The organism is Streptomyces sp. NPDC093064 (genome assembly GCF_044754605.1).
Classification (GTDB): Bacteria; Actinomycetota; Actinomycetes; order Streptomycetales; family Streptomycetaceae; genus Streptomyces.
Genome location: NZ_JBIVPK010000051.1, coordinates 1 through 51,690 on the forward strand (window position 1 = coordinate 1; position 51,690 = coordinate 51,690).

General features: G+C 74.2%; 9 protein-coding genes and 1 pseudogene. 4 read left to right on the top strand and 6 right to left on the bottom strand.

Annotation, left to right across the window (positions count from 1 at the left end; all coding sequences use genetic code 11):
- A partial coding sequence (locus ACIQFZ_RS35920; protein ID WP_402693195.1) for a type I polyketide synthase occupies positions 1–2,141 on the bottom strand: 2,141 nt, incomplete at its 3' end.
- A 46-nt stretch (positions 2,142–2,187) separates the two neighbouring features.
- Positions 2,188–6,267, bottom strand: a pseudogene (locus tag ACIQFZ_RS35925) (type I polyketide synthase); the annotation flags it as partial.
- Between the two features lie 375 nt (positions 6,268–6,642).
- Here ACIQFZ_RS35925 and ACIQFZ_RS35930 point away from each other — a divergent pair.
- Genes ACIQFZ_RS35930 through ACIQFZ_RS35945 form a run of 4 tightly spaced genes read left to right on the top strand, consistent with a single transcriptional unit; the run spans position 6,643 to position 10,568 of the window.
- The gene (locus tag ACIQFZ_RS35930) at positions 6,643–8,034 is read left to right on the top strand and encodes a glycosyltransferase (RefSeq protein WP_402693196.1); all 1,392 of its coding nucleotides are present in this window, start codon (positions 6,643–6,645) and stop codon (positions 8,032–8,034) included.
- A gap of 24 nt (positions 8,035–8,058) precedes the next feature.
- On the top strand, positions 8,059–9,117 hold the full coding sequence (locus tag ACIQFZ_RS35935) for a DegT/DnrJ/EryC1/StrS family aminotransferase (protein ID WP_402693197.1): 1,059 nt from the start codon (positions 8,059–8,061) through the stop codon (positions 9,115–9,117).
- Complete coding sequence (locus ACIQFZ_RS35940) at positions 9,117–10,316, top strand: cytochrome P450 (protein WP_402693198.1); 1,200 nt, start codon at positions 9,117–9,119, stop codon at positions 10,314–10,316. The genes ACIQFZ_RS35935 and ACIQFZ_RS35940 overlap by 1 nt, the downstream gene beginning before the upstream one ends.
- A gap of 51 nt (positions 10,317–10,367) precedes the next feature.
- Positions 10,368–10,568 (top strand): ferredoxin, encoded by a 201-nt coding sequence (locus ACIQFZ_RS35945; protein WP_376399344.1) that lies wholly within the window; start codon positions 10,368–10,370, stop codon positions 10,566–10,568.
- Positions 10,569–10,720: 152 nt separating this feature from the next.
- On the opposite strand, the gene ACIQFZ_RS35950 is transcribed toward ACIQFZ_RS35945, so the two are convergent.
- The 4 genes from ACIQFZ_RS35950 to ACIQFZ_RS35965 form a co-directional block, all read right to left on the bottom strand.
- Positions 10,721–11,911: a cytochrome P450 gene (locus ACIQFZ_RS35950; RefSeq protein WP_365778525.1), complete on the bottom strand. Its 1,191-nt coding sequence runs from the start codon at positions 11,909–11,911 to the stop codon at positions 10,721–10,723.
- 320 nt (positions 11,912–12,231) lie between these two features.
- Positions 12,232–18,354 carry a type I polyketide synthase gene (locus ACIQFZ_RS35955; RefSeq protein ID WP_402693199.1) on the bottom strand — a complete coding sequence of 2,041 codons (6,123 nt, stop codon included), beginning with the start codon at positions 18,352–18,354 and terminating at the stop codon, positions 12,232–12,234.
- Between the two features lie 52 nt (positions 18,355–18,406).
- Positions 18,407–35,293, bottom strand: a complete 16,887-nt coding sequence (locus ACIQFZ_RS35960) for an SDR family NAD(P)-dependent oxidoreductase (RefSeq protein ID WP_402693200.1) — start codon at positions 35,291–35,293, stop codon at positions 18,407–18,409.
- A gap of 20 nt (positions 35,294–35,313) precedes the next feature.
- The coding region (locus tag ACIQFZ_RS35965) for a type I polyketide synthase (RefSeq protein WP_402693201.1) at positions 35,314–51,690 on the bottom strand (16,377 nt) is incomplete at its 5' end.

Sequence of the window (51,690 nt, forward strand, 5' to 3'; positions counted from 1 at the left end):
AGACGGGTTTCCACATCGGCCACCGGAAGCGCCACCGACATCATGCCGCCCCGCCCCGCGAGGCTGCGCCCGATGGCCTGGCTCCGCAGCGCCACCACCCGCGCACCGTCACGCAGCGACAACGCACCGGACACCACAGCCGCGGCGATCTCGCCCTGCGAGTGACCCACCACCGCGTCCGGCTCCACACCCTGCCCCCGCCACACCGCGGCCAGAGACACCATCACCGCGAACGACGCCGGCTGGACCACGTCGACACGCTCCAGCGCCGGCGCACCCTCCGCGCCCCGCAGGACGTCGATCAGGTTCCAGTCCGTGAACTCGGCCAGCACGTCCGCGCACTCGGCGATCCGCCCGGCGAACACCGGCGACTCGTCCAGGAGTTGGGAACCCATGCCCACCCACTGCGAGCCCTGACCGGGGAACACGAAGACCGTACGACCCTCGACGTCGGCGGCGCCCTCGACGAGCCCGCTCCAGGACTGGCCCTCGGCCAGCGCGCGGCTGCCGGTGAGCAGGTCGTCGCGGCCGGCCGCGACGACGACGGCCCGGCGCTCCAGCAGGGCCCGGGAGGAGAGCAGGCTGTGGCCGACGTCCTGGGGGCGCGGCTCGGTGTCGGCGTCGAGGCGGGTGACGAGGGCGGCGGCCTGGTCGCGGAGCGCCTGCTCGGAGTGGGCGGAGAGCAGCCACGGCAGGGCGCCCGGCACGACGGCCGGCTGCTGCGGGGCGTCCTCGGCCCCGGCGTCCTCGGCGGGCACGGGGGCCTGCTCCAGGACGGCGTGGGCATTGGTGCCGCTGATGCCGAACGAGGACACGGCGGCCCGGCGCGGGCGGCCGCTCTCCGGCCAGTCGGTGGCCTCGCTCAAGAGGCGGACGTGGCCCGACTCCCAGTCGACGTGGGTGGAGGGCGACGCGGCGTGCAGGGTCCGGGGCAGCACGCCGTGACGCAGCGCCATGACCATCTTGATGACGCCCGCGACACCCGCGGCGGCCTGGGTGTGGCCGATGTTGGACTTCAAAGAGCCCAGCCACAGGGGCTGTTCGGGGCCGTGCTCCTGGCCGTAGGTGGCGAGCAGGGCCTGCGCCTCGATGGGGTCGCCCAGGCGGGTGCCGGTGCCGTGCGCCTCGACGGCGTCGACGTCGGCGCCGGTGAGGCCGCAGTTGCTCAGGGCCTGGCGGATGACCTGTTCCTGGGCGCGGCCGTTGGGGGCGGTCAGTCCGTTGGAGGCGCCATCCTGGTTGACGGCGGAGCCGCGCAGCACGGCGAGGACGGGGTGGCCGTTGCGGACGGCGTCGGAGAGCCGCTCGACGACGAGGACACCGACGCCCTCGCCCCAGCCGGTGCCGTCGGCCTCGTCGGAGAACGCCTTGCAGCGGCCGTCGGGGGCCAGGCCGCCCTGGGCGCTGAACTCCACGAAGACGGACGGCTCGGCGAGGATGGTGACGCCGCCGACGACGGCGAGCGAGGACTCCCCGCTGCGCAGCGACCGGGCCGCCATGTGCAGGGCGACGAGGGAGGAGGAGCACGCGGTGTCGACGGTGACCGCCGGGCCCTCGAGACCGTAGACGTAGGAGAGACGGCCGGACAGCACGCTGGCGGCGGTGCCGGTCAGGGCGTGGCCGTGGAGTTCGGCCGCGGTGTCCGCGGAGGGGGCGCCCCAGTGGTAGGAGCCCACGAACACGCCGGTCGCGCTGCCGCGCAGGGAGGTGGGGGCGATGCCGGCCCGCTCCAGGGCCTCCCAGGAGACTTCGAGCAGCAGGCGCTGCTGCGGGTCCATGGCGGTCGCCTCGCGCGGCGATATGCCGAAGAACCCGGCGTCGAAGTCGGTGGCCTCGTAGAGGAATCCGCCTTCGTGTGTGGAGCTGCTTCCCTCGCCGTTTCCGGTGAGCGCCTCGATGTCCCAGCCGCGGTCGGCGGGAAATCCGGAAATGGCGTCCCCGCCGGATTCCACGAGTTCCCACAGGGATTCCGGCGAGCTCACTCCGCCGGGCAGCCGGCAGCTCATTCCGACGATCGCGACGGGCTCGTTGTCGCGGGATTCCAGCTCGCCTATCCGGCGGCGGGCGCGTCGCAGATCGTTGGTGACCCGGCGAAGGTAGTCGACAACTTTTTCCTGCTGGTTCTGCTGGGGTTCCGGCATCGGGTCCGTCCTCGTCATCGGGTCGCGAACGAAAGCTGAGAATCCGCTATGTGGTTTCGAACTCTTCATCGATGATGTCGAGCAGCCTGTCGACCGACACCGAGCCGATGTCCTCGTCGGAGAAGTCCTCCTGAGGGGCGGAGTTCCGGCGGAGCGAGGCGACGAGTGCGTCCAGTCGGTCGGCGACGGCCCGGCGTTCGGGATCGTCGTCCGGCAAGGTCCGCACGATGGCCTCGAACCTGGTGAGTTCGTCGTCGCACGATCCCTGGGGCGGGGAGCCGGATGCGACGAGGAGTTCCCCGATGCGCCGGGCGGCGAGTTCGGGGGTGGGGAAGTTGAAGACGAGGGTGGCCGGCAGCCGCAGTCCGGTCAGCGCCGTGAGGCGGTCGCCGAGTTCCACGCCGGCCAGCGAGTCGAAGCCCAGTTCCTTGAAGACCGCGCGGGGTCCGACCGCGTCCGGGCCCTGGTGGCCGAGGACCGCCGCCGCCTGGGTCCGCACCAGGCCGACGAGCCGGCGGTCGCGCTCGGCCGGGGCCAGGGCGGCAATCTCGGCCGCGAAGGCGTCGGGCGCCGGGACCGCGGACGGCTCGGCGGGGGCGGCGCCGGGTGCGGCGGCGACGGGCCGGGTGCGGCGCGGCGGCGCGGTGTCCTGGATCCGGGTGCGTGTGGGCGGCCGGGGGGCGGTGCGCTCCTGCTCGGTGAGCTGCCGTACGACGACGGCGTCGGCGGTGAGCACCGGGGCGCCGGTGACGTCGGCGGCGGTCAGGGTCGGGGCGCCGACGTCGGCGGTGCCGATCCGCACCCGCAGGGCGGTGGCGCCGACGGCGTGCAGCCGGACCCCGCGCCAGGCGACGGGGAGCGTGCCGGTCGTGGTGAGGGCGGCGTGCCGGGCGGCGTCGAGGAGCGCGGGGTGCATCCCGTAGGCGCCGGGGTCGTCGGTGGTGCCGGCCGGGAGTTCGACCTCGGCGAGAACCGCCCCGTCGTGGCGCCAGGCGGCGCGCAGGCCGCGGAAGGCGGGTCCGAGGTCGAGGCCGTCGTCGACGAGCCGCTCGTAGTGGTCGTCGAGGTCGAGGGGTTCGGCGCCCGGCGGGGGCCAGGCGGTGGCGAAGGAGGTGTCGGGGGCCGCGGCGGTGCCGGGTGCGGTGCCGAGGAGGCCGCCGGCCCGCTGGGTCCAGGGCTCGGTGGGGGTGCCGCCGGGGCGGGAGTGGACGGTGACGGTGCGCCTGCCGGCCTCGTCGGCGGAGCCGACCCGGACCTGGAGGTTCAGGGTGTCGCCGTCGTACAGGACGGGCGCCTCGACCAGGGCGAGTTCGTGCAGGACGTCGCATCCCGTGTCGTCGCCCGCGCGGACGGCGAGTTCCACGAGCACCGCGGCGGGCAGCAGGACGCGTCCGGCGACGGCGTGGTCGGCGAGCCAGGGATGGGTGGCGGCGGAGAGCGTCGCCACGGACACCGTGCCGCCGTCGGCGAGTTCGACGGCCGGGCCGAGCAACGGGTGGCCGCCGCCCGCGGGGGCGGCGCTGCCGGGGCGGCCCGGGGCGGGCCAGTGCCGGGCGCGCTGGAAGGCGTACGTCGGCAGGTCGGTGCGGCGGGCTGCGGTGCCGGTGTAGAGGGCGGACCAGTCGACGGGCACGCCGAGGACGTAGAGCCGGCCGAGCGCGGCGGTGAGGGCCGCCTCCTCGTGCTGGTCCTTGCGGAGGGTGGGGACGGTGTCGACCGGGGTGTCCGGGCCGAGGACGGTGCGGGCGAGGGCGGTGAGGACGCTGCCGGGCCCCAGCTCGATCAGCAGGTCGGTGCCGTGCTCGCGCAGGGCCGTCACGCCGTCGGCGAAGCGGACGGTGCCGCGCACGTGCCGCACCCAGTACTCGGGGGTGGCGATCTCGGCACCGGCCAGTTCACCGGTGAGGTTGGACATGACCGGCAGCGCCGGCTCGTGGAAGGTGAGCTGGGCGACGACGTCCCGGAAGGCGTCGAGCATCGGCTCCATCAGCGGCGAGTGGAAGGCGTGCGAGACCGCGAGGCGGCTGGTGCGGCGGCCCTGGGCGGCGAAGTGGGCCGCGACCCGCTCCACGGCGTCCTCGACGCCGGAGACGACGACCGCGGTGGGGCCGTTGACGGCGGCGAGGGAGACGTCGCCGCCGAGCAGCGGGAGGACCTCGTCCTCGGACGCCTCGACGGCGGACATGGCGCCGCCGGCGGGCAGTGCCTGCATCAGGGTGGCGCGGGCGGCGACCAGGCGGGCGGCGTCCTGAAGGGTGAACACCCCGGCGACGTGCGCGGCGGCGATCTCGCCGACGGAGTGGCCGCCGACGGCGCCGGGGCGCAGTCCGAAGGACTCGGCGAGCCGGTAGAGGGCGACCTCGAAGGCGAACAGGGCGGGCTGGGTCCATCCGGTGCGGTCGAGTTCGGCGGGGTCCTCGCCCCACATCACGGACCGCACCGGACGCTCCAGTTCAGGGTCCAGGGCGGCCAGGACGGTCTCCAGGGCTTCGGCGAACACCGGGAAGCGGGCGGCGAGTTCACGGCCCATGCCGAGCCGCTGGGAGCCCTGCCCGGAGAAGAGGACGGCGGCGGCGCGGGGGGCGGCCTCGCCGCGGGCGCGCTCCACGGCGCCGTCGCCGGACGGCGTCAGCACGGCGCGGTGGCGCAGCGCGGCCCGGCCGGTGGCCAGGGAGTGGCCGACGTCCAGCGGGTCGAGGCCGGGGCGGGCGCGGACGAAGGAGGTGAGGCGGTCGATCTGGGCGTCGAGGGCCTGCGGGGAGGCCGCGGACACCGGCCACGCCACGGCGTCCGCCGCGGGCACGGCGATGGCGGGGGCGGGTGCGGCGGGCTCGGCGGCGGGTGCCTCCTCGACGATGACGTGCGCGTTGGTGCCGCTGATGCCGAAGGAGGACACGGCGGCCCGGCGCGGGCGGCCGGTACCGGGCCAGGGCAGGGCCTCGGTGAGGAGTTCGACGGCGCCGGCCGGCCAGTCGACGTGCCGGGTGGGCGCGGAGACGTTCAGGGTCCGCGGCATCAGGCCGTGGCGCATCGCCTGGACAGCCTTGATGAGTCCGCCGATGCCGGCGGCGGCCTGCGCGTGCCCGATGTTCGACTTCAGGGAGCCGAGGCGCAGCGGTTGTCCGCCGTCGCGGTCCTGGCCGTAGGTGGCGATCAGGGCTCTGGCCTCGACGGGGTCGCCGAGCCGGGTGCCGGTGCCGTGGGCCTCGACGAGGTCGATGTCGGCGGGACCGAGTCCGGCGTCGGCGAGGGCCTCGCGGACGACGCGTTCCTGGGCCGGTCCGCTGGGGGCGGTGAGCCCGCCGGAGGCGCCGTCCTGGTTGACGGCGGAGCCGCGCAGCACGGCGAGGACGGGGTGCCCGGCGGCGCGGGCGGTGGACAGGCGCTCCAGCACGACCATGCCGGCGCCCTCCGCCCAGGTGGTGCCGTCGGCGTCGTCGGAGAAGACCTTGCAGCGGCCGTCGGCGGCGAGACCGCCCTGCCGGGTGTAGGCGATGAACCCGACCGGCGTGGACATCACGGTGACGCCGCCGGCGAGGGCCGTGGTGCACTCCCCCGACCGCACCGAGCGCAGCGCGTAGTGGAGGGCCACCAGGGACGAGGAGGACGCCGTGTCGAGGGTGACGGCGGGTCCTTCGAGGCCGAGGAAGTAGGCGAGCCGCCCGGAGGCGATGCTCGGCGACAGGCCGGTGAGGGCGTGTCCGGTGAGGTCCTCGGAGGAGGCGTTGGTGACGGCCGCGTAGTCCTGGCCGTTGGTGCCGACGAAGACGCCGGTGCGGGCGCCCCGCAGGGTGTGCGGATCGATGCCGGCGTGTTCGAGTGCCTCCCAGGAGGTCTCCAGGACGAGCCGCTGCTGCGGGTCGGTGGAGACGGCCTCGCGGGGCGACATCCCGAAGAAGCCGGCGTCGAAGTCGGCGGCCGCGGCGAGGAATCCGCCGCGGTGGGTCACGCTGTGGTCCGGCCCGTCGCCGGTCAGGGCGGCCAGGTCCCAGCCGCGGTCGCCGGGGAACGGCCCGGTGGCGTCGCGGCCGGAGCGGACCAGTTCCCACAGGTCCTCGGGTCCTTCGACGCCTCCCGGGAAACGGCAGGCCATTCCGACGACCACCACCGGGTCCTCGTCGGCTCCGATCGTCATGCCTCGCTCACCCCTGCGGAAAAGTCGGTCCTGTGGCCACCTCTGCGTGCCGGATCGTAGGGGCGCGAAGGCTGTACTTTTCCCTAAGGAATCACGCCGTTCGGTGCCCGGCCGCGTCCGAACGGCACCAAAAACCCCCGCTCTCGGGCGAAGACTAGGGATTCCCCGGACCCTGGCGTGAGACGAAGTCAGCGGCACGCTTCTCCCGAGCGGCGCGGTGCGCCGCGCGGCGGGGTCGGCGGTGTCCTGTGACGGCGTGCGCGACAGGCGGCGGCGTCGGCGAATGCGGTCATCCGGCGACATTCGGTGGGTGGACGCGAGGCGTGCGGGCCCGCGCGGTCCGCGACTTTCCGAAGGGTGTTGTCCATGGGCGCGCACAAGCGGCCGATCCTGTTCGTCAGTTATGCCGAAAGCGGTCTTCTCAATCCGCTGCTCGTACTGGCCGAGGAATTGTCCCGGCGTGGTGTGGAGGATCTGTGGTTCGCCACGGACGAGAAGGCGCGGGACCAGATCGAGTCGTCGTCGGTGGGCAGTTCGCTGCGGTTCGCCTCGCTCGGCGACACGGTGTCGCAGATGTCGGCGGTCACCTGGGACGACGACACCTATGCCGAGGTGACGCAGCGATCCCGTTTCAAGGCGCACCGCGCGGTCATCCGGCACTCCTTCGCGCCCGAGACCCGGGTGGAGAAGTACCGGGCGCTGGAGAAGGTCGTCGAGGAGGTCCAGCCCGCCCTGATGGTGATCGAGAGCATGTGCCAGTTCGGGTACGAGCTGGCGATCACCAAGGGGATCCCGTTCGTGCTCGGGGTGCCGTTCCTGCCGAGCAACGTGCTGACCTCGCACGTGCCGTTCGCCAAGTCGTACACGCCGTCCGGTTTCCCGGTGCCGCACTCGGGCCTGCCCGGGAGGATGACGGTCGCTCAGCGCGTGGAGAACGAGCTGTTCCGGGTGCGCACGCTCGGAATGTTCATGTCGAAGGAGATGCGCGAGGTCGTCGAGGAGGACAACCGCATCCGCGGCGAGCTGGGCATCTCCCCCGAGGCGCGGCAGATGATGGCGCGCATCGACCACGCCGAGCAGGTGCTGTGCTACTCGGTGGCCGAACTGGACTACCCGTTCCCGATGCACGAGAAGGTGCGGCTGGTGGGCACGCTGGTGCCGCCGCTGCCGCAGGCGCCGGACGACGACGGTCTTTCGGACTGGCTGGCGGAGCAGAAGTCCGTGGTCTTCATGGGCTTCGGCACCATCACCCGTCTCACCCGGGAGCAGGTCGCCTCGCTGGTGGAGGTGGCCCGCCGACTGGAGGGCGAGGGCCATCAGGTGCTGTGGAAGCTGCCGCGCGAGCAGCAGCACCTGCTGCCGGCGGCCGAGGAACTGCCCGCGAACCTGCGGATCGAGAGCTGGGTGCCCTCGCAGCTGGACGTGCTGGCGCACCCGAACGTCAAGGTGTTCTTCACGCACGCCGGCGGCAACGGCTACCACGAGGGCCTGTACTTCGGAAAGCCGCTGGTGGTACGGCCGTTGTGGGTGGACTGCGACGACCAGGCCGTGCGCGGCCAGGACTTCGGCGTGAGCCTGACCGTCGACCGCCCCGAGACCGTGGACACGGACGACGTCCTCGACAAGATCACCCGCGTGCTCGACGAGCCGTCCTTCACCGAACGCGCCGAGCACTACGCCGGGTTGCTGAAGGCCGCGGGCGGTCGTACCGCCGCCGCGGACCTGCTGCTCGGCCTCCCCGTCCTGGCAAACGACTGACCGAGGAATTCGAGGAAGTCAAGGATGTCCTATACGTATCCGGTCTCCATGCCGTGGCTGAAGGGCCGCGAGCTCGAGTATGTGACGGAGGCCGTCGGCGGCGGCTGGATCTCGTCGCAGGGCCCGTACGTCCGGCGGTTCGAGGAGGCGTTCGCCGCCTACAACGACATGCCGCACGGTGTCGCCTGCTCCTCGGGCACCACCGCGCTGACGCTGGCGCTGCGGGCGCTGGGCGTCGGCCCCGGCGACGAGGTGATCGTCCCGGAGTTCACGATGATCGCGAGCGCGTGGGCGGTCACCTACACGGGGGCGACCCCGGTGTTCGTGGACTGCGGCGACGACCTGAACATCGACGTCTCCCGCATCGAGGAGAAGATCACCCCGCGCACCAAGGTGATCATGCCGGTGCACATCTACGGCCGGCAGTGCGACATGGACGCCATCATGAACCTGGCGTACGAGTACAACCTGCGGGTCGTCGAGGACTCGGCCGAGGCGCACGGGGTGCGGCCGGTGGGCGACATCGCCTGCTTCTCGCTGTTCGCCAACAAGATCATCACGGCGGGTGAGGGCGGGGTGTGCCTGACCCGGGACGCCCATCTGGCCGAGCAGATGGCGCATCTGCGGGCGATGGCGTTCACCAAGGACCACAGCTTCCTGCACAAGAAGCTGGCCTACAACTTCCGCATGACGAACATGCAGGCCGCGGTGGCGCTCGCGCAGACCGAGCAGCTGGACACCATCCTCGCGACCCGCCGCGACATCGAGAAGCGCTACGACGAGGCGCTGCGGGACGTGCCCGGCATCACGCTGATGCCGGCCCGCGACGTGCTGTGGATGTACGACCTGCGGGCCGAGCGGCGCGACGAGCTGTGCGCGTACCTGGCCGACCAGGGCATCGAGACCCGGGTGTTCTTCAAGCCGATGAGCCGCCAGCCGGGCTACTTCGACGCCGACTGGCCGTCGCTGAACGCCTCCCGGCTCAGCGAGGACGGGTTCTACCTGCCGACGCACACCGGACTGACCGCGCAGGAGCAGGAGTTCATCACCGACCGGATTCGCGACTTCTACGGAGCCAAGTGATGACCGCCGACGCCGAGACGACGACGTTCGCTCCGGGCTGCCCGGTCGCCTTCCCACTGCGGCGGCCGGGACGTCCCTTCCCGCCGCCGGAGTACGCCGACTACCGGGCGGGCGAGGGCCTGGTCCGCTCCGAACTGCCCGCCAGCGGCCCGGTGTGGCTGGTGACGCGGCACGAGGACGTGCGGGCCGTGCTGACGGACCCCCGGATCAGCGCGGACCCCTCCCGCCCGGGCTTCCCGAGGGCGCGACGCACCGGCGGCGCCCCCTCGCAGTCGGAGGTCCCGGGCTGGTTCGTGGCACTGGATCCCCCGGAGCACGACCGGTTCCGCAAGACGCTGATCCCGGAGTTCACCGTGCGCAAGGTGCGGGAGCTGCGTCCGGCGATCCAGCAGATCGTGGACGAGCGGATCGACGCGATGCTCGCCGCGGGTGACTCGGCCGACCTGATCGCGGACTTCGCGCTGTCGGTGCCGTCGCTGGTCATCTCCGACCTGCTCGGGGTGCCCAAGGCGGACCGGGACTTCTTCGAGGCGAAGACGAGGGTCCTGGTGACCCTCAGCTCCACCGACGAGGAACGCGACGCGGCCTCCAAGGCGCTGCTGCGCTATCTGAACCGGCTCATCCAGATCAAGGACCGCCGCCCCGGCGAGGACCTGATCAGCCGACTGATCCAGGCCGGCACCATGTCCCGGCAGGAGCTGTCCGGGGTGTCGATGCTCCTGCTCATCGCGGGGCACGAGACCACGGCGAACAACATCGGCCTGGGCGTCGTCCAGTTGCTGACCAACCCGAAGTGGATCGGCGACGACCGCATCGTGGAGGAGATGCTGCGCTACTACTCGGTCGCCGACCTGGTGTCCTTCCGGGTGGCGGTGGAGGACGTGGAGATCGGCGGCCAGCTGATCAAGGCCGGTGAGGGCATCGTGCCGCTGATCGCCGCGGCCAACCACGACGGTTCGGTCTTCGACAAGCCCGACGAGTTCAACCCGGAGCGTTCCGCGCGCTCGCACGTGGCGTTCGGGTACGGCGTCCACCAGTGCCTCGGGCAGAACCTGGTGCGGGTGGAGATGGAGATCGCCTACCGGACCCTGTTCGAGCGCATCCCGACCCTCGAACTGGCCGTGCCGGTCAAGGAGTTGTCCCTGAAGTACGACGGCGTGCTGTTCGGTCTGCACGAGCTGCCCGTCACCTGGAGCTGAGCGACGGGCCGGCCGCCGCGGCGGCCGGCCCGATGGAACGACCCTGGAGGAATGATGGTGCGCGTCAACGTGGACATCGATCGCTGCGTCGGTGCCGGACAGTGCGTGCTGACCGTGTCGGACGTGTTCGACCAGGACGACGACGGCCTGGTGACCGTCCTCGTACAGCCGTCGGACCCGGCCACGCTGGACGCGGTCCGGGAGGCGGCGGTGGTCTGCCCGTCGATGGCGATCACAGTCGTGGAGGACTAGGGGCTCTCGTTCGGATCACGCCGGGCTCGCGAGGTCTGGCCTGATCCGAACGAAAGACCCCAGGGCCTCTCGTCCGGCCCTGAGTACGGGAAAAGCGGCGGCCCCCACTCGTCAGGCAGCGGGGGCCGCCGCTGGTCTCGGGGCGCGCGGTGTCACCAGGTGACGGGGAGTTCGGTGAGGCCGCCGTTGAGCTGGCCGGACGTCACCTGGAGCTCCTCCACCGGGCGGGCCAGCTTCAGACCGGGCAGCCGGGTGAACAGCTGCGTGTAGGCGGTCTTCAGCATCATCCGGGCCAGCGGGGCCCCGATGCAGTGCCACATGCCGTGCCCGAACGTGAGGTGCTCGTTGGGCGCGCGGCGGATGTCGAAGACCTCCGGCTCGTCGAAGACCGCCTCGTCGAAGTTGACCAGCGTGAAGTCGAGCAGCACCAGGTCGCCGGTGCGCATGGTGACGTCGCCGATCGTGATGTCGTCGGTGGCGTAGCGCGGCAGCGCGGCACCCGAGCCGCCGGCCTTCGCGGCCCGCAGGATCTCCTCGACGCCGCTCTTCATCAGCTTCTCGTCGGCGAGTGCCTCCGCAAGCTGGTCGGGGTACTGCGTGAACAGCACGACGCCCAGGTCGACATGGGTGGCGACGCTGTCAAGGCCGGCGAAGAGCAGGCTCGCGGCGATGGGGCCGATGCGCTCGTCCTCGGGGACCGTCTGGCACAGCCGGGAGATCACGTCGTCCCCGGGCTCGGCCCGCTTGCGGCCGGCCAGTTCGACCAGCATCCCGAACAGCTCCGCCTGGCTCTTGGCGACGCTCTCCGCGTCGTTCAGCGTGGCCATCTCGCCCAGCACCGCCAGCAGCCGGCCCTGCTCCTGCATCGGGATGCCGATCAGGGCGCACAGCACGGTCAGCGAGTACGGCAGCGAGAAGTTGCCGCGCAGGTCGGCGGGGCGCTCCTGGGCGGCGAAGCCGTTCAGGATCTGCTCCGCGATCCCCTCCACCACGGGCATCATGTTGAGCACCCGGCGGGCGGAGAACTGCGGGGTGAGCAGGGTGCGCAGCTCGGCGTGCGCGGCGCGGGCCGCCTCGACGTCGCCCATGATGAGCAGGTCCATCAACGGGTTCTTGACGTAGCGGGGCGCGTTGGCCGGGTCGGCGTGCGCGCGGGCCAGACGCTCGTCGTGCAGCAACTGCTTCAGCTCGGCGTGCCGGGTCACCAGCCAGCCCTCGTCGCCGGCCGGGGTGGTGATCCTGGTGACGGGAGCGCGCATCTGGAGCTCGCGCAGCAGCGGGCTGAGGCGGAGCACCGAGGGCGCGGCGTCCTCGAGAGAGGGCGGCGGCGTGGGGTTGACCATGGGACTGCTACTCCTTGGGGCAGTGGTGATGTGCGCGGGTCCCCGGCTGGGGTCTTTCGTTTGGATCAGGCCGGATCAGGGAGCGGGGCCTGGTGCCGTGCCTCGCAAGGCGGAGGAGGGCGGCAGGGCGGAGCCCTGACAACCGACGACAACGCCGCGAGGTGCGGTGCGAGGCCCCGCGAGCCCGGCATGATCCAAACGAGAGGCCCTGGGGGCCGCTGTCGCACCCGGGGCGACGCCGTGTGAGAGGGCGGCGCCCCGGATGCGGTGGGGGGACAGGAAGGACCCGGCCGGGTTGGCGTGCACCGACCGGACCCGGCTCAGGCCTCGCAGGCCGGAAGTTCGGCGAGCCAGTTCTCGATGGCCTCGGCGGTCAGTGCCGAGTGCTCCATGGCCAGGGACAGATGGTCGGCCTCGATGTCCTGTACCGCGTCCGCCGGCACCGCGGAGGTGTCGAGTTTGAAACCGTTGTTGGCCTGCGTGGCGCGCAGGAGCAGGGTGGGGGCGGTCGTGGCGGGTGCCTCGATGTCCGTCATCAACATGAACCAGTGCGCCATCGCGGACATCCGGGCGCTGTTGAGCGTCACGGACGGCGAATCGATGTCGGCCAGGTAGAAGCGGGTCGTCCGGTCGAGGTTGTTTTCTTCCGAGGGGTCGTACCGGATGGACGCCGTGTCGAGCAGGACGACCGCCTCCGGCTTCACACCCCAGGTGTCCTCCAGGACACCGGCCGCGAGGTAGGCGAGGGAACCACCGGTGGAGTGGCCGATCATCACGAACGGTTCGCCGTCGCTCGCCATCAGGACGCTCTCGGCGACGATCCGGGCCGCCGCGTCGCTGCCCGCGGGCAGCAGCTCGCCGGGGGCGAACCCCATCAGCGGCAGCGCCGACACATGGCGTTTGCCGCGGAAGTGGGCGGCGATGCGGGCGTACTGGTGGACACCGCCGGTGGCGCCGGGCGCGCTGACGAAGATCAGCCGCGGGGTGCCGGGACCGGTGGCCAGGGTGACGGCCTCGGACAGCTCCTCCAGGTCCGCGGGCGTCTCGAAGGTGGGCCGGGTGTTGGCGACCGCCTTCAGCATCCGCATCGCCTCGACGAGCTTGCCGCCGCGCACCGCGTTGTGGAACAGGCCGACCAGCGTGTCGTCGGGATGCACCGTGGTGCCGGCGACGGCGGTACCGGACGCGGGGCCGGAAGCGGACAGGTCGCCCAGTTCCTCGTTGAGGTGGCGGGCCAGCTTCACCGGCGTCTTGCTGTCGAAGACCACCGACGTCGGCAGGCGCAGCCCGAGGAGTTCGCCGAGCTGGTTGCGCAGGCTGACCGAGACCAGCGAGTCGAAGCCCAGCTCCAGGAAGCCGCGCTCGGGGTCGACGGCGGAGGGGTCGGCGTGGCCGAGCAGGCCCGCGGTGAAGCCGACGACCAGCTCGGTGAGCAGCTTCTCCCGGCCGGCGGTGTCGAGCGTACGCAGCCCGTCGAGCACGGTCTTCGGCGAGCGGTCCGCGGCGGCGGCGCGCCGGGTGCGCGGCACCAGGCCGCGCCAGAGGGCGGGCAGCGACTGCTGGACCTGGAGGCCGGCGACGTTGATCCGGGTGGGCACGACCACCGGCTCGGGGCGGGCGAGGGCGGCGTCGAACAGGGCGAGGCCGTCCTCGATGCTCATCGGCGGGGTGCCGCCGCGGTCCATCCGCCCCAGGTCGGTGTCGCTGACCTGGCTGGTCATGCCGCTGCCCCGGTCCCAGGGTCCCCAGGCGAGGGACAGGCCGGGCAGACCGGCCGCCCTGCGCATATGGGCGAGCGCGTCGAGGGAGGCGTTGGCGGCGGCGTAGTTGCCCTGGCCGGGGCCGCCGATGACGCCGGAGATCGAGGAGTACAGCACGAACGCGGCGAGGTCGTGGCCGAGGGTCGCCTCGTGCAGGTGCAGGGCCGCGTCGGCCTTGGGGCGCAGCACACCGGCCAGTTGTTCCGGGGTGAGCGAACCGATCAGGGCGTCGTCCAGGACACCCGCGGTGTGCACGACGGCGGTCAGCGGGTGCGCGGCCGGCACCGACGCGACGAGCGCGTCGACGGCGTCGCGGTCGCCGACGTCGCAGGCGGAGACGGTCACCTGGGCGCCCAGGCCGGTCAGTTCGGCGACCAGTTCGGCCGCGCCGGGTGCCTGCGGGCCGCGGCGGCCGGCCAGCAGCAGATGCCGGGCGCCCCGGGCGGTGACCAGGTGCCGGGCGAGCGCGGCGCCGAGGCCACCGGTGCCGCCGGTGATCAGGACGGTGCCGTCGGGGTTCCAGTCGGGGGCGGCGGGGGCGTCGTCGGCCGTGCGCGGCAGCCGGGCGAGCCGGGCGGCGCGCACCTGGTAGTCGCGGACCGCGAGCTGCTGCTCGTCGAGCGTCAGGACGTCGGGCAGCACGCCGGCGGACAGGAACGTGTCGTCGAGGTCGACGAGCAGCAGGCTCCCGGGGTTCTCGGTCTGCGCGGACCGCACCAGGCCCCAGACGGCCGCGCCGGCCGGGTCGAGGACGTCCTCGTCGTCGAGGGCGACGGCGCGGCGGGTGACGAAGACGAGGCGGGTGCCCGCGAGCCGCGGCTCGGACAGCCACTCCTGGAGATAGCCGAGGACCCGGGCGGTGAGGGCGTGCACCCCGTCCACTCCGGAGTCCTTCTCCCCCGCCAGCGGGATCAGGAACACGTCGGGCGCGACACCGCTGTCGCCGATGGCACCGCCCAGGGACTCCGCGTAGGCGGTGACGGTCTCGTCGGCGCGGTGCATGGCGTAGCCGAGGTCGAGTTCGTCGGAGCCGACGACGGCCCAGCGGGTGCCGGTGGCGCGGGCGGAGGCCTTGACGGGCACCCACTTCAGCGCGAACAGGTCGCCCTGGCCGGTGGCGGCCGGGGTCCCGGCGGTGCCGTCCGGGGTGCCCAAACGTACGGTGTCGGCGGTCAGGACGAGGTTGCCCGCCGGGTCGACGGCGGTGAGGGCGACGGTGTCGGGCCCGGTGGTGCTCAGCCGCACGCGCAGCGCGGTGGCGCCGGTGGCGTGCAGCGTGAGCCCGTCGAAACCGGCCGGCTCGCCGGCCGTGGCGCCGTCGAGGGCGGCGGCGCGCAGGGCGGTGGACAGCAGCGCGGGGTGCAGTCCGAAGCCGCTGTCGGGTCCTGCGGGCAGCTCGACCTCGGCGAACACCTCGCCCTCGTGCCGCCACACCCCGGTCAGGCCGCCGAAGAGCGGGCCGAGGGTGCGCCCGTCGGACTCCAGCTCCGTGAGCGGGACTTGGCGGGCGTCGGCGGGCGGCCACTGAACGAGGTCCGTGGCATCGTCCTCGGCGTCCTCGGCGCCCTCGTCGGGGGAGAGGACACCGCGGGCGTACGTCGTCCAGGGGGCGTCGTCCGCGGTCGCCGGGTGGGCGTGCACGGAGAGCGGCCGGTGGCCGGAGGCGTCCGCGGGGCCGACGCGCACCTGGAGCAGGACCGCGTCGCGGTCGCCGAGGGTCAGCGGGGCGAGCAGGTCGAGCCGGTCCAGGCGCGGGGTGCCGTTCTCGTCGCCCGCGCGGACCGCGATCTCCACGAAGGCGGCGCCGGGGACGGTGATCCGGCCGTCGACGCGGTGCTCGGCGAGCCAGGGGTGGGTCAGCGGCGAGAGGCGTCCGGTGAGGACGGACTCGTCGGCGTCGGCGAGGGCGATGGTGGCGCCGAGCAGCGGATGCGCGGCGGCGCCGAGGCCCAGTCCGGCGGGGTCGCCGGAACGGGCGCGCACGGTCGGCCAGTACCGGCCGCGCTGGAAGGCGTACGTCGGCAGGTCCACGGGGACCGGACGCCCAGGGAGGGCGCCCTCGAACACGGCGTCCCAGTCGGCCCCGGCGCCCCGGGTCCACAAGGTGCCGAGCGCACCGAGCGCGGCGGCCTCCTCCGGCTGGTCCTTGCGCAGCGCGGGCACGGCGGTGACGGCAGTGACGTCAGTGATCTGCGTGTTCTCGCCGACGAGCGCGGACAGCACGCCGTCCGGGCCGAGTTCGAGGAAGGTCCGTGCGCCTTCGTCGACGAGGGTGCGCACGGCATCGGCGAAGCGGACGGCCTGCCGGGCGTGGCACACCCAGTAGTGCGGCGTGGCCAGTTCCTCGGCGGTGACGACGTCGCCGGTGAGGGTGGAGACGACGGGCACCGACGGCTCGCCGAAGGTGAGCTCGGCGACGACGTCCCGGAACGCGTCGAGCATCGGGTCGACGAGCGGCGAGTGGAAGGCGTGGCTCACGGAGAGCCGCGTGGTGCGCCGGCCCTGCTCCCGGAAGTGCTCGGCGATGGCGAGGACGGCGTCCTCGGCGCCGGAGACCACCACGGACTCGGGGCCGTTGACCGCGGCGAGCGAGACCCGCTCGTCCAGCAGCGGCCGCACCTCGGACTCGGTGGCGCGCAACGCGACCATGGCTCCGCCGGCCGGCAGGTCCCGCATGAGGCCGGCGCGGGCGGCGACCAGCGTGCAGGCGTCCTCCAGGGACAGTGCGCCGGCCACGTGCACAGCGGCGATCTCGCCGACGGAGTGTCCGGCGAGGTGGTCGGGGCGCAGCCCCCAGGAGGCGAACAGGCGGTAGAGGGCGACCTCGATCGCGAACAGGGCGGGCTGGGTGTGGCCGGTGTCGTCGAGGGCCGCGGGGTCCTCGCCCCACAGCACGTCGCGCAGCGAGTGGCCGAGGCGCTCGTCAAGGAGGGCGAGGGTCTCGTCCAGGGCGGCGGCGAACACCGGGAAGCCGGCGTGGAGTTCACGGCCCATGCCGAGGCGCTGGGCGCCCTGGCCGGAGAACAGGACGGCGAGGCCGGGGCGGTCGCCGGAGGGGACGGTGCCGCGGGCGGCCTCGGTGAGCCCGCCGTCCGCGGCGACGAGCAGCGCCCGGTGTTCGAAGGGGGTGCGGGTGCCGGCCAGCGCGTGGCCGACGGCTACGGGGTCGCAGCCGGACGCGGCGAGCGGCCGGACCCGCTCCAGCTGGGCGTCGAGGGCGGCGGCGGTACGGGCCGACACGGGCCAGGGCACGGCGCGCGGGACGACCGGCGCGGGCTGCGGCTCGGCGTCGGTGTCCTCCTCGGCCGCGGGGGCCTCTTCGAGGATGACGTGGGCGTTGGTGCCGCTGATGCCGAAGGACGACACACCGGCCCGGCGCACCTGCTCGCTCTCGGGCCAGGGGGTGGCCTCGGTGAGCAGGCTGACGTGGCCGGCGTCCCAGTCGACGTGTGTGGAGGGCGCGTCGACGTGCAGGGTTCGGGGCAGCAGCCCGTGGCGCAGGGCCAGGACCATCTTGATGACGCCCGCGGCACCGGCGGCGGCCTGGGTGTGGCCGATGTTGGACTTCACCGTGCCCAGGCGCAGCGGGCGGCTCGCGTCGCGGTCCTGGCCGTAGGTGGCGAGCAGGGCCTGTGCCTCGATGGGGTCGCCGAGGGTGGTGCCGGTGCCGTGCGCCTCGACGGCGTCGACGTCGGCGGGCGAAAGCCCGGCGGAGGCCAGAGCGTCGCGGATGACGCGCTGCTGGGCGGGCCCGTTGGGGGCGCTGAGGCCGTTGGAGGCGCCGTCCTGGTTCACGGCGGAGCCGCGCAGCACGGCGAGCACCGGGTGGCCCTTGCGCCGGGCCTCGGAGAGCCGCTCGACGAGGATCATGCCGACGCCCTCGGACCAGCCGGTGCCGTCGGCGGAGTCGGCGAACGCCTTGCAGCGGCCGTCCGCGGCGAGGCCGCCCTGGAGGCTGAAGCCCACGAAGCTGGACGAGGTGGTCATGACGGTGACCCCGCCGGCCAGCGCGAGGTCGGCCTCGCCGGAGCGTACGGACTGGGCGGCCAGGTGCAGGGCGACCAGGGCCGAGGAGCACGCGGTGTCGAGCGTGACGGCGGGTCCCTCGAAGCCGAGCGCGAAGGACAGCCGGCCGGACATCACGCTGGCGGCCAGGCCGTTGCCCGCGTAGCCGCCCATGTCGTCGTCGGAGGCGAGGACGAGGTGGGCGTAGTCCTGCGAGTTGGTGCCGACGAAGACACCGGTGCGGCTGCCGCGCAGGCTGCCGGGGGCGATCCCGGCATGTTCCACGGCCTCCCAGGCGGTTTCGAGGAGCAGCCGCTGCTGCGGGTCCATGGCCAGCGCCTCGCGGGGCGAGATGTCGAAGAAGCCCGGGTCGAAGTCGGCCACGTCGTGCAGGAATCCTCCCTTCTGCGTGCTGCTGCTGCCTTCTCCGTCACCGGCCAGCGTCTCCAGGTCCCAGCCGCGGTCGGCCGGGAACCCGCCGATGGCGTCGCGGCCGTCGGCGAGCATCTCCCAGAGGTCCTCCGGGGAACGCACACCGCCCGGGAAGCGGCACGCCATGCCGACGATCGCCACGGGCTCGTGGCGGCCCGCCTCGGCTTCCTGGAGGCGTCTGCGGGTCTGGTGGAGATCCGCCGTGACCCACTTCAGGTAATCGACGAGCTTTCTTTCGTCCGGCATCGTCCGTGAACCTTCCTCAAAATGTTTCGCGCGTAGTCGGGGTGGGCCCAGGTCAGGAGTTCGACGACCGGCCGAGTTCGTTGTCGATGAAGGCGAAGATCTCCTCGGCGCTCGCCGCCTCGATCCGTTCGCCGACGGCCGGTCCTTCCCCGTCCGGGCCGGTGCCGTCCCAGGCGGCCAGCAGCCGCTGGAGCCGGCCCGCGACCCCGCGGCGGGTGGCCTCGTCCATGCCGTCGGCGGACAGTTCCGCCTCCAGCCGGTCGAGCGTCGCCAGCGGGGAGGCGGCCGTGTCGCTCCGGTCTCCGCCCGCCAGGGACCCGGCCAGGTGCCGGGCGACGGCGGTGGGCGTCGGGTGGTCGAAGACGAGCGTGGACGGCAGCCGCACACCGGTGGCCGCGGAGAGCCGGGTGCGCAGTTCGACCGCCATCAGCGAGTCGAAGCCCAGCCGGCTGAAGTCCCGGTCGGCGGGGACCGCGTCGGCACCGGAGTGGCCGAGCACCCCGGCCGTCTCCTGGCGTACCAGGCCGACGAGGGCCTCGTGCCGCTGCTCGGCGCCGAGGCCGGCCAGCCGGCGGGCGAGCCCGTCGGCACCGGCCGTGGCCGCCGCGCGGCGCCGGGCGCGGACCAGGGAGCGCAGCACCGCGGGGACGTCGCCGGCGTCGGGGGCGGCGGACCGGGAGACCCGGATCGCCACGGCGAGTGTCTCGTCCTGGCCGTTCGCCGCGTCGAACAGGGCGAGGCCCTGGTGTTCGGTGAGCGGCGGCATCCCGGAACGCTCCATGCGCTCGATGTCGGCGGCGGTGAGCGTGCCGGTCATGCCGGCGCCCTGGCCCCAGGGTCCCCAGGCGAGCGACAGGGCGGGCAGGCCCTGAGCGGCACGGTGCGCGGCGAGCGCGTCGAGGAACGTGTTGGCGGCGGCGTAGTTGCCCTGTCCGGGGCCGCCGGTGACGCCGGCCACGGAGGAGTACAGGACGAATCCGGCGAGCGGCAGGGCCCGGGTGGCCTCGTGCAGGTGCCAGGCGGCGTCCGCCTTGGGCCGCAGCACGGTGTCGAGTTGTTCGGCGGTGAGGGTGCCGATCGTGGCGTCGTCGAGGACGCCCGCCGTGTGCACGACCGCGGTCAGCGGGTGCTCGGGCGGCAGTCCGGCGAGCAGCGCGTCGACGGCGGCCCTGTCGGAGACGTCGCAGGCCCGTACGGTGACCTCGGCGCCCAGCGCGGAGAGTTCCTCGCTCAGGGCGGTGGCCCCGGGCGCGTCGGGTCCGCGGCGGCCGGCCAGCAGCAGGTGCTTGATGCCGTGGCCGGTCACCAAGTGGCGGGCGAGTACGGCTCCGAGGCCGCCGGTACCGCCGGTGATCAGTACGGTGCCGTCGCGGTCCCAGGCACGGACCTGGTCGGCGGCCGGGGTGGTCGTGGACGCGGTGCGGGTGAGGCGGGCGACGGTGAGCGCGCCGCCGCGGACGGCGGCCTGGGTCTCGCCCGCGTCGAACAGGGCGGGCAGCAGGGCCAGGACGGCGGCGTCGGTCGCGTCGGCGCCGTCGGCCGGGTCGAGGTCCAGGAGCAGGAAGCTGCCCGGGTTCTCGGACTGGGCGGAGCGGACCAGGCCCCAGACGGCTGCCGCCGCCAGGTCGGTCACGTCCTCCCGGCCGGCCGCGACGGCGCCACGGGTGACGATCGCGAGGCGGGAGTCCGCGGTGCGGGGGTCGGAGGTCCAGCGGCGCAGCAGGTCGAGCACCGGCACGGTGGCGGCGCGGACCGCGGCGGGCAGGTCGTCCCCGGCGGCGGGACCGCCCTCGACCGGCAGGAGCGTCAGCGGCGGCAGGGGTGCCCCGCTGTCCAGCAGTTCGGTGAGCGAGTGCGCGCGGCCGGCGAGGACGCCGTCCACCGCGGCGAGCGCGGTGTCCAGGCTGGGCAGCCCGTCACCGAGCACCGTCCACGGTCCGCTGTCGCCGGGGCGCGGGGCCGGGGCGGGCGCGACCCAGTCCAGGGTGAGCAGTGCGGCGTCGTCCGTGGCGGGGGCGTCAGTACCGTGTTCGGCGGTGGTGGCGCCCAGGGTGAGGGAGGCCACCGACAGCACGGGGCCGCCCTGCGGGTCGGTCGCCTCCAGCGCCCAGGTGTCGTCGCCGGTGGCGGTGAGCCGTACCCGCAGGAGGGCGGGGTGCGCGGCGTGCAGGACGAGCCCGTCCCAGGCGACGGCGTCGAGGGTGTCGTCGCCGTCTCCGTCTCCATCGAGGAGGGCGGCGGCCCGGACCGCGGTGTCCAGGAGCGCCGGGTGCAGGGCGAACGCCTGCTCGGCCGGGCTCTGTTCGGTGATCTCGACCTCGGCGAAGACGTCCCCGCCGCGCCGCCAGGCGGCGCGCAGCACGGCCGCGCCTGCGGGTTCGGGCAGGTCGTCGACCGGGGTGGCGTCCGCGGGCGGCCATGCGCTGTCGGCCGCGGCGGGGGCGGCGGGCGCGTCGGTGAGCGCCGCGGTGGCCCGCTCGATCCACGGGGCGCCGTCGCCGTCCGCGCGGGTGTGCACGGTGAGGGTGCGCCGGCCTCTCTCGTCGGGGGCGCCCACCAGTACCTGGAGGCGCTGGGGGCGCTTACCGGTGAGCACCAGGGGCGCGCTGACGGTGAGGTTCTCGACGGTGGTGCGGTCGCAGGCCTCGGCGGCGTGCAGCGCGAGTTCGGCGAGGACCGCGGTGGGCAGGGTGGTGGTGCCGTCGCTCACGCGGCCGGTGAGCCAGGGCTGTGCGGCGGCGGCCAGGCGTCCGCTGAGCAGTGTCTCGTCCGAGCCCGCGACCGCCGTGGCGGCGGTGAGCAGCGGGTGCCCTCCGGCGTCCAGGCCCAGTCCCCCCGCGTCGCCGCGGGCGGCGGTGGTGTCTGGCCAGAAGCGGGTGCCCTGGAAGGCGTACGTGGGCAGCGGCACCCGGCGGGCCCCGGTGCCGTCGAAGACGGCGCTCCAGTCGGCGTCGAGGCCGGCGGTGTGCAGCCGGGCCAGGGCGGTGAGAACGGACACGGTCTCGTCGCGGTCCTTGCGCAGCGCCGGCACGACGACCGTGCCGGTGTCGGGCAGGGAGGCGGCGGCGAGCGCGGAGAGCACACCGTCGGGACCGACCTCCAGGAAGGCGGTGACGCCCCGGTCGGCGAGCGCGCGGACACCGTCGGCGAACCGCACGGCCTCGCGGACATGACGCACCCAGTAGTCGGCGTCGGTGTGCGTGCCCGCGGAGGCGATCTCGCCGGTCAGGTTGGACACGACGGGGATGCGCGGCTCGTCGTAGGCGATGCTCTCGGCGACGGTGCGGAACTCGTCCAGCATCGGCTCCATCAGGGCCGAGTGGAAGGCGTGACTCACCCGCAGCCGGGAGACGCGGCGGCCGGACGACTCCAGCCGGGCGACGACCTGGCCGACGCCGTCCTCGGGGCCGGAGACGACGACGGAGGTGGGGCCGTTGACGGCGGCGACGGCGACGCCGTCGGCGAGCAGCGGCAGGACCTCGTCCTCGGTGGCCTCGACGGCGGCCATGGCGCCGCCCTCGGGCAGCGCGTCCATGAGGCGGGCGCGTGCGGCGACCAGCCGGCAGGCGTCCTCCAGCGAGAACACCCCGGCGACATGCGCGGCCGCGATCTCACCGACCGAGTGACCGGCCACGTAGTCCGGGGTGACGCCCCAGGACTCCATCAGGCGGAACAGGGCGACCTCGACCGCGAACAGCGCGGGCTGCGTGCAGCGGGTGCGGTTGAGCTGTTCCGGGTCGCCGCCCCACATGATCTCCCGCAGGGAGAAGCCGAGTTCGGCGTGGAGCAGGTCCAGCACGGTGTCCAGGGTGCGAGCGAACACCGGGAAGCCGGCGTGGAGTTCGCGGCCCATGCCGAGGCGCTGGGCGCCCTGCCCGGAGAACAGGAACGCCGGTGTACGGGCGGCGCCGGCCTCGGCGCGCGCGGCCTCGGTGACTCCGTCGGGGCCCGCCAGCAGGACGGCCCGGTGCTCGAAGGAGGACCGGCTTGTCACGAGGGACAGGCCGATGTCGGCGCGGGACACCTCCGGGTGTGCGGCGGCGTGGGCGCGCAGCCGCTCCAGTTGGGCGTCGAGCGCCTGCTCGGAGCGGGCCGAGACGACCCACGGGGTGACGGCGGGGATCACGGTGTCCTCGGCGGGGCGCTCGTCCGCGGCGGGCTCGGGGGCGTCTTCGAGGATGACGTGGGCGTTGGTGCCGCTGATGCCGAACGACGACACACCGGCCCGGCGGACCCGGCCCGTCTCCGGCCAGGCGGCTTCCTCGGTGAGCAGCCGGACGGCGCCGAGGGACCAGTCGACGTGCGAGGACGGCTCGGTGACGTGCAGGGTGCGCGGGAGCGTGCCGTTGCGCATCGCCATGACCATTTTGACGAGTCCGGCGGCACCGGCCGCGGACTGGGTGTGGCCGATGTTGGACTTCACCGAGCCGAGCAGCAGCGGCTGCTGCGGGTCGCGGTCGGAGCCGTAGGTGGCGATCAGGGCCTGGGCCTCGATCGGGTCGCCGAGCGGGGTGCCGGTGCCGTGCGCCTCGACGGCGTCGACGTCGCCGGGCCGCAGGCCCGCGTTGGCCAGCGCCTGCCGGATGACGCGCTGCTGGGAGGGGCCGTTGGGGGCGGTCAGGCCGTTGGAGGCGCCGTCCTGGTTGACGGCGGTGCCGCGCACGACGGCGAGCACCCGGTGTCCGGCGCGGCGGGCGTCGGAGAGGCGCTCCAGGACGAGCACCGCCGCGCCCTCGGACCAGCCCGTGCCGTCGGCGGAGTCGGAGAACGTCTTGCAGCGGCCGTCCTGCGCGAGACCGCCCATCTTGGAGAACCCGGCGAAGTTGGCGGGGGTGGTCATGACGGTGACACCGCCGGCCAGCGCCATGGTGCACTCCCCCGCCCGCAGTGCCTGCGCGGCGAGGTGCAGGGAGACCAGCGAGGAGGAGCAGGCGGTGTCGACCGAGAGGGCGGGGCCCTCCAGGCCGAGCGTGTAGGCGAGGCGGCCGGAGACGACGCTGACGGCGAGGCCGGTGGTGGCGTGGCTCGCGATGTCGTCGCGGGAGCGCATGACCAGACCGGAGTAGTCCTGGCCGCTGACGCCCATGAAGACACCGGTACGGCTTCCGCGCAGGGCGGCCGGGTCCAGGCCGGCGCGCTCCACGGCCTCCCAGGTGACTTCGAGAAGGATGCGCTGCTGCGGGTCCATGGCCAGGGCCTCGCGCGGCGCGATGCCGAAGAAGTCGGCGTCGAAGTCGGCGATGTCGTGCAGGAATCCGCCCTGCCCGGACAGGTCGCCGAGCTCGCCGCCGATCGTCGAGGACTCCCACTCGCGGTCGGCGGGGAAACCGGTGATGGCGTCGGTACCGGACGCCACGAGGTCCCACAGGTCCTCGGGCGATCCGACACCGCCCGGGAAGCGGCAGCCCATCCCGACGATGACCACGGGGTCGTCGTCGGACGCGGCGGCAGCGGTCTGGGGGGCGGTGAAGGCCTCCGCGGCGTCGGCGCCGAGCAGTTCGTCCAGGAGATGCTCGGCGAGCCGCTGGGGCGTCGGGTAGTCGAAGACGAGGGTGGCGGTCAGAGTGAGGCCGGAGGCCTTGCCGAGCCGGTTGCGCAGCTCGATCGCGGTGAGCGAGTCGAAGCCGAGGCCGCGGAACTCGCGGCGGGCGTCGACGGCGTCGGCGGAACCGTGCCCGAGGACCGTGGCGGCCTCGGCACGCACCAGGTCGACCACGAACGGCAGGCGCTGCTCTTCGGGCAGGACCGCGAGACGCTCGGCGAGTCCGGCGCGGGCGATCGCGGCGGTGCCGGCCCGGGCCCGGCGTCCGCCGGTGCGGACCAGTCCGCGCAGGATCGCGGGGACGCTCATGCCGGGGGGCAGCGAGCCACCGCCGCCGAGGCCCAGCGGCACGACGAGCGGTTCGTCGGCGAGGGTGGCGGCGTCGTACAGGGCCAGGCCCCGCTCGACGGACAGCAGCGGCATGCCGCTGTTGTCGTTGATGCGGCGCATGTCCTGGTCGCTCAGGCCGCTCGTCATGCCGCTGCCCTGCTCCCAGGCGTTCCAGGCGAGCGAGGTGGCGGGCAGGCCGAGGGTCTGGCGGTGGGCGGCGAGGGCGTCCAGGAAGGTGTTGCCCGCCGCGTAGTTGGCCTGCCCGGGGCTGCCGAAGACACCGGAGGTCGAGGAGTACAGGACGAAGGCGGCCAGGTCGAGGTCGCGGGTGAGGTCGTGCAGGTGCCAGGCGGCGTCGACCTTGGGCCGCAGCACGGAGTCGAGGCGGTCGGGGGTGAGGGAGGCGAGGATGCCGTCGTCGAGGACACCCGCCGTGTGCACCACAGCAGTCAGCGGGTGCGCGGCAGGGACGGAGGCGACCAGTGCGGCGAGGGCGTCGCGGTCGGCGACGTCACAGGCGGCGACCCTGGCCTCGGCACCGAGATCGGTCAGTACCTGGACGAGATCAGCGGCACCGGGGGCGTCGGGCCCGCGGCGGCTGGTGAGCAGCAGGTGCTTGATGCCGTGCTCGGCGACCAGGTGGCGGGCCAGCTCGGAAGCGAGGCCGCCGGTGCCGCCGGTGACCAGGACGGTGCCCTCGGGATCCAGGGGCCGGGGCACGGTCAGCACGATCTTGCCGATGTGCTTGGCCATGCTCATGAAGCGGAAGGCCTCACGAGAGCGACGGACGTCCCAGGCACGGACCGGGAGCGGGGACAGCACGTCCTGCTCGAAGAGGTCGACGAGGTCGAGCAGCATCTGCTGGATGCGGTCGGGATCGACCATGCCCAGGTCGAAGGACTGGTAGCTGATGCCGTCCGGGGCGGAGCCGGTGTCCCGGACATCGGTCTTGCCCATCTCCAGGAACCGGCCGCCCGCACCGAGCAGCCGCAGCGACGCGTCGACGAACTCACCGGCCAGGGCGTTCAGGACGACATCAAGGCCCTCCTCACCCGCGACCTCGGCGAACGCCGCCTCGAAGTCGAGGGTGCGCGAGGAGGCGATGTGGTCGTCGGCGACCCCGAGGGAGCGCAGCACATCCCACTTGCCCTCACTGGCCGTCGCGAAGACCTCCGCACCGAAGTGACGGGCGATCTGGATCGCCGCCATACCGACACCACCGGCACCGGCGTGGATCAGGACCTTCTCCCCCGCCTTCAGCCCGGCGAGATCCTTCAGCGCGTAGTAGGCGGTGAGGAACACCAGCGGCACGGACGACGCGGTCTCCCAGGACCAGTCGTCGGGGATCCGGGTCAGCAGACGCTCATCGGCGGCCCCCAGCGGACCGAACCCGCCGAACACCATGCCCATGACCCGGTCGCCGGGGGCCAGTTCGGTGACGTCCGGACCGACCTCGGTCACGACACCCGCGGCTTCGGAGCCGAACAGGCCCGCCTCACCGGGGTACATACCGAGCGCGTTGAGGACGTCGCGGAAGTTGAGGCCCGCGGCGCGGATCCCGATGCGCACCTGGCGGCCGACCAGCGGCTCCAGAGCCTCCGGATACGGCAGCAGGGCGAGACCGTCGAGGCTGCCCTTGACGCGGCTGCCCAACCGCCACGGCGTCCCGGCCGGCGGAACGAGAGAGGAACCGGACTCCAGCCGGGCGAGCCGACCGACGCGGACGGTGCCTTTACGGACCTGTGCCTGCGGCTCCTCCGCGTCGAACAGCCCTGCCAGCAGCGGCAGTCGGGCCATGGACTCGGCCGTGTCATCGACATCGGCCAGCAGCAGCCGGCCCGGGTTCTCGGACTGGGCGGAACGCACCAGACCCCACACGGGGGCAGCGACCAGATCGAGCGGACCACGCTCGCCGTCGGCGACGGCGTTCCGGGTGACCACTACGAGCCGGGAGGAGGCGAAAGCGGGCTCGGCCAGCCACCGCTGCACCAGGGCAAGCACCTCATGGGCCAGCTCATGGGCGACTTCGGGCCCCCGGTCGACGTCGCCACACACCGTCACGGCGACCATGTCCGGCGCGGCTCCGCTCCGGGCGGCCAGCTCATCGAGCGTGACAGCCGGGGCGTGCACGCCCGCGACCGCCCCGGAGTCCGCCGCGAGCACAGAGGTCAGCCCGAAGGGGTCATCACCGAGCACGGCCCAGCTAGCAGGAGCAGCCGGGGCGGCGACCGTACGAGGCGTCCAGTCGACGCGGAGAAGAGAGTTGGCGTCATCCCGGCGCGACTCGGCCCCGGGCTCCGGGCCCGCGGCACGCAGCGTCAGCGACTCCACGGAGACAACGGCCTGCCCCCCCGGGTCGACCGCGGCGATCTGCACCGCGTCCTCACCGCAGGAGGCGATCCGCACCCGCAGGGAGGCGGCTCCGTCCGCGTGCAGGGACACGCCCTCCCAGGCGAACGGCAGCAGACTGCGATCGTCGCCCTCGGCGGACAGGAAGACCGTGCTGTGCAGGGCGGCGTCGAAGAGTGCCGGGTGCAGGCCGAACGCGTCGGCGTCCTCGACGCTGTCGGGCAGCGCGACTTCGGCGTAGACCGTGTCGTCCTGGCGCCACACGGCACGCAGTCCACGGAAGACCGGGCCGTACTCCAAGCCGTCGGAGGCATAGCGCTCGAACATGTCGTCGATGTCGACGGCCTCCGCGTCACGGGGCGGCCACACGGTGGTGTCGAAGCCGAGAGCATGCCCACCCGAGCCGATGCGGCCGGTGGCGTGCTGGACCCAGTCGGCGTCCTGGTCCTCGCCGGGCCGGGTGAAGAAGCGCAGCTCGCGGGAGCCCTCCTCGTCGGCGGCGCCGACGGAGATCTGCATCTGCAGGGCGCCCGTGGAGGGCAGCACGAGCGGCGCCGCGATCATCAGCTCCTCGACCCGGTCACAGCCGGCCTGGTCGGCGGCGCGCACGGCCAGCTCCAGGAATCCGGTACCGGGGAAGAAGATCATGCCGCCGACGACGTGGTCGGCGAGCCACGGCTGGGTGGCAACCGACAGGGTGCCGGTCAGCAGGAGTTCGTCGGATCCGGCCACCGACATGGCGGCGCCGAGCAGCGGGTGGTCGACGGCGGCCAGACCGAGACCGGAGGCGTCCGCGGCGAGCGGGGCCGCCTTGGGCCAGTAGCGCTCGTGCTGGAAGGCATAGGTGGGCAGTTCGACGGTGCGGGCGCCGGTGCCGGACAGGGGAGCCGACCAGTCGACGTCGGCACCGGCGGTGTGCAACCGGGCCAGGGCGGTGAGGACGGACACGGTCTCGTCGCGGTCCTTGCGCAGCGCCGGCACGACGACCGTGCCGGTGTCGGGCAGGGAGACGGCGGCGAGCGCGGAGAGCACACCGTCGGGGCCGACCTCCAGGAAGGCGGTGACGCCCCGGTCGGCGAGCGCGCGGACACCGTCGGCGAACCGCACGGCCTCGCGGACATGACGCACCCAGTAGTCCGCGTGGGTGTGCGTGCCCGCGGAGGCGACCTCACCGGTCAGGTTGGAGACCACCGGAATCCGCGGCTCGTCGTACGAGAGCGTCTCGGCGACCGCCCGGAAGTCCTCCAGCATCGGGTCCATCAGCGGCGAATGGAACGCGTGGCTGACGCGCAGGCGGCTGGTACGGCGGCCCCGCGCGGCAAGCTGCTCGGCCACCACGAGAGTGGCCTGCTCCTCACCGGAGACCACGACCGAGGTCGGACCGTTGACCGCGGCGACGGCGACAGCCTCGGTGAGCAGCGGCAGAACCTCGTCCTCGGTGGCCTCCACGGCCACCATGGCACCGCCGCGCGGCAATGCCTGCATCAGACCGGCACGCGCGACGACCAGCCGGCAGGCGTCCTCCAGCGAGAACACCCCGGCGACATGCGCGGCCGCGATCTCACCGACCGAGTGACCGGCGACGAAGTCAGGGGCTAGACCCCAGGACTCCACGAGGCGGAACAGGGCGACCTCGACGGCGAAGAGCGCGGGCTGGGTGAACGCGGTGGCGTTCAGGGCCGTTTCGTCGCTGCCCCACATCACGTCGCGGACGGACGGACCGTGCCCGGTCTCCAGGAGGGCGGCGGCGGAGTCGAATGCCTCCGCGAACACCGGGCAACGGGCGTGGAGTTCACGGCCCATGCCGAGGCGCTGGGCGCCCTGACCCGAGAACAGGAAGGCGGTACGGTGCGGTTCGGCGACACCCCGGGCGAGCTCGGTGACGGTGCCGTCGGCGGCGAGCAGGACGGCCCGGTGCTCGAAACTGGAACGGCCGGTGGCCAGGGTGTACGCGGTGTCGAGCGGGGGCAGCGCGTCGGCGGACGCCCGCAGCCGCTCCACCTGGGCGTCGAGCGCGGCGTCGGACTTCGCCGAGACGGGCCAGGCGAGCGCGCCGGGCACCGGTCGGACGGCAACCGGCGCAGACACCGGCTCCTCAGGAGGGCCCTCGAGAATGACGTGGGCGTTGGTGCCGCTGATGCCGAACGACGACACACCGGCCCGGCGCGCCCGGCCCGTCTCCGGCCAGTCGGTCTCCTCGGTGAGCAGCCGTACAGCACCCAGAGACCAGTCGACGTGCGAGGACGGCTCGGTGACGTGCAGCGTGCGCGGGAGCATGCCGTTGCGCATCGCCATGACCATCTTGACGAGTCCGGCGGCACCGGCCGCAGCCTGGGTGTGGCCGATGTTCGACTTCACCGAACCGAGCAGCAACGGCTGCTGCGGGTCACGGTCGGAGCCGTAGGTGGCCAGCAGGGCCTGGGCCTCGATCGGGTCACCGAGCGGGGTGCCGGTGCCATGCGCCTCGACCGCGTCGACATCACTCGTGTTCAGGCCCGCGTTGGCCAGCGCCTGCCGGATCACACGCTGCTGGGAGGGGCCGTTGGGGGCCGTGAGTCCGTTGGAGGCACCGTCCTGGTTGACGGCGGAGCCACGCACCACGGCAAGTACCCGGTGCCCCGCGCGACGGGCGTCGGAGAGACGCTCGACGACGAACACAGCCGCGCCCTCGGCCCAGCCCGTGCCGTCGGCGGAGTCGGAGAACGCCTTGCAGCGGCCGTCCTGCGCGAGACCGCCCATCCGCGAGAACCCGGCGAAGTTGGCGGGAGTCGTCATCACGGTGACACCGCCGACCAGCGCCATGCTGCACTCCCCCGCCCGCAGCGCCTGCGCAGCGAGATGCAGGGACACCAGCGACGAGGAGCAGGCCGTGTCGACGGACAGGGCAGGCCCCTCGAGGCCGAGCGCATAGGAGAGGCGGCCGGAGACCACACTGACCGCCAGGCCGGCGGTGGCGTGGCCCGCGACGTCGTCGCGGGACCCCATGACCAGACTGGAGTAGTCCTGACCGTTGACGCCCATGAAGACACCCGTACGGCTTCCGCGCAGGGTGGCCGGGTCGACACCGGCGCGCTCGATGGCCTCCCAGGTGACTTCGAGCAGGATGCGCTGTTGCGGGTCCATGGCCAGGGCCTCGCGCGGGGAGATGCCGAAGAACCCGGCGTCGAAGCCGGCGATGTCACTCAGGAATCCGCCCTGCCCGGACACAGCACCGGCCTCACCGCCGACGAGCGGCGACGACTCCCACTCACGGTCGGCGGGGAAGCCGGTGATGGCGTCGGTTCCGGACGCCAGGAGGTCCCACAGTTCCTCGGGCGATCCGACACTGCCCGGGAAGCGGCAGCCCATCCCGACGATGACGACAGGATCGTCGGTCACCTCGGCGGCGGTCTCCGGGGGGGCGAAGACCTCGATGGCATCGGCACCGAGCAGTTCGTCCAGGAGATGGTCGGCGAGCTGCTCGGGCGTCGGGTAGTCGAAGACGAGCGTGGCGGGGAGAGTGAGACCGGTTGCCCTGCCGAGCCGGTTGCGCAGCTCGATCGCGGTGAGCGAGTCGAAGCCGAGACCGCGGAACTCGCGGCGGACGTCCACGGCGTCGGCGGAACCGTGCCCAAGGACCGCGGCGGCCTCGGCACGCACCAGATGGACCACGAACGGCCGACGCTGCTCCTCGGGCAGAACGGCGAGACGCTCGGCGAGTCCCGCGCGGGCGACCGCGGCGGTGGCTGCCCGGGCCCGGCGCCCACCGGTACGGACCAGTCCACGCAGGATCGCGGGGACGCCGGCACCGGCGTGCAACGGGCCGCCGCCCAGACCGAGCGGCACCACGAGCGGCTCGTCGGCGAGCATGGCGGCGTCGTACAGGGCCAGGCCCCGCTCGACGGACAGCAGCGGCATCCCACCGGCGTCACTGATCCGGCGTGCGTCCTGACCACTCAACTGGCCCGTCATGCCGACGCCTTGCTCCCACGCGCACCACGCGAGCGAGGTGGTGGGCAGGCCGAGGGCCTGGCGGTGGGCGGCGAGGGCGTCCAGGAAGGTGTTGCCCGCCGCGTAGTTGGCCTGCCCGGGGCTGCCCATGACACCGGCCGTCGAGGAGTACAGGACGAAGGCGGCCAGGTCGAGGTCGCGGGTGAGGTCGTGCAGATGCCAGGCGGCGTCGACCTTGGGCCGCAGCACGGAGTCGAGGCGGTCGGGGGTGAGGGAAGCGACGATCCCGTCGTCGAGGACGCCGGCCGTGTGCACCACAGCAGTCAGCGGGTGCGCGGCAGGGACGGAGGCAAGCAACTCGGCGAGCGCGTCACGGTCGGCGACGTCGCACGCGGCGACCCTGGCCTCGGCACCGAGATCGGCCAGCGCCTGCACGAGATCGGCGGCACCGGGGGCGTCAGGACCGCGGCGGCTGGTCAGCAGCAGATGCTTGACGCCGTGCTCGGCGACCAGGTGACGGGCCAGCTCGGAAGCGAGACCGCCAGTACCACCGGTGACCAGGACAGTGCCCTCGTCATCCAGGGGCCGAACGGCAGAGCCACCGGACTCCAGCCGGGCGAGCCGCCCGACACGGACCGTGCCCCCGCGGACCACGGCCTGTGGCTCCTCCGCGTCGAACAGCCCAGCCAGCAGCGGCAGTCGGGCCAGCGAGTCAGCCGTGTCATCGACATCGGCCAGCAGCAGCCGGCCCGGGTTCTCGGACTGGGCGGAACGCACCAGACCCCACACAGGGGCGGCGGCAAGATCGAGCGGACCACGCTCGCCGTCGGCGACAGCGCTGCGGGTGATCACGACCAGCCGGGAGGAGGCAAAGGCAGGCTCGGCCAGCCACCCCTGCACCAGAGCAAGCACCTCGCGGATCAACTCATGGGCGGCCTCGGGTCGTTGATCGCCATCGCCACGAACCGTCACCACGACCATGTCCGGAACGGCGCCACTCCGGGCAGCCAACTCCTCAAGCGTCGCAGCCGGAACCTTCACGCCCGCGACCGCCTCGGAGCCCGCCGCGAGCACAGCCGTCAGACCGAACGGATCATCACCCAGCACAGCCCAGGTGGCAGGAGCAGCCGGGGCGGCGACCGTACGAGGCGTCCAGTCGACGCGGAACAGCGAGTTGGCGTCATCACGGCGCGGCTGGGCGCCGGCCTCCGCGTCCGCGGCACGCAGCGCCAGCGACTCCACGGAGACGACCGGCTGACCCGCCGGGTCGACCGCCGCGATCTGCACCGCGTCCTCACCGCACGAGGCGATCCGCACCCGCAAGGTGCTCGCCCCGTCCGCGTGCAGGGACACGCCGTTCCAGGCGAACGGCAGCAGGCTGCTGTCGTCGGAGAGGAAGACGGTGCCGTGCAGGGCAGCATGCAGAAGCGCCGGGTGCAGACCGAAGGCACCGGAGTCCTCGACCGAGTCGGGCAGTTCGACGTCGGCGTAGACCGTGTCGTCGTGGCGCCACACGGCGCGCAGCCCGCGGAAGACCGGACCGTACTCCAGGCCGTCCGAGGCGAAACGGTCGAACAGGCCCTCGATGTCGACGGCCTCGGCGTCACGCGGCGGCCACACGGTGGTGTCGAAGCCGAGGACGTGCTCGCCGGAGCCGATGCGGCCGGTGGCATGCTGGGTCCAGTCGGCGTCCTGGTCCTCGCCGGGCCGGGTGAAGAAGCGCAGTTCGCGGTGGCCGTTCTCGTCGGCGGCGCCGACGGAGATCTGCATCTGCACGGCGCCCGTGGGGGGCAGCGTGAAGGAGGTGGCGATCGTCAGTTCCTCGACCCGGTCGCAGCCGGCCTGGTCGGCGGCCCGGACGGCCAGCTCCAGGAATCCGGTGCCGGGGAAGAGGACCGTGCCGCCGACGCTGTGGTCGGCGAGCCACGGGTGGGTGGCGAGCGACAGGGTGCCGGTGAGCAGGAGTTCGTCGGATCCGGCCACCGACATGGCGGCGCCGAGCAGCGGGTGGTCGGCGCAGGCGAGGCCGAGACCGGTGGCGTCGACGGCGGTCGGGGTCCCCTTGGGCCAGTAGCGCTCGTGCTGGAAGGCGTAGGTGGGCAGTTCGGTGGTGTGGGCGCCGGTGCCGTCGTGGAACGCCGCCCAGTCGACGGTGACGCCGGCCGAGTGCAGCCGGGCCAGCGCAGTGACGGCGCTGTGCTCCTCGGGGCGGTCCTTGCGCAGGACCGGGATGGTGACGGCGGTGGCGGACTGCTGGGCCAGGGCGGCCAGTACGCCGTCGGGGCCGAGTTCGAGCAGGACGTCGGCGCCGGCCTCGGTGAGCGCGCGGATGCCGTCGGCGAACCGGACGGCCTCGCGGACATGACGCGCCCAGTACTCCGGGTCGGTCAACTGCCCGTCGGCAGCGACCGTGCCGGTCAGGTTGGAGACGACCGGGATCCGCGGTTCTTCGTACGAGAGCGTCTCGGCGACCGCCCGGAAGTCCTCCAGCATCGGGTCCATCAGAGGCGAATGGAACGCGTGGCTCACCCGCAGACGGCTGGTACGACGACCCTGCGCGGCGAGCTTCTCCGCGACCGCGAGGGTGGCCTCCTCCGCACCGGAGACGACAACAGAGGTCGGGCCGTTGATCGCGGCGACGACAACGCCCTCGGTGAGCAGCGGCAGTACCTCGTCCTCGGTCGCCTCGACGGCGACCATGGCACCGCCACGCGGCAGCGCCTGCATCAGACCGGCGCGAGCGGCGACCAGCCGGCAGGCGTCCTCCAGCGAGAACACCCCGGCGACATGCGCGGCGGCGATCTCGCCGATGGAGTGGCCGGCGACGAAGTCGGGGGTGACGCCCCAGGACTCCACCAGGCGGTAGAGGGCGACCTCGATGGCGAAGAGTGCGGGCTGGGTGAAGCCCGTCTCGTTCAGCGGGGCTTCCTCGTCCCCCCAGATGATGTCGGCGAGGGAGGCGCCGAGTTCCTCGTCGAGCAGGTCGAGGACGCGGTCCAGGACTTCGGCGAACACCGGGAAACGGGCGTGGAGTTCACGGCCCATGCCGAGGCGCTGGCCGCCCTGGCCGGAGAACAGGAAGGCGCTGCGGGTACGGCCGACGGCCTGGCCCTCGTGGGCGTCCGGGGCGGGGTCGCCCGCCAGCCAGACGGTGAGCGCGTCGCGGCCGGTGGTGCCGTCCGCGTCGGTGACGACGGCGAGCCGGTGCTCCAGGGCCGCGCGGGTGGTGGCCAGCGAGTACGCGGTGTCCAGTGCGCCGGGGGCGCCGGTGGTGTCCAGGTGGGCGAGAAGGGCGGCGGCCTGCTCGCGCAGGGCGGCGGCGGAGCGCGCCGAGAGCACCCAGGGCAGGACGCCGGCGGTGCGAAGGGCGGCCGGCGCCTCTTCCGGCTGGGCGGCGGGGGTGTCGGGCGCCTGTTCGACGATGACGTGCGCGTTGGTGCCGCTGACGCCGAAGGAGGAGACGCCGGAGCGGCGGGGGCGGTCGGGCGCGGTGGGCCAGGGGCGGTTCTCGGTGAGCAACTCGACCTTGCCCGCCGTCCAGTCGACGTGGGTGGAGGGCCGGTCGACGTGCAGGGTCTTCGGCAGCAGCCCGTTACGCATCGCCATGATCATCTTCATGATCCCGGCGACGCCGGACGCGGCCTGGGTGTGGCCCATGTTCGACTTGATCGAGCCGAGCAGCAGGGGCTGTTCGCGGTCCTGGCCGTAGGTGGCGAGGATGCTCTGGGCCTCGATGGGGTCGCCGAGCGGGGTGCCGGTGCCGTGCGCCTCGACCACGTCGACGTCGCCGGCGTTCAGGCCCGCGTTGGAGAGGGCCTGCGTGATGACGCGCTGTTGGGAGGGGCCGTTGGGGGCGGTGAAGCCGTTGGAGGCGCCGTCCTGGTTGACGGCGGAGCCGCGGATGACGGCGAGCACGGGGTGGCCGTTGCGCTGGGCGTCGGACAGGCGCTCCAGGACGAGCACGGCCGCGCCCTCCGACCAGCCGGTGCCGTCGGCGGAGTCGGCGAACGCCTTGCAGCGGCCGTCGCGGGCGAGACCGCCCTGCCGGCTGAACTCGACCAGGGAGCCCGGCGTCGACATCACGTTGACACCGCCGGCCAGCGCCAGGGTGCACTCGCCGTTGCGCAGCGACTGCACGGCGAGGTGCAGCGCGACCAGCGAGGAGGAGCAGGCGGTGTCGACGGTGATCGCCGGCCCCTCCAGGCCGAAGGTGTACGACAGCCGGCCGGAGACGGCGCTGGCGGCGATGCCGGTGCCGACGTCGCCGGTGGCGTCGTCGAGGGACCGCACCAGCAGGTAGGCGTAGTCCTGCCCGTTGGTGCCGATGAACGTGCCGGTGCGGGTGCCGCGCAGCCGGGTGGCGTCGACGCGGGCGCGCTCGATCGCCTCCCAGGACGTTTCCAGGAGCAGCCGCTGCTGCGGGTCCATGGTGACGGCCTCGCGCGGCGAGATCCCGAAGAAGCCGGGGTCGAAGTCGGCGATGGAGTCGAGGAACCCGCCGCGCTGGCTGACCGAGGTGTCCCGGTCGTCGGTGCCGCTGGTGCGCAGCGCCTCCAGGTCCCAGCCGCGGTCGTCCGGGAACTCGGAGATCACGTCGGTGCCGCCGGCGACCATCTCCCACAGGGCCTGTGGGGAGTCGACGCCGCCGGGGAAGCGGCAGCCCATGCCGACCACGGCGATGGGCTCCCGGGCCGCGGCCACGATCGTCCGGTTGCGGCGCCGCAGCCGCTCGGTCTCCTTGACCGCGGCGCGCAGTGCCTCGACTACGTTCTCAGCGGGGGCGTTCATCTCTGCTCCATCACTTCGCGCTACAGGTCGGACTGGCCGCCCAGCGCGGCCCGCACCAGGTCTGCCACTGTCATCGAGTCGACGGACTCGTCGTCTTCGTCGTCGCCGGCCCCACCGCCGCGTCCGGCGAGCCGGAGCAGGGGCTCCAGGACACCGATCTCACGCAGCCGGTCGAGCGGGACGGAGGCCAGTACGGCCCTGATCTCGGTCTCCTCGTCGGACTCGGCCGGCTCGTCGGGGACGAGGCGGGCGAGGACGAACTCGCCCAGCGCCAGCGGCGTCGGGTGGTCGAAGACCAGCGTCGCGGGCAGACTCAGGCCGGTCGCGGCGCCGAGCTGGTTGCGCAGCTCGACCGCGCCGAGTGAGTCCACCCCGAGGTCCCGGAAGGACCGTTCGGCACCGACGGCGCCGGTGTCCGGGTAGCCGAGAACCTGCGCGGCACGGGTGCGCACCAGGTCCACGACGGTGTCGAGGCGGCGGGCCGGCGGCATGCCCGCCAGCCGGTCGGCGAGAGTGCCCTCCGTGGGCTCGGGCGCCGCGGCGGCGACGGTCTCCCGGTAGCCGGGGAACTCCCGCAGCAGGGCGCTCGGCCGGGTGCCGCCGAAGGCGGAGGCGAACCGGTCGAGGGCGACCTCGGCGACCACCGCGGTCGGCTCCTTGCCGGTGACCAGCCGCAGCAGCGACTCCACGGCGAGGTCCGGTTCCATGGCGGCGACGCCGGCCCGGCGGGCCGCGTCGTCCGCGCCGTGGCCGTCGGCCATGCCGCCGCCGCCCCAGGCGCCCCAGGACACGGAGGTCGCGGGCAGGTTCCGCGCCCGGCGCGCCTCGGCGAGGGCGTCCAGGACCGCGTTGGCCGCCGCGTAGTTGGCCTGGCCGGGGTTGCCGACCGCGGAGGAGGCGGACGAGAACAGCACGAACGCGGCGAGGTCGAGGTCGCGCGTCAGCTCGTCGAGCAGCAGCGCCGAGGTCACCTTCGCGCGGAACACCTTCTGGTACCGCTCCGGGGTGAGCCGGTCGATGACGCCGTCGTCGAGCACGCCCGCCGCGTGGATCACCGCGGTCAGCGGCCGGTCGGCCGGGATCGCGTCGAGCACCGCGGCCAGCTGGTCACGTTCGGAGACGTCGCAGGCGGCGAGGGTGACGCCGGTGCCGAGCGCCTGGAGTTCGTCGCGCAGGGCGGTGGCGCCGGGCGCCTCGGGGCCGCGGCGGCCGAGCAGCACCAGGTGCTGGGCGCCGTCCTTGGCCAGGCGGCGGGCCACATGGGCGCCGAGGGCGCCGGTGCCGCCGGTGATCAGCACGGTGCCACTCGGGTCCCAGGCGCCGCTCTGCCCGCGGTCCGGGGCCGGCACAAGGCGGCGGGCGAGGACGGCGGAGCCGCGCACGGCGACCTGGTCCTCCCCGTCGAGTCCGGCGAGGACGGCGGCGAGTCCGGCGGCGGCCCGCTCGTCGGCGCGCTCCGGCAGGTCCACCAGGCCGCCCCAGCGGTCCGGGTACTCCAGCGCGGCCACCCGGCCCAGGCCCCACACGGCGGCCTGGAGCGGCCGGCGCGGGCGGTCGGTGCGGTTGGCGGACACGGCGCTGCGGGTGACGCACCACAGCGGGGCCTCGATCCCGGCGTCGCCGAGTGCCTGGAGCAGCGTGCCGGTGAGGGCGACGCCCTCCGGCACGTCGCCGTGCACGGTCTCGCGCAGGGCGAGCAGGGAGACGACGCCGGCGACGCGGGTGCCCTCCCCGGCGGCTTCGCGCAGGGTGGCGGTCATGGCCTCCCGGTCGGCGCCGCCGACCTCGGCGCGTACCACCCGGGTGCCGAGGGCGTCCAGCGCGGTGGTGACCCACGGGTCCTCGCCGAGGCCCTCGGGGACGACGGCCAGCCAGGTGCCGGTGAGCGGCTTGCGGTGGGCCATCGCCGCGCCGGTCAGACGCTTCCAGACGATGCGGTGGCGCCAGCTGTCGAGCCGCGTCTCCTCGGAATTGCGGCGACGCCAGTCGAGCAGCGCCGGCAGCACCTTGGACAGGGCGTCGCCCTCGACGTCGAGGACGGACGCCAGCGAGCCGAAGTCCTCCTGTGCGACGGCGTCCCAGAAGGCGGTGTCGGTGCCGTCGGCCTCTCCGGCGGACCCGCCGCCCTGCGCGGTGGCGGGCAGGGTGTCCGGCCAGAACCGGCCACGCTGGAAGGCGTACGTCGGCAGGTCCAGCCAGGAGCCGGGGGCGGCGTCGAAGAAGGCGTCCCAGCGGGGTCCGGCGGCGTGCGCGTGCAGCCGGCCGAGGGCGGCGACCAGGGTCTCCACCTCGTCGCGGTTGCGGCGCTGCGCGGGGATGGCGACGGTGTCCGGGGCGCTCTGCTCGGCGAGCGCGGACAGCACCGCGTCGGGGCCGAGTTCGAGGAAGACGCGGACGCCCCGGCCGGCCAGCGCGGTGACGCCGTCGGCGAACCGGACGGTGCCGCGCACATGGCGCACCCAGTAGTCGGCGCCGCACAGCTCCTCGGCGCCCGCCACGTCGCCGGTCACGTTCGACACGACGGCGATGCGGGGCGCCTCGTAGCGCAGGCTCTCGGCGACCTTGCGGAACTCGGCCAGCATCGGGTCCATCAGCGCCGAGTGGAAGGCGTGGCTGACCTTGAGGCGGGTGGTGCGGCGGCCCCGCTCGGCGAGGACGGCCGCCAGGGCGAGCACCGGGTCCTCCGCACCGGCGAGCACCACGGACGTGGGACCGTTCACCGCGGCGATCGACACCGCGTCGGTGAGTTCGGCGGCGACCTCCTGCTCGGTGGCCTCGACCGCGACCATCGCGCCGCCGCGCGGGAGTTCCTGCATCAGGCGGGCCCGTGCGGCGACCAGCCGGCAGGCGTCGTCCAGGGAGAGGACGCCCGCGACGTGGGCGGCGGCGATCTCGCCGACGGAGTGGCCGGCGACGAAGTCCGGCGTCACGCCCCAGGACTCCACCAGGCGGTACAGGGCGACCTCGAAGGCGAACAGCGCGGGCTGGGTGTGCCCGGTCTCGTTCAGGGTCTCCTGGTCGCCGTGCCAGACGATCTCCCGCAGCGAGGCGCCGAGGTGGCCGTCGAGCCGGGCGAGGACCGCGTCGAACGCCTCGGCGAACGCCGGGAACCGCTCGTACAGGTCCCGGCCCATGCCGAGTTGCTGGGAGCCCTGGCCGGAGAAGAGCACGGCGTGCTTGCCGGTGCGCTCCACGTGGTGCTCGACGACGTGCGCGGCGGTGGTGCCCTCCGCGACGGCGGTGAGTCCGGCGAGCAGTGCGTCCCGGTCGGCGGCGGTGACCGCGGCCCGGTGTTCGAAGACGGCGCGGGTGGTGGCCAGGGTGCGGGCCAGGTCGGTGACCGTCTCCTCGGGGTGTCCTGCCACATGGGCCAGGAGCTTGCGGGCCTGGGCGCGCAGCGCGTTCTGCGAGCGGCCGGACAGCAGGATGGGGACGGGCGAGCCGTCGGCGGCGGGCCGGGCCGGCTGCGCGGGCTGCTGGGTGGGTTCCGGCTGCTCCAGGATCAGGTGGGCGTTGGTGCCGCTGGCCCCGAAGGAGGAGACGGCGGCCCGGCGCACCCGCTCGGACTCGGGCCAGGGGGTGAGCTCGGTGAGCAGGCGCGCGTTGCCCGCGGTCCAGTCGACGTGCGAGGAGGGGTTCTCGGCGTACAGCGAGCGCGGCAGCAGACCGTGCCGCATGGCGAGCACCATCTTGATGACGCCGCCGACACCGGACGCGGCCTGCGCGTGGCCGATGTTGGCCTTCAGGGAGCCGACGAGGACGGGCCGTTCGCGATCCTGGCCGTAGGTGGCCAGCAGGGCCTGCGCCTCGATCGGGTCGCCGAGCCTGGTGCCGGTGCCGTGCGCCTCGACGGCGTCGACGTCGGCGCTCTCCAGCCGGGCGTTGGCGAGGGCCTGGCGGATGACGCGCTGCTGGGCGGGGCCGCTGGGCGCGGTCAGGCCGTTGGAGGCGCCGTCCTGGTTGATGGCGGAGCCGCGCAGCACGGCGAGCACGCGGTGGCCGCCCCGCCGGGCGTCGGACAGGCGCTCGACGACGAGCATGCCGACGCCCTCCGACCAGCCGGTGCCGTTCGCGTCCTCGGAGAAGGCGCGGCAGCGGCCGTCGAGCGACAGCGCGCCCTGGGCGCTGAACTCGACGAAGCCGACCGGGGTGGCCATCACGGTGACACCGCCGGCCAGGGCGATCGAGCACTCGCCCGAGCGCACGGCCTGGGCGGCCAGGTGCAGGGCTACCAGAGAGGACGAGCAGGCGGTGTCGACGGACACCGTGGGGCCTTGGATGCCGAAGGTGTAGGCGAGGCGGCCGGACAGGAGGCTGGCGGACTGGGCGGTCTGCCACTGGCCGTACTCGGCCGGCGGCCGGTAGTCGCCGGAGCCGCCGCCGACGAAGACGCCGGTGGTGCCGCTGCCCCGCAGGGCCGCCGGGTCGATGCCGGCCCGCTCCAGGGCCTCCCAGGACGCCTCGAGGAGGATCCGCTGCTGCGGGTCCATCACCATGGCCTCGCGCGGCGAGATGCCGAACAGGCCGGGGTCGAAGTCGGTGGCGTCGTAGAGGAATCCGCCCTGGTCGGTGGCGCTGCGGCCCGGGCCGTCGCCGGCGAGGGCGTCGAGGTCCCAGCCGCGGTCGGTCGGGAAGTCGCCGACGGCGTCGGCCTCGTCGACGAGGAGCTGCCACAGGTCCTCGGGCGAGTTGACACCGCCGGGGTAGCGGCAGGCCATGCCGACGATGACGACCGGGTCGTCGCCGGTGGCGACGGGCGCGGCCACCGGGGCGGCCATGTCCGTGGCGCCGCCGAGCAGTTCGGTGCGCAGGTGCGCGGCGAGCGCCGCCGGGTTGGGGTGGTCGAAGACCAGGGTCGCGGGCAGGGTGACGCCGGTGGCCGCGGTGAGCTGGTTGCGCAGGTCGACGGCGGTCAGCGAGTCGAAGCCGAGGTCCCGGAAGGGCAGGTCGGGTTCGACGAGCGCGGTGTCCGCGTGGCCGAGGACCAGAGCGGCCTTCTCTCCGACGAGGGCGAGCAGGATGTCGTCCCGGTCGGCGGCGGGCTGCTCCAGGAGCCACTGGCCGTAGCCGTCGGAGACGGCGGCCCCCTCGGTACGGGCGCGGGCCGCACCGGCGAGGGCGGTCCTGGCCTCGGGCAGGCCGTCGAACAGCGCGGTGGGCCGGGCCTCGTGGTGCGCCGGGGCGAAGGTGTCCCAGCGGACGTCGGCGACGGTGACCGCGGCAAAGCCGTCGGCGACGGCACCGGCCAGCGCGGTCAGGGCGGCGTCGGCGTCCATCACCGGCAGGCCGTTCATCCGCAGATGGGCGGTGGTCGACGGGTCGGCCAGCTCGGCCCAGGCGCCCCAGGAGACGGCCAGCGCGGGCGTCCCGTCCGCGCGCAGGGCGCGGGCGAGGGCGTCGACGTAGGCGCCGCCCGCGGCCTCGTCGGACCGGCCGCGCACGCCCCAGACCCCGGCGATGGAGCCGAAGAGCACGAACGCGTCCAGGGTGCGGCCGGCGACGGCCTCGGCGAGGGCGTCCACCGGGGCGAGGGCGGCGGCCAGGCCGTCCGTCGGGGCGTCGTCGGCGTACACGACCGCGGTGAGGTCGGTCAGACCGTCCAGGAGGGCGGTGGCCATGTCCCGGTCGCCGGTGTCGTACGGCGCGACGGTGACCTCGGCGCCGAGCCGGGCGAGTTCGGCGCGCAGTCCCTCGGTGTCGGTGGCGCCGTCGGCGGGCGAGGCGGTCAGCACCAGACGGGCGGCGCCCTCGCGGGCGAGCCAGCGGGCGGCGCGGGCGCCCATGGTGCGGGTGCCGCCGACGACGAGGACGGTGCCGTGCGGGCGCCATCCGGTGTCGCCGGGGGCGATGGCGGTGCGCACGAGGCGGCGGCCGAGAAGACCGGCGGCGCGGACGGCGATCTGGTCCTCGGTGCCGGGCTCGGCCAGGTGAGCGGCGAGCAGGCCCGCGGTGGCGGCGTCGGCGTCGGGCGCGAGGTCGGCGAGGCCGCCGAAGCGCTCGGGGTGCTCCAGCGCGGCGACCCGGCCCATGCCCCACAGGGCGGCCTGGCCGACGGCGGCGGGTGCCTCCCCGGCGACGGAGACGGCGCCGCGGGTGACGCACCACAGCGGGGCGTCGACGCCGGCGGCCCGCAGGGCCTCCAGGACGGCGGCCGGTGCGGCGTCGGGCGCCGGCAGGGTGCCGGTGCCCGCAGCGAGCAGGGAGACGACGACGCTCCAGCCGGCGCCGAGGTCCGTGAGTTCCTGGGCGAGGGAGCCGGGGACCCCGTCGACGACGAGTGGGTCGGCGCCCAGGGCGGCGACGAGGGTCTCCGCCCAGTCGGCGCCGGCGTGCTCGGCGGGCACGAGGGCCAGGACGCGGCCGGCCGGTGCGGATCGCTCCGGGGTGCCGAGCGCGGTCCAGCTCTCGTGGTAGCGCCAGCCGCGGGCGGTGGAGCGGGCGTCGTTGCGGCGGCGCCAGGCCGACAGCGCGGGCACCATCGTGGTGACGGTGTCGCCGTCCAGGCCCAGGGAGGCCGTGAGGCTCTCCAGGTCCTCCCGCTCGACGGCGGCCCAGAAGGCGGCGTCGACGGGGTCCGGTGTGCCGGTGGCGCCGGGCGCGGCGGGCTCGGGCCAGTAGCGCTCGCGCTGGAAGGCGTACGTCGGCAGCTCGACGCGGTGTCCGCCGGTGCCGGCGAACCAGGCGGTCCAGTCGGGTCCGGTGCCCTGGGTGTGCAGGGTGGCCAGCCCTTCCAGGAGGGCGGTCTCCTCGGCGCGGTCGCGGCGCTGGAGCGGGACGACGGTGGCGGGTGCCTCGTCGGCGGACGCGTCCAGGGTCTGCTGGGCGGCGGCGGTGAGCTGCCCGTCCGGGCCGATCTCGACGAAGGCGGTGACGCCGGCCTCGCGCAGGGCGCGCACGCCGTCGGCAAACCGGACGGCCTCGCGGACGTGCCGCACCCAGTAGCCCGGGGTGAGGAGTTCGACTCCGGCGGGGGCGCCGGTCACGGTGGAGACCAGCGGGATGCGGGGCTCGTGGTAGGTGAGGGACTCCGCGACCCGGGCGAAGGCCGTGAGCATCGGGTCCATGAGCGGCGAGTGGAAGGCGTGGCTCACCTTGAGCCGGGTGGTCTTGCGGTCCTGTGCCTCGAAGTGGGCGGCGATCGCGGCGACTTCGTCCTCGTCACCGGCGACGACCACCGACGACGGCCCGTTGACCGCGGCGATCGACACCCGCTCCGTCAGATGCGGGAGCACCTCCTCCTCGGTGGCGCGCACCGCGAGCATCGCACCGCCCCGAGGCAGCTCCTGCATCAGGGAGGCGCGGGCGGCCACCAGTCGGCAGGCGTCCTCCAGCGAGAACACCCCGGCGACATGCGCCGCGGCGATCTCACCGATGGAGTGACCGGCGACGTGGTCGGGGGTCAGGCCCCACGACTCGAGGAGGCGGTAGAGGGCGACCTCGACGGCGAACAGCACGGGCTGGGTCCAGCCGGTCTGGTCCAGGAGCGCGGCGTCGGACGTGTCCGGCGCGGCGAACAGGACCTGGCGCAGCGGGAAGTCCAGCGCGGTGTCGAACTGCGCGAGGACCATATCCAGCGCGTCGGCGAACGCCGGGAACCGCTCGTACAGGCCGTGGCCCATCATGGCGCGCTGGGCGCCCTGGCCGGAGAACAGGAAGGCGGTGCGGCCGGGGGTGCGGGACGCGACCGCGCGGGCCGTCTCGCGCACCCCGTCGGGGCCGGCGAGCAGCACGGCGCGGTGCGGGAAGAGGGTGCGGTCGGTGGCCAGGGAGCGGCCGACGTCCAGCGGGGAGAGCTCCGGGTGGGCGGCGGCGTACGCGGTGAGCCGGTCGACCTGGTCCTGGAGGGCCTCGCGGCTGCGGCCGGAGACGATCCACGGGACGGTGGTGACGTCGGTGGCGGGGGCGGGCTCGTCGGTGGGGGTGGGGGCGGGCTCGTCGGTGGGGGCCTGCTCCACGATGACGTGCGCGTTGGTGCCGCTGACGCCGAAGGCGGAGACACCGGCGCGCCTCGGCCGTCCGGTCTCGGGCCAGTCGCGTTCCTCGGTGAGCAGCGACACGGCACCGCCGCTCCAGTCGACGTGGCTGGTGGGGCTGGTGACGTGCAGGGTGCGCGGCAGGGTGCCGTGCTGGATCGCCAGCAGCATCTTGATGACGCCGGCGACGCCCGCGGCGGCCTGGGTGTGGCCGATGTTCGACTTGACGGTGCCAAGGAGCAGCGGCTGCTCGGCATCCCGGTCCCGGCCGTACGTGTTCAGCAGAGCCTGCGCCTCGATCGGGTCGCCGAGGGTGGTGCCGGTGCCGTGCGCCTCGACCGCGTCGATGTCGGACGGCGCAAGGCGGGCGTCCGCGAGGGCCTGGCGGATGACGCGCTGCTGGGACGGGCCGTTGGGGGCAGTCAGGCCGTTGGAGGCGCCGTCCTGGTTGACGGCGGTGCCGCGGATGATGCCGCGGACCTCGTGGCCGTTGCGGATCGCGTCGGAGAGCCGTTCCAGGACCAGGATGCCGACGCCCTCGGACCAGGCGGTGCCGTCGGCGTCGTCGGAGAACGGCTTGCAGTGGCCGTCGGGGGCCAGGCCGCCCTGGGTGCTGAACTCGACGAAGGAGTCGGGGGTCGACATCACCGAGACGCCGCCCGCGACGACGAGGTCGCACTCGCCGGCGCCCAGCGCGCGGCCCGCCCAGTGCAGGGCGACCAGGGAGGAGGAGCAGGCGGTGTCGACGGTGACCGCGGGGCCCTCCAGGCCGAGGGCGTAGGAGAGGCGGCCGGACATCACGCTGGCGGTGTTGCCGGTGGCGACGTAGCCGGCGACGTCCGAGGCCGAGCGGCGCAGCAGGTTCGGGTAGTCCTGGCCGTTGGTGCCGACGAAGACACCGGTGGTGGAGCCGCGCAGTGCGGCCGGGTCGATGCCGGCCCGCTCCAGGGCCTCCCAGGTGGTCTCCAGGAGCAGTCGCTGCTGCGGGTCCATGGCGAGCGCCTCGCGGGGCGAGATGCCGAAGAAGCGGGCGTCGAAGTCGGCGACCCCGGCGAGGAATCCGCCGTGCAGCGTGTCGGAGGCGCCGGCGCCGAGCGCCGCCATGTCCCAGTCGCGGTCGTCGGGGAAGCGGGTGATGCCGTCGCGGCCCTCCGCCAGCAGCCGCCACATCTCCTCGGGCGTGGTGACGCCGCCGGGGAAGCGGCAGGCGAGGCCGACGACCGCGATCGGGTCGTCGTCGACGGCCCGGGTGGCGACGGCGTGGGCGGTGGACTCCGGGAGCGTGCCGAGGAGTTCGGCGAGCAGGAAGTCCGCCATCTCGCGTGGCGTGGGCTGGTCGTAGACGAGGGAGGCGGGCAGGCTCAGGCCGGTGATGGCGTTGAGCGCGTTGCGCAGTTCCAGGACGGTGAGCGAGTCGAAGCCGAGGTCGCGGAAGGCCAGGTCGTCGTCGACGGTGCGGGCGTCGGCGTGGCCGAGGACGGCCGCCACCTGGGTGCGCAGCAGGTCGAGGACGTGTGCGGCGCGCTCCTCGGCGGGCATGTCGGCGAGTTGCTGCCGCAGGCCGGACGCGCTGGCGGTGGCCGCCGCCGGGGCGGTGGCGCCGGCCGTCTCCGGGAGGTCGGCGACGAGCGGGAGCGGGCGGGCCGCCGCGAAGGCGCGCAGGAAGCGTTCCCAGTCGATGTCGGCGATGGCGACGGTGGTGTCGCCGTTGTCGACGGCGCGCAGCAGCGCGGCGACGCCGGAGGCGGGGTCGAGCGGTTCGAATCCGCCGCGGCGTACACGGGCGGCAATCTCGGCGGCGTCGGCGACCATGCCGGAGCCGGCCCAGGGTCCCCAGGCCACGGACAGGGCGGGCAGGCCCTGGGCGCGGCGCTGCTCGGCGAGGGCGTCGAGCTGGGCATTGGCGGCGGCGTAGTTGCCCTGTCCGGCGGCGCCGATAAGGCCCGCGGTCGAGGAGAACAGGACGAACGCGGCGAGGTCGTGGCCGGCGGTGAGGTCGTGCAGATGGCGGGCGGCGACCGTCTTGGCGTGCAGGACGGTGGCGAAGCTCGCCGGGGTCAGCTCGTCCACCACGTGGTCGTCGACGACGCCCGCGGTGTGGAAGACGGCGGTGAGCGGCGCGTCCTCGGGCACCGCCGCGAGGAGCGCGGCGAGCGCGTCGCGGTCGGCGGCGTCGCAGGCGGCGACGGTGACGCGGGCGCCCAGCTCCTCCAGTTCGGCGCGGAGTTCGGCGGCGCCCGGAGCGTCGGGGCCGCGGCGGCTGCTGAGCAGCAGGTGAGCGGCGCCGTCGCGGGCGAGGCGGCGGGCGACGTGTCCGCCGATGCCGCCGGTGCCGCCGGTGATCAGGACGGTGCCGGCCGCCGGGTCGAAGGCGGAGCGGACGGTGTCGGCGACGGGGCTGTGGGCCAGCCGGCGCACGAAGACACCGCTGGCGCGGACGGCGACGGCGTCCTCGCCGTCGCCGGCGGCCAGGATCCCGCGCAGTCGGCGGGCGGCCTGCGGGTCGAGGTTCTCCGGGAGGTCGACGCTGCCGCCGAAGCGGGCGGGCAGTTCGAGGGCGGCGGCCCGGCCGAGGCCCCACACGGCGGCCTGCTCGGGTGCCGTGACCTGCTCGGAGCGGCCGACGGCGACGGCTCCCCGGGTGACGTTCCACAGCGAGGCGTCGAGGCCGGCGTCACCGAGCGCCTGGAGGGCGGTGACGGTGAGGGTGAGCGCGGCCGGGGCGCCGGGGTGTCCGGCGTCGCCGGGCGCGAGCGGCAGCAGTGACAGCACGCCCTGGAAAGTGCCGCCGTCGGCGGCCTCGGTGAGCCGGGCGGCGAGGGCGGCGCGGTCGGTGCCGGTGACCTCCACGCGGACGGTGGCGGTGGCGAGGGCGGCCTCGACGTCCGCGGCCCAGGCTGCGGTGGCCTCGTCGCGGTGTTCGGCCGGGACGAGGACGAGCCAGCGTCCCGTGGGTGCGGCGGCGGGGGCGCCGCCGCGCGGCTTCCAGGTGACGCGGTAGCGCCAGGAGTCGAGCGCGGACTGTTCGCCGCGGCGCCGCCGCCAGGCGGTGAGCGCCGGGACCATCGCGGTGACGGTCGTGTCGTCCAGGCCGAGGGAGGCGGCGAGCGAGGCGACGTCGGCGTGTTCCACCGCGGCCCAGAACCCGGCGTCGAGCGCGGAGCCGGGGGCGGCGGCGGTGGTGCCGGCCGCGGTGGTGTCGGGCCAGTACCGCTCGCGCTGGAAGGCGTAGGTGGGCAGGGCCACGCGGCGGGCGCCGCCGCCCTCGAACCAGGCGGCCCAGTCGACGTCGAAGCCGTGGGTGTGGGCCGCGGCGACGGCGGTGACGAGGGCCTGCTCCTCCGGGCGGTCGCCGCGCAGCGTGGGCAGCAGCGCCGTGCGGGAGGCGTCGGTGAGGCTCTCGCGGGCCATGCCGCTGAGCACGCCGTCGGGCCCGAGCTCCAGGAAGGTCTGGACGCCGCCCTGGGTGGACAGCCAGCCGATGCCGTCGGCGAAGCGCACGGCGGAGCGGACGTGGGAGACCCAGTAGTCGGCGGTGCACACCTGCTCGGGGGTGGCGAGGGCGCCGGTCACGTTGGAGACGAACGGGATCGTCGGCGCGTGGTACGTCAGCGTGCGGGCCACGGCGGCGAAGTCGTCCAGCATGGCGTCCATGAGCGGCGAGTGGAAGGCATGGCTCACCCGCAGGCGCTTGGTGCGGCGCCCCTGCTCGGCGAAGTGCGCGGCGAGGGCGAGCACGGGCTCCTCCTCGCCGGCGACGACGACGGACCGGGGCCCGTTGACGGCGGCCACGGAGACCTGGTCGGCGAGACCCTCCAGGTGCGGCAGCACCTCGTCCTCGGCGGCCTCCAGGGCGACCATCGCGCCGCCTTCGGGCAGGGCCTGCATGAGCCGGCCGCGGGCGGCCACCAGGGCGCACGCGTCGTCGAGGTCGAGGACGCCGGCGACGTGCGCGGCGGCGATCTCGCCGACGGAGTGCCCGGCCAGGTAGTCGGGGGTGATGCCCCACGACTCCAGCAGCCGGAACAGCGCCACTTCGAGGGCGAACAGCGCGGGCTGCGCGTAGCCGGTGCGGTCGAGCAGGGCGGCGTCCTCGGCGCCCTCGGCGGCGAACAGCACGTCGCGCAGGGGGAGTTCGGTGGTGCCGTCGATCCGGGCGAGGACCGCGTCCAGGGCGTCGGCGAACACCGGGTGGCGCTCGTAGAGTTCGCGGCCCATGCCGAGGCGCTGGCTGCCCTGTCCGGTGAACAGGAAGGCGGTGCGTCCGCGGCCGGTGCGGCCCTGGACCAGTCCGGCGCCGGGCAGTCCGTCGCGCAGCGCGGTCAGGCCGCGCACCAGTCCTTCGTGGTCGTCGGCGACGACGGCGGCGCGGTGCTCAAGGGCGGCGCGCGAGGTGGCGAGGGAGAACGCCAGATCGGTCGGGTGGACGCCGGGGCGGTCCGCCAGCAGGTCGAGCAGGGCTCCGGCCTGGGCGCGCAGGGCCGCCTCGCCGCGTCCGGAGACGAGGACGGGCACGAGGACGTCCCGCAGCGCGGGGGTGTCCTCGGGGGCGGCCGGGGCGCTGTCGGCGGGGGCCTGCTCCAGGACGGTGTGGGCGTTGGTGCCGCTGAGGCCGAAGGACGACACGGCGGCGCGGCGCGGGCGGCCGGTCTCGGGCCACTCGGTGCGCTCGGTGAGCAGTTGGATGGCGCCGGAGGACCAGTCGACGTGGGTGGACGGCTCGTCGATGTGCAGCGACTTGGGGACGACGCCCTCGTTGAGGGCGTGGACCAGTTTGATGACGCTGGCGACGCCGGAGGCCATCTGGGTGTGGCCGATGTTGGACTTCACCGAGCCGAGCAGCACGGGCCGCTCGGGGTCGCGGTCCCTGCCGTAGGTGGCGAACAGGGCCTGCGCCTCGATGGGGTCGCCGAGGGAGGTGCCGGTGCCGTGGCCCTCCAGGACGTCGATGTCGTCCGCCTCGACGCCGGCGTTGGCGAGGGCCTGGCGGATGACGCGCTGCTGCGACGGTCCGTTGGGGGCGGTGAGTCCGTTGGACGCACCGTCCTGGTTGATGGCGGAGCCGCGGATGACGGCGAGGACCTCGTGGCTGTTGCGCCGGGCGTCGGAGAGCCGCTCCAGCAGGATCAGGCCGACGCCCTCGGCGAGGGTCATGCCGTCGGCGCCCTCGGCGTACGCCTTGCAGCGGCCGTCCTCGGCGAGGGCCCGCTGCCGGCTGAAGCCGATGAACGACATGGGGGTGGACATGATGCTGGCACCGCCGGCGAGGGCGAGGGAGCTTTCGCCGTTGCGCAGCGACTGGCAGGCCAGGTGGATGGCGACCAGCGAGGACGAGCAGGCGGTGTCGAGGGTGACGGCCGGGCCCTCGAAGCCGAAGAGGTAGGAGACGCGGCCGGACAGCACGCTGGGGAGCGAGCCGGTGATCATGTGGCCTTCGGAGCCCTCGCTGCCGGGCACGGCGGCGCCGTAGTCCTGGTAGCTGGCGCCGATGAAGGTGCCGGTCAGGCTGCCGCGCTGGGCGACCGGGTCGATGCCGGCGTTCTCGAAGACCTCCCAGGCCGTCTCAAGGAGCAGGCGCTGCTGCGGGTCCATCGACAGGGCCTCACGGGGCGAGATGCCGAAGAAGCCGGGGTCGAAGTCGGCGACGTCGCGCAGGAAGCCGCCCTGGACCGAGTAGGTGCGCCCGGACGCGTCCGGGTCGGGGTCGTAGAGGGCCTCGGCGTCCCAGCCGCGGTCGGCCGGGAAGACGGAGATCGCGTCGACCTCGTCCAGCGCGACCCGCCACAGTTCCTCGGCGGAGGTGACGCCGCCGGGGTAGCGGCAGCTCATGCCGACGATGGCGATCGGGTCGTCGTCGACGGGCGCGCCGGTGGCGACGGCTATGGAGCCCGCCAAGTGGACGTCGGCCAGTTCGGAGTGGAGGAAGCCGGCCAGGGCGGCCGGGTTCGGGTAGTCGAAGACCATCGTGGACGGCAGCGTCAGCCCGGTGACGGACGCGAGCCGGTTGCGCAGCCCGACGGCGGTCAGCGAGTCGAAGCCGACGTCGCGGAAGGCACGCTGGTCGGTCAGGTCCTCGGCGGAGGACAGGCCGAGCACGGAGGCGGCCTCGGTGCGGACGGTCTCCAGCAGCTTGCGGTGCTGTTCGGCGGCGGGCAGGGCCAGCAGCGCGGCGGCGAACTCGCCCTGGGCGGCGGTCCCCACGCTCCGCGCGGCAGCGGCCGTGAGCTCCTGCACTTCGGGGACCTCGTCGAACAGCGGGGTGGGCCGGGCCGAGGTGTAGACGGGGTGGTACGTCTCCCAGTCGACGTCGGCGACCGCGATGACCTGCTCGTCGTCGTCGAGGGCCCGCTTGAGGCCGCTCAGCGCGAGCTGCGGGTCCATGAACTCCAGGCCGCTGCGGCGGATCATCTGCGGGTCGACGCGACCGAGTTGGAGGTCGTCGGCCCAGATGCCCCAGGACAACGACATGGCGGTCAGGCCGCGTCCGCGCCGGTGCTCGGCGAGGGCGGCCAGATAGGCGTTGCCCGCGACGTACGCGGCGTGCGCGCCACTGCCCCACATACCGGCGGTGGAGGAGTACAGGACGAAGTCGTCCAGCGCCTCGTCGTCGAGGAGTTCGTCGAGGATCCGCGCTCCGGTGACCTTGGCGGCGAGGACGCGGTCGAAATCGTCGAGCGTGGTGGCGTCGAGGGTGTGCAGTTCGATGGTGGCCGCGGTGTGCACGACCGTGCGGACGGTGCGGCCCTCGGCCTTCAGACCGTCGAGCAGGGCCGCGACCGCGTCGCGGTCGGTGATGTCGCAGGCGGCGAGGGTGGTCGCGGTGCCGCGTTCCTCCAGTTCGGCGCGGAGTTCGGCGGCGCCGGGCGCCTCGGGGCCGCGCCTGCTGACCAGGACCAGGTGCTCGGCGCCCTGTTCGGCGAGCCAGCGCGCCAGGTGGGGGGCGAGGGTGCCGGAGCCGCCGGTGACCAGGGTGGTGCCGCGGGGCTTCCAGTCGCGGGCGGGGCCGTCGGGGGCGGCGCCGGCGCGGACGATACGGCGGGTGAAGACGCCGGAGGAGCGCAGGGCGATCTGGTCGTCGTCGCCGAGCGCGCCGGCGAGGACGGCCGCGAGCCGCTGGGCGGCGCGGGTGTCGAGCGTCTCGGGCAGGTCGACGACACCGCCCCAGCGTCCCGGGCACTCCAGCGCGGCGGTCCAGCCGATGCCGGCGACCTGGGCCTGGACGGGCGCGGTGAGCTTGTCGGAGCGGCCGGTGGAGACGGCGCCGCGGGTCAGCGCCCACAGCGGGGTCTCGATGCCGGCGTCTCCGAGCGCCTGGACGAGGGCGACGGTGAGGGCGACCCCGAGGGCGAGTCCGGTGCCGGGGACGGCACCGGTCCGTTCGGCGCCGGCGAGGACGGAGACGATGCCGGTGAGGCCGTCGGTGTCGGTGAGGCGCCCACGCAGGACGGTGCGGTCGGTGCAGGTCTCGTCGAGGACGAGGCGGCGCACCTCGGCACCGCCCGTCTCCAGCGCCTCGGCGACGTCGGTGCCGTCGACGCCGTCGGCGGAGACCAGCAGCCAGGTGCCGTCGAGGGCACGCTGTGGGAGCTTGGTGACGGGCTTCCAGGTGGCGCGGTAGCGCCAGGAGTCGACGGTGGAACGCTCGCGGCGGGCCCGGCGCCAGGAGGACAGCGCGGGCAGCACGGCGGCGACGGAGTCCTCGTCGGTGCCGAGGGCCGCGGTCAGGGTGGAGACGTCCCCGTCCTCGACGGCGGTCCAGAACGCGGCGTCCTCGGGGTCGGCCGCGGTGACGGCCTCCTGGACGGCCGGGACGACCCACAGGTTCTCGTGCTGGAAGGCGTAGGTGGGCAGGTCGACGCGGATCGCGCCGGTGCCCTCGAACAGCGGGGCCCAGTCGACGTGGACGCCGCGGACGCACACCTGGGCGGCGGAGAGCAGGAAGCGGTCCAGGCCGCCGTTGTCGCGGCGCAGGGTGCCGGAGGCCACACCCGGCACTCCGGCGTCGTCGATCATGTCCTGGACGGACATCGACAGCACGGGGTGGGAGCTGACCTCGATGAAGGCGCGGTGCTCGGTAGCGAGCAGACCGCTCACCGCGTCGGCGAACAGGACCCGGCCGCGCAGGCTGCGGTACCAGTAGCCGGCGTCCATCGCGGTGGTGTCGAGCCAGTCGCCGGTGACCGTGGAGAACAGCGGGATCTCGGACGCGGACGGCTCGACCTCGGCCAACAGCTCCAGGATCTCGTCGTGCAGGTCCTCGACGTGGTGGGAGTGCGAGGCGTAGTCCACGGGGACGCGGCGCACGCGCACGTCCTCGACGGTGAGCAGGTCGGACAACTCGTCCAGGGCGCCGGGTTCGCCGGAGACCACGCAGGAGCGGGGGCCGTTCTCGGCGGCGACGGACACCCGTCCACCGAACGCCTC

Bases quoted from the DNA above. Each gene is read 5' to 3' on its own strand.
- ACIQFZ_RS35930 (WP_402693196.1), top strand. From the start codon at position 6,643: ATGGGCGCGCACAAGCGGCCGATCCTGTTCGTCAGTTATGCCGAAAGC.
- ACIQFZ_RS35935 (WP_402693197.1), top strand. From the start codon at position 8,059: ATGTCCTATACGTATCCGGTCTCCATGCCGTGGCTGAAGGGCCGCGAG.
- ACIQFZ_RS35940 (WP_402693198.1), top strand. From the start codon at position 9,117: ATGACCGCCGACGCCGAGACGACGACGTTCGCTCCGGGCTGCCCGGTC.
- ACIQFZ_RS35945 (WP_376399344.1), top strand. From the start codon at position 10,368: ATGATGGTGCGCGTCAACGTGGACATCGATCGCTGCGTCGGTGCCGGA.
- ACIQFZ_RS35950 (WP_365778525.1), bottom strand. From the start codon at position 11,911: ATGGTCAACCCCACGCCGCCGCCCTCTCTCGAGGACGCCGCGCCCTCG.
- ACIQFZ_RS35955 (WP_402693199.1), bottom strand. From the start codon at position 18,354: ATGCCGGACGAAAGAAAGCTCGTCGATTACCTGAAGTGGGTCACGGCG.
- ACIQFZ_RS35960 (WP_402693200.1), bottom strand. From the start codon at position 35,293: ATGAACGCCCCCGCTGAGAACGTAGTCGAGGCACTGCGCGCCGCGGTC.